We start from the raw sequence: 55,648 nt of genomic DNA on the forward strand, positions 1-55,648 counted from the left end.
GGGGGGACCCTGTGGGAGAGTAGGACGCCGCCGAACTATTTTTGAAGAAGACCCCCGTAACGGATGAGAATCCTGTTACGGGGGTTTTCTGCGTTGTGTGCGAAGCGTTGTGCGGCAATTCTTGTCGCACCCCTCTGCACGGCCCCAAGTGTACTGAGGGTAAGGTCAGGGGGCATCGTTGGCTCGTTTCCCCACAGGAGGCCCCCGGGTGGAGGTCCAGGAGACCCGTGTCCAGACGGACCGGGTGCTCACCATCCCGAACATCCTCAGCATGGCGCGTCTCCTTGGCGTACCCCTGTTCCTGTGGCTCATCCTCAGGCCCGAGTTCGGCGGGCCCAAAAGCGACGGCTGGGCCCTTCTGGTCCTGATGCTCAGCGGTGTCAGTGACTATCTCGACGGGAAGCTCGCCCGGCGCTGGAATCAGATCAGCAACCTCGGCCGGCTCCTCGACCCAGCGGCCGACCGGCTCTACATTTTGTCCACGCTCGTGGGACTCACCTGGCGCGAGATTCTGCCGCTCTGGTTGACGGCCGTACTGCTTGCCCGGGAGCTGGTTCTCCTGGTGATGGTGGGTATCCTCCGCCGGCACGGCTATCCGCCGCCGCAGGTGAACTTCCTCGGCAAGGCTGCCACCTTCAACCTCATGTATGCGTTCCCCCTGTTGCTCCTCAGCGACGGAAGCGGCTGGATCAACACGCTCGCTGCTATTTTCGGATGGGCGTTCGCAGGATGGGGTACAACGCTCTACTGGTGGGCAGGGATCCTCTACGTAGTACAGGTCCGCCGACTGGTCAGGGCGGACTCCAAGGCCGATTGAGCTCGCCCATGTGGCGGTATTCGAGGCCAGGTCGGCCCGCACTCTGAGATCTGCGGGTCCATCCGGACGGGCGAAGTCGGCTAGACAGTCGTCTCTTCAAGGAGGACGCTTCCGACATGAAGGCCGTCGTAATGGCTGGAGGCGAAGGCACGCGCCTTCGCCCCATGACCTCGAGTATGCCCAAGCCGCTCCTGCCGGTCGTGAACCGGCCGATCATGGAGCATGTGCTGCGGTTGCTCAAGCGGCATGGGCTCACCGAGACCGTCGTCACCGTGCAGTTCCTGGCGTCACTCGTCAGGAACTACTTCGGGGACGGCGAAGAGCTCGGAATGGAGCTCACCTATGCCAATGAGGAGAAGCCACTCGGCACAGCCGGCAGCGTGAAGAACGCAGAGGAAGCACTCAAGGACGACGCTTTCGTTGTGATCTCCGGTGACGCTCTGACCGATTTCGACCTCACTGACCTCATCAATTTCCACAAGGAAAAGGGTGCGCTGGTCACGGTCTGCCTGACCCGCGTTCCCAACCCCCTGGAATTCGGCATCACCATCGTCGATGAACAGGGAAAGGTCGAGCGTTTCCTCGAGAAGCCCACCTGGGGTCAGGTCTTCTCCGACACCGTGAACACGGGCATCTATGTCATGGAGCCCGAGGTATTCGACTACGTCGAGGCCGATGTGTCGGTCGACTGGTCCGGTGACGTCTTCCCGCAGCTCATGAAGGAAGGCAAGCCGGTCTACGGCTATATCGCCGAGGGCTATTGGGAGGACGTCGGCACGCACGAGAGCTACGTCAAGGCGCAGGCCGACGTGCTCGAGGGCAAGGTGGACGTCGAGATCGACGGATTCGAGATCTCGCCCGGCGTATGGGTCGCAGAGGGTGCCGAGGTTCATCCGGACGCCGTGCTTCGTGGTCCGCTGTACATCGGTGACTACGCCAAGGTCGAAGCCGACGTCGAGCTGCGCGAGCACACCGTGATCGGCTCGAACGTCGTCGTGAAGAGCGGGGCCTTTCTGCACAAGGCCGTCGTCCACGACAACGTGTACATCGGGCAGCACAGCAATCTGCGCGGCTGCGTCATCGGCAAGAACACCGACATCATGCGGGCTGCCCGTGTCGAGGACGGCGCCGTCATCGGCGACGAGTGCCTGGTCGGTGAGGAATCGATTATCCAGGGCAACGTCCGGGTCTATCCGTTCAAGACCATCGAGGCCGGTGCCTTCGTCAACACCTCGGTGATCTGGGAGTCCAGGGGCCAGGCGCATCTCTTCGGCGCCCGTGGCGTCTCCGGCATCATCAACGTGGAGATCACCCCGGAACTCGCCGTACGGCTCGCGGGGGCGTACGCCACGACGCTCAAGAAGGGCTCGACCGTCACCACGGCCCGTGACCACTCGCGTGGCGCGCGAGCCCTGAAGCGGGCGGTCATCTCCGCGTTGCAGGCGAGCGCCATCGACGTACGCGACCTGGAGAACGTGCCGCTGCCGGTCGCCCGGCAGCAGACCGCGCGGGGCAGTGCCGGCGGGATCATGATCCGTACGACGCCCGGAGTGCCTGACTCCGTCGACATCATGTTCTTCGACGAGCGGGGAGCGGACCTCTCGCAGGCCAGCCAGCGGAAGCTGGACCGGGTGTACGCGCGGCAGGAGTACCGGCGGGCGTTCCCCGGCGAGATCGGCGATCTGCACTTCCCGTCGAGCGTCTTCGACTCGTATACAGGTTCCCTGTTGCGGAATGTCGATACGACGGGGATTGCGGAGGCGGGGCTCAAGGTCGTCGTCGACGCTTCGAACGGCAGTGCCGGTCTGGTGCTGCCCAGTCTGCTCGGGCGGCTCGGTGTCGACTCGCTGACCATCAACCCGGGGCTCGACGAGTCCCGGCCGACCGAGACGCGGGAGGCGCGCCGCTCCGGGCTTGTGCGCCTGGGGGAGATCGTGGCGTCCGCGCGGGCCGCGTTCGGCGTCCGGTTCGACCCGGTCGGCGAGCGGCTGTCGCTGGTCGACGAGAAGGGCCGCATCGTCGAGGACGACCGTGCGCTTCTGGTCATGCTGGACCTGGTGGCCGCCGAGCGGCGCAGCGGCCGGGTCGCGCTGCCGGTGACCACGACGCGTATCGCCGAGCAAGTGGCCGCGTACCACGGGACGCAGGTGGAGTGGACGACCACGTCGCCGGACGACCTCACTCGGGTCGGGCGGGACGAGGGGACCATCTTCGGCGGTGACGGTCGCGGCGGGTTCATCATTCCGGAGTTCAGCTCCGTTTTCGACGGCGCGGCCGCGTTCGTCCGGCTGATCGGGCTCGTGGCGCGGACGCAGCTGACCTTGAGCCAGATCGACGCGCGGATCCCGCGGGCGCATGTACTCAAGCGGGACCTCGCGACTCCGTGGGCGGTGAAGGGGCTCGTGATGCGGCGGGTCGTCGAGGAGGCCGGCGAGCGGTCCGTCGACACGACCGACGGCGTGCGGGTCGTCGAGGCGGACGGGCGCTGGGTGATGGTGCTGCCCGACCCGGCCGAGGCCGTCACCCATCTGTGGGCCGAGGGGCCCGACGATGCGTCGGCACAGCAGCTGCTCGACGAGTGGGCGGCAGTGGTGGACAGCGCCGGTCGCTGAGCCGTCGTACGGGCCGGTCGGCGCCTGTCACGGGCGTCGACCGGCCCTTCGGTGGGGCCATTCGGAGTCAGAGGCCACCACGTGCGACGATGTGCGGCATGCCGCAGCAGCCCCCCGATCGGAGCAGTCCCTCACGGCCCGTGAGCCTCAGACGTCCCGACGCCTCCATGTCGCTGCTGACGAACGTGATGGACCACAGCCTCGACGACGGATACGCGGAGGCGGCGGCCCGTAGGAAGGCCGAGGGCAGTGGTGGCATGCCGCGTACCCTGCGGGCCAAGCTCGGGCTCGCGGCGGGGCTCGTCCTCGCGGCGCTCGTGGTGACGGTGGGGGCGGCGCAGGCGCGGGTCGCGGCACCGGTCGTGGCAAAGGAGCGCGAGGAGCTCATCGCCCGTATCGACCGGGAGACGGACGCCGCGGACAAGCTCGAGCGCAAGGTGGACACGCTCCGCAACGACGTGAGTGACCGCCAGCGTGAGGCGCTGAAGAAGCACGGCGGGGACAAAGGCGAGTTGGTCGGTCTGCTCTCCGGTGCCACGGCGGTGCACGGGCCGGGAGTGAAGCTGGTCGTCGACGACGCCAAGGAAGCCGACCAGGGCGGCGGAGGGCCGCGCGAGAGCACCGGGTTCTCGGACACCGGGCGGGTGCGCGACCGGGACATGCAACGGGTGGTCAACGGGCTCTGGCAGTCCGGTGCCGAGGCCGTGGCCATCAACGGACAGCGGCTGACGGCCCTGTCCGCGATCCGCGCGGCGGGTGACGCGATACTGGTCGACAACAGACCGCTCGTGCCGCCGTACACGGTGCTCGCGGTGGGGGACGGCCAGCGGTTGAGCACCCGGTTCCAGAACAGCCCTGACGGCCTGTACCTGCACGCGCTGCAGGAGAACTTCGGGATCCGGACCAGCATTTCCGCCCAGGACGACGTCCGCCTGCCCGCAGCGCCGAGCGTGACCGTACGTACCGCACAGCCGAGAACAGAGAAGGGCACATCGTGATCGCCGTACTGGGCCTCGTCGTGGGAGTCGTGGTCGGACTGTTCGTCCGTCCCGAGGTTCCGGCGGTGGTCGAGCCCTACCTTCCGATCGCCGTGGTGGCGGCCCTCGACGCGGTGTTCGGCGGCCTGCGGGCGATGCTCGACGGGATCTTCGACGACAAGGTCTTCGTCGTGTCGTTCCTGTCGAACGTCGTCGTGGCGGCCCTCATCGTGTTCCTGGGCGACAAGCTGGGCGTGGGCGCGCAGCTGTCCACCGGCGTCGTCGTGGTGCTCGGTATCCGCATCTTCTCCAACGCGGCCGCCATCCGGCGGCACATCTTCCGGGCGTGAGGCCGATGTCCGAGGACGAGAACAAGAACGACGAGCAGCACCGCCTGCGCAAGGAACTGCCGGACGAGGTCGTCCCCCAAGCAGCGGACGACACGGGCGCCGCCGACGACGCGGAAGCGCCGGCGCCAGAGACGCAGGCCACCGCATTGACCGGACGTCAGCGGCTGGCCAAGGGGCTGTGGCCGCCGCGGGTCTCGCGTGCGCAACTGATCGTCGCCGTCCTGCTGTTCGTGCTGGGCCTGGGGCTGGCCATCCAGGTGCGGTCCAACAGCGACAGCAGCGCGCTGCGCGGCGCACGTCAGGAAGATCTCGTACGCATCCTCGATGAACTGGATGACCGTACTCAGCGTCTGGGAGATGAGAAGCAGCGTCTCGAGGGGCAGCGCACCGAGTTGGAGAACAGCTCGGACCAGGCCGAGGAGGCCCGCAAGCAGACGGTCGAGAGGGAACGGCAACTCGGCATTCTGGCGGGCACCGTGGCGGCGCAGGGCCCCGGGATCACGCTGACGATCAGCGACAAGAAGGGCGCGGTGAAGGCCGACATGCTGCTCGATGCGATCCAGGAGCTCCGCGCGGCGGGCGCCGAGGCGATCCAGGTGAACGACGTCCGGGTCGTGGCCGGCACGTATTTGACGGACGCGAGCGGCGGACGGGTGAGCGTGGACGGTCACAAGATCGGCGAGCCGTTCGTATTCAAGGTCATCGGCAAGCCGCAGGACCTGGAGCCGGCGCTCAACATCCCTGGTGGGGTGGTTCAGACTCTGGAAAAGGAGCAGGCCACCGTTACCGTGACACAGGCGCAGAAGATCGTCGTGGACGCCTTGCGACCGGCGAAGCGGCCTGACTACGCTCAGTCGTCGTCCCAGTGAGGCGGGGGCGCATGGGGGCGGTCCGGCCAGGGCATGAGGTTGCGGGGGGTCGGCGCACCGTAAGCGGGGTGCGTGGTGGAAACTGTTTGGCGGATACGGACGTTGTGAGGATGTCTGTGTCGCCGATGTATGGCGGTGTGTGCAATCAGGGTTCGTCCTGCCCCACGGGCGGGTCTGTTTCGGTCAAGGGGAATCGCCCGTGAAGTTGTTTGCGAAGTTGTTCGGCAAGAGCGCACGTGAGGACAGCGGCAATGCCAATGCCACTGCCCGTCATCGTGCACCGCGCACTCAGGACGCGGAGGGGCAGGGGGCGGAGCGCCCGCTGTTCCGTGATCAGGTCGGTCCTCAGGGTGGTGACATTTCGGGCGGACAGGGCGCGTCGTCTGTTGACCCTGCCGCGTCCGGCCGCATAGGTTTCGGAGAACCGTCAACCTCAAGTGCGGGTGGAGGGTTTACCCCCGATCCGTATGCGTCCCATGCCCCCGCGGGGCAGCCGCGGCAGGAGGATCCGTCCATGTCGGCACTGGTGTGTACGAGGTGCGGAAACCGTAACGCCGAGGCGAGCCGGTTCTGCTCCAATTGCGGTGCGCCCTTGCGCGCCGGAGCCGAGCGTCCGTCCGAGACGACCTCGACGATTTCCATTTCCGGCCTTGAGGCCTACGACGCCGAGGTCACCGGTCAGACGATGTCGCCGGCGCTCTCCCCGGAGGCGCAGGCCGCCGTCGACGCCCTGCCGCTCGGCTCGGCGCTCCTGGTGGTGCGTCGCGGTCCGAACTCGGGCAGCCGCTTCCTCCTCGACGGCGAACTGACCACGGCGGGGCGGCACCCGCAGAGCGACATCTTCCTTGACGACGTGACCGTTTCGCGCCGTCACGTGGAGTTCCGTCGCGGGGCCGACGGCGCCTTCACCGTCAGCGACGTGGGCAGCCTCAACGGCACGTACGTCAATCGGGAGCGGATCGACGCGGTCACGCTGTCGAACGGCGACGAGGTGCAGATCGGCAAGTACCGGCTGGTCTTCTACGCGAGCCAGCGGGGCATCTGACCTGTCAGGAAGGTCCATGCTTCAAACACCGAAGGGCGGTGCCGGTCACGGCATCGCCCTCACGGACAGTCGGCTGATGAGCATCGGCACCGTGCTGAACGTGCTGCGCGACGAGTTCCCCGAAGTCACCATCTCCAAGATCAGGTTCCTGGAGTCGGAGGGGCTCATCGAGCCGCAGCGAACCCCCTCGGGGTACCGCAAGTTCAGCCCGGACGACGTCGAGCGACTCGCCCACGTACTGCGCATGCAGCGGGACCACTATCTGCCGCTGAAGGTCATCAAGGAACAGCTCGACGCCCTGGAGCGCGGAGAAGCGATCACGCTGCCCTCTCCGGGGCGGTCGGGTGACGGCGAGGACGGCAGGGCCCCGGAGGGCGGCGAAGGGCCGACAGCGGCCCGTGTGGGCCGTGACGAGCTCCTTGCCGCCGCCGGTGTCGACTCCCCCGAGCTCGACGAGTGGGAGTCGTACGGCCTCATCGCGCCGCTGCCCGGCGGCGGGTACGACGCGGAGGCGGTCACGGTCGCCGAGCTGGTCATGGAACTGGGCCGTTTCGGGATCGAGCCGCGGCATCTGCGGGCGATGAAGGCCGCTGCCGACCGGGAGGCCGGTCTGGTGGACCAGGTCGTCGCGCCACTGCGACGGCACCGCAATCCACAGACCAGGGCTCACGCGCAGGCCCGCGCGAAGGAGCTGGCGGGGCTGACCGTGAAGCTTCACGGGGCGCTTGTGCAGACCGCGCTCGGCGTGCGTCTGCCCTGATCCGAGGGGTGCTCGCGCGGTGTGCGACCGGCGGTCGGCGGGTGCCCGACTACCCAAACCTGCCGGGCACGTCCTAGGGTTGCTGTGTGAACGAGCTCGACGTCGTAGGTGTCCGGGTCGAAATGCCCTCCAACCAACCGATCGTGCTCCTGCGTGAAGTGGGAGGCGACCGCTACCTCCCCATCTGGATCGGACCGGGGGAGGCGACGGCCATCGCCTTCGCACAGCAGGGCATGGCCCCCGCACGCCCGCTGACGCACGACCTTTTCAAGGACGTGCTGGAGGCGGTCGGGCAGGAACTCACGGAAGTACGCATCACCGACCTGCGCGAAGGCGTCTTCTACGCGGAACTGGTGTTCTCGAGCGGTGTCGAGGTCAGTGCCCGCCCGTCGGACGCCATAGCGCTCGCGCTGCGCACCGGAACGCCGATCTACGGCAGCGACGGTGTGCTCGATGACGCCGGGATCGCGATCCCGGACGAGCAGGAGGACGAGGTGGAGAAGTTCCGCGAATTCCTCGACCAGATCTCGCCCGAGGATTTCGGGACCAACAGCCAGTGACGCGGGCGGCCGCCGGAAGGCGGCCGCTGCCGCGCCGGGGGCCTGGCCGGACCATTCGGCTAGCCTTTCCCCGCGGTGAGGCACGGGAAACCACTCGTAGGGTGATTATCACTCGGCGTGCCGAGTGTGGCGATCGTTGACGCACCCCTGGTGACTGCCTACCGTCGAGAAGGCAGGTCAAAGAGGAGGTCGGCGTGAGAAGCAGCGGCGACGGTACGGCTGGGGGCGTCGGACACAGTCCGGCGGAGAGCGGCCCGTACTCGCTTCACGGCCACGCGGCCGGTCACATTCCGCGTCGGCCGACGGTGTTGCCGGTGGTCGCTCAGGGGGATGACGACGCGACGCCCGAGCAGGTCGGATACCGGGGACCCACCGCGTGCGCGGCGGCCGGTATCACCTATCGGCAGCTGGACTACTGGGCGAGGACCGGTCTGGTCGAGCCGAGTGTGCGTCCCGCCCACGGGTCGGGGACCCAGCGGCTCTACAGCTTCAGGGACGTCGTCGTCCTGAAGATCGTGAAGCGGTTCCTGGACACCGGTGTCTCCCTGCAGAACATCCGCACCGCGGTGCAGCACCTGCGGGAGCGCGGCTTCGGCGATCTGGAGCGGCTGACCCTCATGAGCGACGGCGCCACCGTCTACGAGTGCAGCTCGCCGGCGGAGGTCCACGATCTGCTCCAGGGCGGTCAGGGCATCTTCGGTATCGCGGTCGGCGTGGTGTGGCGGGACGTCGAGAGCGCCCTGTCGCAGCTGCACGGGGAGCGCATCGACACCGGTGAGACGCTCCACGGGAACAACCCCGCTGACGAGCTGGCCAGACGGCGCAACCGCGCGGTGTGAGCCGGGTCGATGCGTCCGCCGGGGCGATGTCAGTGCCGTAGGGCAGCATCGGACATGTGAGAACCGCGCCCACGATCCTGCATCTCGACATGGATGCCTTCTACGCCTCGGCGGAGCAGGCGTCGAAGCCGAGCCTGCGCGGGAAAGCCGTGGTCGTGGGCGGGATCGGGCCTCGTGGGGTGGTGGCCACCGCCTCGTACGAGGCCCGGGTGTTCGGGGTGCACTCGGCGATGCCGATCGGGCAGGCGCGCAGGCTCGCGCCCCATGCCGCGTATCTCGTACCGCGCTTCCAGCTGTACCGCGAGGTCAGCGAGCAGGTGATGGGGCTGCTCCGGGAGTTGTCGCCGCTGGTGGAGCCGCTGAGCCTCGACGAGGCGTTCGTCGATCTGGAGGCCGGTGAGGCGGCCTGGGACGCGGCGTCGGCGCGGCTGGTCGGTGAGCGGCTGCGGGAGGAGATCAGGGCCGTGACGGGCCTGACCGGCTCTGTCGGGATCGCGGCGTCGAAGATGCTGGCGAAGATCGCCTCCGAGGAGGCCAAGCCGGACGGTCTGAGGCTGATCGTGCCCGGCACCGAGCGCGCCATGCTCGGGCCCATGTCCGTGCGCACGCTGCCCGGTGTGGGGCCGGCGACCGGGGACCATCTCAGACGCGCCGGGATCACCACGGTCGAGGAGATCGCGGAGGCGGGCGAGGACGAGCTCGTACGGCTGCTGGGGAAGTCGCACGGGGCGTCGCTGTACGCCATGGCTCTCGCGCACGACGACCGGCCCGTGGTGGCCGAGCGGGACGCCAAGTCGGTGTCGGTCGAGGACACGTACGACGTGGACATCCACGACCGGGTGCGGGTGCGGATCGAGGTGCAGCGACTTGCGGAGCGGTGTGTGCAGCGGTTGCGGGGGGCGCAGCGGTCGGGGCGGACGGTGGTCCTCAAGGTGCGGCGCTACGACTTCTCCACGCTGACGAGATCCGAGACGCTGCGCGGGCCGACCGACGACCCCGCGGTGGTGCGGGAGGCGGCGGCGCGGCTCCTGGAGTCCGTGGACACGACGGGCGGGGTGCGGCTGCTGGGCGTGGGAGTGACGGGTCTGGCCGACTACACGCAGGAGGACCTGTTCGCGCAGGCGCGGGCGCAGGCCGAGGCGCACGCGGCCGAGGGTGAGGGAGAGACGGAAGGGGCGGATGGTGCGGGGGATGAGGGCCAGGCGGCTGCCGAAGAGGTCGTCGAGGCCGGGGACCGGCGCTGGGTGGCCGGGCACGACGTGCGGCACGAGGAGTTCGGGCACGGGTGGGTGCAGGGGAGCGGGCTCGGGCGGGTGACGGTGCGCTTCGAGACGCCGTACTCGGAGCCGGGGAGGGTGCGTACGTTCCGGACCGACGACCCCGCGCTCGTCCCCGCGGAGCCGCTGCCGCTGGTGGCGGAGGGCGACGTGAGGCGGGTCGAGGCGGGGGAGCAGAGTGCCGGGTCAGGTGTCGTCTGATGTGCCGGCGATCTTGCCGAAATTACGGCCCTGAGGGGGCGCGGGGTCGTCCGGGCCCGTGATGTCGAGCCCGTAGTGGTGGTAGAGCTGGAGCTCCTGTTCCGGGGAGAGGTGACGGCCGACCCCGAAGTCGGGGGCGTCCTTGATCAGGGAGCGTTCGAAGGGGATGCGCAGGGTGCCCTCCACCAGCTCGCTCGGCTCCAGGGGGACGAAGGCGTCCCGGCTGAACAGGCCTGTGCGTATGGCCGCCCACTCCGGGACCCCGGTCGCGTCGTCGAGGTAGACCTCGTCGACAGTCCCGATTTTGGCTCCGTTGCGGTCGAACGCCTTGCGGCCGATCAGGTTTCGCGGATCGACATCGGTCTGCACGGGGCCCTCCAGCTGCTCGCAACTCATCCGTAAGCACTACCAAAGTGCACATTGGTGACGGCGGCCACTCGAAGCCTGGGGCGCTGTCGCCGCTGGTAGGCTGGCGATGGCTGCTGACCCCGTGCGGGAGAGTCCTCCGGATGACACCGGAGGCGCCGAAGGAGCAACTCCTCCCCGGAATCTCTCAGGCCCCTGTACCGCACGGACGAGGTCACTCTGGAAAGCAGGGCGGGCGTTCAGGCCTCCGCTCTCACCGACGGTGAAAGTCGGCATGCCCTTCGTGATGTGGGGCACGCCGGTGAAGCTCTCAGGTTGAGATGACAGAGGGGGAGGCCGTCCGGGCACCCGCGCCGTGGTGCCCCTCGCAGGTCGTATGACCAGGAGGCCTCCGCAATGACCGCCAACCGTACTCCGCTTTCCCAGCTGGAGCAGGGAATCCCCTTCGAGCAGCGCCATATCGGTCCGGATGAAGCAGCGCAGGCCAAGATGCTCGCGCAGGTCGGGTACGGCTCGCTCGACGAGCTGACGGCGGCCGCGGTCCCGGACGTGATCAAGAGCGCCGAGGCGCTCGATCTTCCCGGGGCCCGCACCGAGGCCGAGGTGCTCGCCGAGCTCCGCTCCCTCGCGGACCGCAACCAGGTCCTCGACTCGATGGTCGGACTCGGCTACTACGGCACGTTCACGCCGCCCGTCATCCTGCGCAACGTCATGGAGAACCCGGCCTGGTACACGGCGTACACGCCCTACCAGCCGGAGATCTCGCAGGGCCGGCTCGAGGCGCTGCTCAACTTCCAGACGATGGTCGCCGAGCTGACCGGCCTGCCGACCTCGGGCGCCTCGCTGCTCGACGAGGGCACGGCCGCGGCCGAGGCCATGGCGCTGTCGCGGCGCATCGGCAAGGTCAAGAACGGCGCCTTCGTGGTCGACGCGGACGCGCTGCCGCAGACCATCGCCGTGATCCAGACGCGCGCCGAGCCGACCGGTGTCGAGGTCGTCGTCGCCGACCTTTCCGAGGGCATCCCGGCCGAGCTCGCCGAGCGCGGCGTCGTCGGCGTCCTGATCCAGTACCCGGGCGCCTCCGGGGCTGTCCGTGACATCAAGCCGGTCATAGACCAGGCTCACGAGCTGGGCGCCGTCGTCACGGTCGCTGCCGATCTGCTCGCCCTCACGCTGCTGACCTCCCCCGGCGAGCTCGGCGCCGACATCGCCGTCGGTACCACGCAGCGCTTCGGCGTCCCGATGGGCTTCGGCGGTCCGCACGCCGGCTACATGGCGGTCCGCGAGAAGTTCGCGCGCAGCCTGCCCGGCCGCCTCGTGGGCGTCTCCGTCGACGCCGACGGCAACAAGGCGTACCGCCTCGCGCTGCAGACCCGTGAGCAGCACATCCGTCGCGAGAAGGCCACCAGCAACATCTGTACCGCTCAGGTGCTGCTCGCCGTCATGGCCGGCATGTACGCCGTGTACCACGGACCGGACGGACTCAAGGGCATCGCGCGGCGCACCCACCGGTACGCGACGCTGCTCGCCGCGGGCCTCAAGGCCGGCGGTGTCGAGGTCGTGCACGGCGCGTACTTCGACACCCTGACCGTGAAGGCCGCCGGGCGCGGCGCCGACATCGTCAGCGCCGCGCGCGAGGGTGGCGTCAACCTCCACCTGGTGGACGCCGACCACGTGTCGATCTCGTGCGACGAGACCACGACGCGTACCCAACTGGGCGCCGTCTGGGCCGCGTTCGGTGTCGAGGCCGATGTCGACGCGCTCGACGCGGCCGCACAGGACACGCTGCCCGCGGGCCTCCTGCGCGGGGACGACTACCTGACGCACCCCGTGTTCCACGCGCACCGCTCCGAGACCTCGATGCTGCGCTACCTGCGCAAGCTGGCCGACCGTGACTACGCGCTCGACCGCGGCATGATCCCGCTGGGCTCCTGCACGATGAAGCTCAACGCGACGACGGAGATGGAGCCGGTCACCTGGCCCGAGTTCGGCCAGCTGCACCCCTTCGCGCCCGCCGAGCAGGCGCAGGGCTACCTCACGCTCATCCGTGAGCTGGAGGAGCGCCTCGCGGAGGTCACCGGCTACGACAAGGTGTCGCTCCAGCCGAACGCCGGTTCGCAGGGCGAGCTGGCCGGTCTCCTCGCCGTCCGCGGCTACCACCGTGCCAACGGCGACGACCAGCGCACCATCTGCCTCATCCCGTCGTCCGCGCACGGCACCAACGCCGCGAGCGCTGTGATGGCCGGCATGAAGGTCGTCGTCGTGAAGACGGCCGACGACGGCGAGATCGACATCGCCGACCTGCGCGCCAAGATCGAGCAGTACGCCGACGAGCTCGCCGTCCTGATGATCACCTACCCGTCGACGCACGGTGTGTTCGAGGAGCACGTCGCCGACATCTGCGCGCAGGTGCACGACGCAGGCGGCCAGGTCTACGTCGACGGCGCCAACCTGAACGCCCTGGTGGGCCTCGCCAAGCCGGGTCACTTCGGCGGCGACGTCTCGCACCTCAACCTGCACAAGACGTTCTGCATCCCGCACGGCGGCGGCGGTCCGGGCGTCGGCCCGGTCGGTGTCCGCGCGCACCTCGCGCCGTACCTGCCGAACCACCCGATGCAGCCCGCCGCAGGTCCCGCGACCGGCGTCGGCCCGATCTCCGCGGCGCCGTGGGGCTCCGCGGGCATCCTGCCGATCTCGTGGGCGTATGTGCGTCTCATGGGCGGCGAGGGCCTCAAGCGGGCCACACAGGTCGCGGTGCTGAGCGCCAACTACATCGCCAAGCGTCTCGAGCCGCACTTCCCGGTGCTGTACACGGGCCCCGGCGGCCTCGTCGCGCACGAGTGCATCATCGACCTGCGCCCGATCTCGAAGGCGACCGGTGTCAGCGTCGACGACATCGCCAAGCGGCTCATCGACTACGGGTTCCACGCGCCGACCATGTCGTTCCCGGTGGCCGGGACGCTGATGATCGAGCCGACCGAGAGCGAGGACCTGACCGAGCTCGACCGGTTCTGCGAGGCGATGATCGCCATTCGCGGGGAGATCGAGAAGGTCGGTTCGGGCCAGTGGCCCGCCGAGGGCAACCCGCTGCGCAACGCGCCGCACACCGCGGCCGCGCTCGGCGGCGAGTGGGAGCACGCGTACAGCCGCGAGGTGGCGGTCTTCCCCGCCGGTGTCGTGGCCGCAGACAAGTACTGGCCGCCGGTCCGCCGGATCGACCAGGCGTACGGCGACCGGAATCTCGTCTGCTCGTGCCCGCCCATGGACGCGTACGAGGACTGATACGCGCGCTGACATGCGTCAGGGCCGGTTCCGGGGTTTCCCGGGGCCGGCCCTTTCGTACAGGGACGCCGTCGGCGTCCGGATCCGCTCAGGCCGCGGTCACGACGTGCTCGGGGCGGTGCGGAGCGATGATCTGGCCGTTGGGCAGCAGCTCACCGGTGTCCTCGAAGAGCAGGACGCCGTTGCAGAGCAGACTCCAGCCCTGTTCGGGGTGGTGGGCCACGGGGAGCGCGGCCTCCCGGTCGGCGGAGTCTGCGGACGGGCACGGTGGCTGGTGCTGGCACATGGATGGGATCTTTCCCTGTGAAGTAATGTCGGCGATGGGTGTGATGTCGCTGTCTGTCCTGCGGCTTGAAGCGTTGTTCATGGCCGCCCCCCGTTTGTCGGTCGGTCCGGAACCCAGTGTTGCCCCACGGGCGTCAATCCGCAGGTATTTCGTCGCAGCGGTCCTCACTGGATGAGGACGCGTCACCCGTGCGGACGGTTCACCCCAACTGCACTGTCCCTTCGGGTGGTTCGGGGTGGCCTGACCGGGCTAGTCCGGAAGAGCGGGCGAGGGCACGACTGCGCCCCGCGACCGGTCGGCATCGGTAGCGGGGCGCGGGCGCGTGAGGCGGCCCGGTCGCGTCAGGCGGGTGAGCCCAGAAGTGGCGCGGGGGTCAGCCGATGGGTGAGGACGGGCAGCAGTTCGGCGACCCGGTGCGGGCGGTGGGCGGCGATGCCGGGCGGCGCGGGCGCGAGCGGGACCAGGAGGTCACTGGCCGCGGGATGGCCCGTGGAGGCGTCGGCGTTGCAGTCCCCGTGCAGCCACAGGGTGAGCATGTACAGCTCCGGGACCGAGAGCAGACGCGGCTGGTAGGCCGCGGGCAGGGACTCGGCCTGGCGCAGCGCGCGTTCGGTGGCCGCGACGTAAGGGCCCTCGAAGAAGTGCGAGAAGGCCCAGCCGTCGGCGGTCAGCATCGTGTCGGCGGCGGCCACCGCGCGCTCCCCGCAGCGGATCAGGAACCGCCATCCGGCGAGTCGGGTCGGCGAGGGGCCCGCGCTGCCCGTGACCCGGTCCAGTACGTGGACGGGCAACGGGAGTTCAGGGCTCGCCGGTCCTTGGGCGGAGCGCAGGGAGGGGGTGCGGGCCTCGCGGACCGCGGTGGGGGAACCGAGGGCCGTGAGGACGGTGCGCAGGGCGGGCGCGGGAGCCGGAGGGACATGCAGCGGCATGGTGGGTCGCCTCTCATTCGACAGGCACGGTGGATCGAGGGCGTGGCGGGACGAGCGGACGGCGCTGTCAGCTGACCGGGCCAGAGGGGGCGGGGGCAGGTACCGCGAGCGCCAACTCTCTGCCTCGTTCGCGGAGTTTATACGACACGTGTTCACGCGGTGTTTCGTCTAGCCGTCTCGAAAATGCTCGGCAAGGCGTTATTCGGTCGGCGAGATGAGGGGAATCTCCCGATTTCCAGCGGGGCCGGGTCCGTGACCTCGTAATCTTCACGGCGAGCGGACGGCCGATTCTCGTCGGTGTTTATCACCAGGCTGGATGGAACCGACTCTTCGACATGCTGCATGCCTCGTGAATGTGCCCCGTGACAACTGCTGCGAGCCTACTCGCCCGCGGCGGAGAGCGGGGCGTTATCGATCACATTGCCTGGGCATCATCCACCGTGACACAGCGGCCGGGTGGCCGGGTCGTCCATGCGAGGAGGGACGCTTCCATGGGGGAGAAGGTCGTGGCGGGCGCGTTCGACCTGTCCGATCGACGGCACTACCGCAGGAAGCTGCAGCAGTGTCTGGTGGGGCTCGGGCGACTCCTGGAGGAGGAGAGGTTCGACCGTCCGAGAAATCTGATGGGCCTGGAGATCGAGTTGAATCTCGCGGGGCCCGACGGCATGCCCAGAATGATGAATGCGCAAGTTCTCGAGCGCATCGCGAGCCGTGATTTCCAGACCGAACTCGGAATGTTCAATCTGGAAGTGAACATTGCCCCCCATCGATTGGAAGGCCGGGTTCTCGACCGGCTTGCCGAGGAGCTCAGGACCGGCCTCGCCTATGCCCACCGGAAAGCGAACGAGGTGGACGCCGGGATCGTGATGATCGGCATTCTCCCGACGCTCGCGCCCGATGATCTCGTCTCCGCGAACCTGTCCGACGTGGACCGCTACAGCCTTCTCAACGACCAGATGGTGGCCGCGCGCGGCGAGGACTTCGTGGTCGACATCGACGGGGTGGAGCACCTGCGCTGCAGCTCGGGGTCCATAGCGACCGAAGCGGCCTGCACCTCCGTGCAGTTGCACCTCCAGGTCACGCCCGCCCGATTCGCCGACGTGTGGAACGCCGCGCAGGCCGTCGCCGCCGTACAGGTCGCGGTCGGCGCCAACTCGCCGTTCCTGTTCGGGCATGAGCTTTGGCGCGAATCGAGGCCGCCCCTGTTCCAGCAGTCGACCGACACCCGCCCGCCCGAGCTCCAGGCCCAAGGGGTGCGGCCGCGCACCTGGTTCGGTGAGCGCTGGATCAGCAGCGCGTACGACCTCTTCGAGGAGAACCTGCGCTACTTCCCGCCCCTGCTGCCCCTGTGCGACGACGAGGAGCCGCTGCGCGTCATCGACGACGGCGGAGTTCCGGCGCTCGGCGAACTCGTCCTGCACAACGGCACGGTCTACCGCTGGAACCGGCCCGTGTACGGGATGGCCGACGGCATGCCGCACCTGCGCGTGGAGAACCGCGTCCTGCCCGCGGGTCCCACCGTCACCGACGTCATCGCGAACGTCGCGTTCTACTACGGCGTCGTACGCGCCCTCGCCGAGGACGCCCGCCCCGTCTGGACCCGCCTGCCCTTCGACGCGGCGGCCCGCAACTTCGACGAGGCATGCCGGTACGGGATCGAGGCGCGCCTGGACTGGCCGCGCCGGGGCCGCTTCGGCGGGGTCGAGAAGGTGCCCGCCGTCACGCTCGTACGGGACGAGCTGCTGCCGCTGGCCGCTGCCGGGCTCGACGCCTGGGGGGTCGAGGCGGCCGACCGTGACTTCTACCTCGGGGTGATCGAGGAGCGCTGCCGGCGGCGGGTCAACGGGGCGTCGTGGCAGGCGGGCACGTTCCACCGCGCACTGGAGAGCGGCCTGGAGCGCGACGCGGCGCTCGCGGCGACCACCCGGCGCTACTGCGAGCTGATGCACGCGGGCGACCCGGTGCACACATGGCCGGTGGGGCTCCCCGCACCGGCGGTGCAACTGGGCTGACGGGCATGTGGGTTGAGCCCGGTCAGCCCTTGGCGCCCGCCTCCACGATCGCCTTGAGGATCACCGCATGGATCTCGGCCGGGTCACTGACCTGGTGCCCGGAGCCGCCGGTGGCCCCGGCGATCTGCTCGACCTCGTCCTTGTCCGCGTCCGGGCCGACCGCGATGGCGATGAGCGGCAGCGGGTGCTGGGGGTCGGCGAGGCTCCGGAGCCGCGAGACGAGGTGGCTGCGCGAGATGGAGCCGAGGTCCTGGTTCGCGCCGTCGGTCACGACCACGACGGCGTTGAACCTGCCGCTCCGGTAGGACGACGTCGCCTCCTCGTAGGCCGCGAGCGTCGTGTCGTAGAGGCCTGTGGCGCCGCCCGGCACCGGCTGGAGACCGCTGAACGCCTCGGAGAGCTCGTCGCGCTGCGTGCCGCCGCCCTTGCGGTCGCCGAGGCGCTCGGTGGGGACGAGCTTGCGGTAGTCGCGGTTCCCGTCGAGGAGCGTGGCGAACTCCCACAGGCCGATCTCGTCCTCGGGCGTGAACGTGGCGAGCGCCTGGAGCATCGACGCCTTCGTGACCTCCATGCGGGACTGGTTGCGGCCCGGCACGTAGTTCGCCATGGAGGCGGAGGCGTCTACGACCACGGTGATCCGGGCGCGCTGCACCGTGATCGTCCACATGCCGAGGGTTTCCTGGAGCTCCTTGTCCGTCGGCGGCTCGGAGTCCGACGTCGCGTACGGCTGCGGGCTGCGGCCGCCCGCCCCGGCGACCACGGCGTCCGAGGGCTCCTCGTCGTCCGTCCTGAAGCCGTGCCTGTCCAGGATCCGGATGCCGGCGTCCTCACCGAGCAGAGTCATGAAACGGATCGCGGCGCGCCGCTCGTCCGTCGACTTGTCGCCTTCGTCGACCAGGGCGAACGGGTAGTCGAGCTGCGGCGAGCCGTCCTTCGGGTAGAAGAGGTCGAGCCCGTCCTCGTCGCCGGCGGTCGCGTTGTACCGGTACGAGGACTGCTCGGAGAGGAACAGCGCCTGATTGCGGCGCGGATTGCCCTGCTCGGTGCCGGAGGAGTCGCGCGCCAGGGTGTCGGTCAGCCGGCCGTCGCTCTCGGTGGTGCGCTGCGAGAGCGCCTTGGCCATGGCGGCGGCCTGGGTGTCGCCGTCCGCCCCGGACTTCTTGGTGGAGGCGCCCAGCTGGGTCAGGGCGAGGAGACCGGTCGCGCTGCGCGCGGGGTCGGCGGTCCCGAGCCGCAGCTTGTCGCCCTCCATGGCCGCGCCGGTCAACTGCGCCCAGGTGTACTGCTTCGCGGGCCAGCCCATGCTCTTCGCGGCCGACGGCACCATGCTGATGCCGATGGGGGAGGAGGCTATGTTGCCCATCGCCGTGACCGGGGTGGCGTTCCCGCCGAGGCCGGCACGCTGGATCCACAGACTCGAATCCGGCACCCACGCCTCGTAGCCCCTGGCCCCCTTGCCGCCCTTGCGCAGAGTATCGGCGATCTTGTACGAGTCGCCCGCCTGGACGCGAGTGTCGAGGCACTGCCCGTCGGAGGTCAGATGCTTCTCGCGGGCGAGGTCCGCGGCGTCGCGCAGCGCGGGGGCGACGTCGGGCGAGGCGGCGATGTCGAGGTGGACCGTCTTGCCGTCGCAGGCCCCGCCGAGGGAGAGCAGGCCGCTCCTGGCCGCGAGAGCCGTGCCCCCGGCGACCACCAGGACCAGCGCCGTCGCGATGGCCAGGGTCCGGCCGCGCGTGCGGGGGCGGGGGCCGACCGCGTCCGTCCCATACTCGTCGGGCAAGCTGTGACGTCCCATGCGGTGGTGCCCTTCCTTCGGCCTGGCCCGACGGAAGGGGAGAGGTACACCAAAGAACGGCCTTTGTCCCCCCGGCCTGTCGCGCGCGATCTTCGTACCTGCATTCGAGACCCTAGCGGGGCTAGGTGGGGGATGAGGCGGGATTACTCAACTGGAGGCAGGTGTGCAGGCGGAGGCGGGTGCGGTGGCCGATTCTTTTCCGAACGAGCGGCTTTCGCGGCGGATTCTTCGGAACGAGACACTGCTCGTTCTGGCGCTCTCGCTCGGCGCGAGCGGAGTGTCCGCGCTGATCAGCTTTGTCGGATCGGTCACCAAACCGGGGGGTCTGAAGGACCAGGCGGCGACTTTGAACGCCTCGGCCGCTCCCGGGCGGCCGTGGCTTGATCTGGCGTGGCAGTTGTTCGGGATCGCGAGCGCGCTCGTCCCGGTCGCGCTCGTCGCGCATCTGCTGCTGCGCGAGGGCGCGGGGATGCGGACGATCGGCTTCGATCGTACGAGACCGCTCTTCGACGCGACCCGCGGCGCGGTGATCGCGGCGGTCATCGGCAGTACGGGCATCGCCTTCTACCTGGCGGCCCGCAGCCTCGGCTTCAACCTCACGGTGGTGCCGGAGGCGCTGCCCGACGTGTGGTGGAAGTACCCGGTCCTGATCCTCTCGGCGATCCAGAACTCCGTCCTGGAGGAGGTGATCGTCGTCGGCTATCTGCTGCGCAGGCTGGGGCAGTTGGGCTGGACGCCCGGCACGGCGATCGTGGCCAGCTCCGTGCTGCGCGGCTCGTACCACCTCTACCAGGGCATCGGGGGCTTCTTCGGGAACCTCGCGATGGGCCTGGTCTTCGCGTATCTGTACCGGCGGTGGGGGCGGGTCGGGCCGCTGGTGGTGGCGCACTCGCTGCTCGACATCGGCGCGTTCGTCGGATACGCGTTGCTCGCGGGGAAGGTCGGGTGGCTGCCCACGGCGTGAGGCCGGGGCGGGTGCCGGATGCAGGGGCGTACGAGATCCTCGTACGCCCCTGCGGTGTGCCAGGGCCTTTTCTTCGGACCGGGGCGAGCCCTAGGCGAGCAGGTCGCCCTCGATGACCGTGACGGCGCGGCCGGTCAGCAGGGTGCGGTCGCCGCGCAGTTCGGTGCGCACGAAGCCCGTGCGGGCGGAGGCCTGGAGGCCCGTGAGTTCGGCCCGGCCGAGGCGCGGGGACCAGAACGGCGCGAGGGCCGTGTGGGCGCTTCCGGTGACCGGGTCCTCGTCGATGCCGACGCGCGGGAAGAAGCAGCGGGAGACGAAGTCGTAGGCGCCGTCGGGGTCCGCGGCGCGGGCGGTGGCGATGACGCCGCGCTCGGAACAGGCGGCGAGGGCCTTGAGGTCCGGTGCGAGGGCATGCACCGTCTTCTCGTCCGCGAGCTCGACGAGCAGGTCGCCCACCTGGCGGCCGGTGTCGTGCACCGAGAGCGGCTCGGCGCCCAGGGCCGCAGCCACCCCTTCGGGGCTGTCGATACGGGTCAGGGGCGCGGTCGGGAAGTCGAGCGTGATCGTGCCGTCCTCGCGCGGGGTCGCGACGAGCACGCCGCTGCGGGTGGCGAAGCGGACCGGGCCGTCGGCCGCGCCGGTGCTGTGCAGCACGTGCGCGGTGGCCAGGGTGGCGTGGCCGCACATGTCGACCTCGGTGGAGGGGGTGAACCAGCGCAGCGCCCAGTCGGCGGTGCCGCCGGCGGGCAGCGGGTGGGCGAAGGCCGTCTCGGCGTGGTTGATCTCGGTGGCGATGTCCTGGAGTCGGGCGTCGTCGGGGAAGGCGTCGAGGAGCAGCACGCCGGCCGGATTGCCGGCGAAGGGGCGGTCGGTGAAGGCGTCCACGATTCGAATGCGCATGGGGCGCACGCTACGGCGACGGTGAAAGCGCAGGCCAAGGCCAATTCGGGAGAGCTGGACCGGTAAGGGATTGCCAGCCGAACGGTTCCGATATATCGTTGACGCATCGCGACCGATCAACGATGGAAGGAATGATGGAGATGCGTTCCCATGGCTACGAGCATGAACACGGACACGGACATGGGCAGTGCGGGCCCGGCCATCCCGGTCGGGGCGGCTTCGAAGGGCGGCGTGCCGCCTTCGGCCCCTTCGGGCCGGGCTTCGGCCCGGGACCCTGGGGCGGCGGAGGGCGCGGCGGCCGGGGCGGACCTCGCGGAAGGGCACGGCGCGGCGACGTACGCGCGTCGATCCTGGCCCTCCTGAAGGACCGTCCGATGCACGGCTACGAGATGATCCAGGAGATCGCGGAGCGCAGCGGCGGGGCGTGGAAGCCCAGCCCGGGTTCGGTGTACCCGACCCTCCAGCTGCTCGAGGACGAGGGCCTGATCGCCAGCGAGAGCGAGGGCGGCAAGAAGCTGTTCTCGCTCACCGAGCCGGGCCGTTCCGCGGCCGGCGAGGGACCCGACGCCCCCTGGGAAGAGGCCGGGCGCGGGGTCGACTGGGATTCCCTGAACGAGATCCGGCAGGCCGGTTTCGGTCTGATGGAGGCGTTCGGGCAGGTCTGGAAGACCGGCAGCAAGGAGCAGCGCGAGAAGGCGCTGACCGTCATCAACGACGCCCGCAAGAAGCTGTACCTGATCCTCGCCGACGAGGACTGACGTCCCCGGGGCGATGCCCCGTACCGAAAGACGAAGGCGCCCCGCACCGAGCGTGCGGGGCGCCTTTCACGTGTTCGCGCGCGTGGAGCCCGCTCAGACGACGAGGCCCGCCAGTTTGCGCAGTGACTCGTTGAGCGCGGCCGTCGCCGAGTCCTTGAGCTTGCCCGCCATCAGGGACACCGCGGCGCCGGTGAACTCGCCGTCGATGCGGACCGTCGTGCCGTCGCCGTCCGCGGTCAGGGTGTAGCGCGTGCCGACGTTCACGCCCATCGGTCCCTTGCCCCTGATGGCGAGGGTGCGGGTGGCCTCCAGGTCCTCGACGGTCCAGGTCACCTCCGCCGGAAAGCCCATGAGCTTCATGTTCTCCTCGAAGGTGCCGCCCACTTCGAGCGCCGTCGGTGCGCCCTTCGGGAAGCTCGTGTGCGTGGCGTTCCACTCCCCGTACGCGGTGAAGTCGGTGAGCTGGGCCCAGACCTTCTCCGCGGGTGCCCCGATCCGTGCTTCCGCGCTGACTTCGGCCATGCGACCACCCCTTCTCGACGAGAGCTGCGGCGGGCGCAGCCGTGGTGTCGCGGAAAGTAGCCGCAGGACCTCGAACATTCAATACTGATGAACTGTCAGAAGTGGGGAGGGGGTAGGCGGGGGCAGGCCGTCGTCAGCCGAGCTTTTCGATGACCGCGGCGTCGAAGAGGTCCGACGCGCGCGGGAACGGTCCCTCGTCGTGGCAGTGCCAGGCGTCCCAGAACAGGTCGGCGAGCAGCGCGTCGTCGGGTGCGTACACCCGATACACGTACTGTCTGCCGTCGATTGCCGGCAGGGCCACGAGCCAGCACCTGCTCTTCATGCTTGTGAAGGACGAGTTCCGGTAGGTCCGCGGTTGCGTGAGGGGCGCTGTGCAAGGCGGCGCGCGCCCCTCCGGGTAAAAGGGCGCGATCTCATCCGTAAGGAGGAGAACCCGCTCATGCGTGCCCACCTTGTGTCGGACGTGGAAATGCTTCCCGCCGGGGATGCCCGGCCGGACGGGGGCTGATGAGGTAGGAGATGTGCAAAGCCCTACCCCGTCCGAGGCCGCGGCAAGCGGCCACAGCCGTGCAGATGTTGACGCCAGGCTCAGTCCCGAGCTCGCCTCGGTGGTGGCCGGCGCCCGTCGCAGAGCCGTCCGCGACGGGGACCGTCAGATCGACACCGCGCACCTCCTGCACTCGCTCCTCGAGACCGACCCGCAGGTGCGCGAGGCCTTCGACGGCGGCCCGCAACTGGCCCGCCTCCTCGGCTATCTCGTGCAGCGGAGCATCGGCTACGGCCTCCAGTGGCAGGGCACCGTCGAGGACTCGGGTGCCGTGCCCGTCGTGACGGGGCTCGGCTGGTCGCCCGCCGCTGCCGCCGCGATGGAGGCCGCGCTCGACCGCGCCGAGCGGCGCGGCGACCCGCGTGCGCGCGGAGTCGACCTCCTCACCTCGCTCGCGGCGGACCGCGAGAGCCGCGCGGTCGAGGTGCTCGGGCGGGCCGGCGTCGACGCGGAGAGCCTGCGGCGGCATGTCGAGGCCGGGTGCTGAAGCGAGCGGTCGCCGGTTGAGCCCTGGCTCTGTTCGGGGCGCGGCCTTTGCGGCCGAGCCCCCGTTCGTCGTGCCCGGCACGTCCGCCACGTGAGACAGGGGTCATCGGGGGTGACGGTCATGACGTCGGCTGTCATGATGTGCCGGTGCATGCGTCTCAGGGACTTCAGGCGAACCGCGGGCGAGGTGTCGGACTGGGGCTCGCCCTTGTCTCGGCGCTCGCCTTCGGAGGTTCGGGTGTGGCGGCGAAGCCGCTGATCGAGGCGGGTCTCGACCCGCTCCACGTGGTGTGGCTGCGTGTCGCCGGCGCCGCGTTCGTCATGCTGCCCGTCGCCTGGCGGCACCGCTCCCTGGCCGTCCAGCGGCCCGCGCTGCTCGCCGGTTTCGGCCTGCTCGCCGTCGCCGGTGTGCAGGCCTGCTACTTCGCCGCGATCTCCCGGATCCCTGTCGGGGTCGCGCTCCTCATCGAGTACCTCGCCCCCGCGCTCGTGCTCGGCTGGGTCCGTTTCGTGCAGCGCAGGCCCGTGACGCGCGCCGCCGCGCTCGGCGTGGTCCTCGCCGTCGGCGGTCTCGCCTGCGTCGTCGAGGTGTGGGCGGGACTGAGCGTCGACCTGATCGGCCTGCTGCTCGCCCTCGGCGCCGCCTGCTGCCAGGTCGGCTACTTCGTCCTGTCCGACCAGGGCAGCGACGCGGGGGACCGGGCGCCGGACCCGCTCGGCGTGATCGCGTACGGGCTGCTCGTCGGCGCCCTCGTCCTGACGGCCGTGGCGCGCCCCTGGGGCATGGACTGGTCCGTGCTCGGCGGCAGCGCCTCGATGAACGGCACTTCCGTGCCCGCGTGGCTGCTGCTCTGCTGGATCGTCCTCATCGCTACGGTCATCGCCTACGTCACCGGAGTCCTCTCCGTACGCCGGCTCTCGCCCCAGGTGGCCGGCGTCGTGGCCTGCCTGGAAGCGGTCATCGCGACCGTGCTGGCCTGGGTGCTCCTGGGTGAGCACCTGTCGGCACCGCAGATCGCCGGCGGCGCGGTCGTCCTGGTCGGGGCGTTCATCGCGCAGTCCTCGGCCCCGGCGAAGCCCGAGGTGGTGGCCGTGGCCGGTGAAGCCGCCCCGAACGAGGCGTCGCCGGAGTCGCCGGATAAGGCGTTGTCCGGTCGCGGCAGCGCGAACTAAGGTGCTGATCATGCATTCACGCGCACTCGTGCTTCCGCCCCCGGCCGCTTGACGCGGGCGGTGGCCGTCCGGAGCATCGCGCTTCAGCGGCACATCTGACGAAGATCCGGCTCGGGACGCCCCGAGCGGGTCACGGCTGCCCGCAGACGACAGTCCGTGTCCCTGCCCCGCCCCCGTCCACGGGCGCGGAGGCCATTCCTCGTGGAGAACCACGTGTCGCACACTGTCGCGGCTGACTCAGCCGACACCTCGTCCCGTACGTCGCCCGCCGGAGCAGCGCCGCTGCTGCCCGTCGGGCGCGGACTCCTCTACCTCGTCATCGCCGGTGCCGCCTGGGGCACCGCGGGAGCGGCCGCCTCGCTGGTCTTCCGGGCCAGCGACCTCGGCCCCGCCGCGCTGTCGTTCTGGCGCTGCGCGGGCGGCCTCGCCCTGCTGGTCGCGGCGCGGGCGCTGCGAGGGCGCAGGACCCGGCCCGTCGCGGAACCGCGCCTGCGCAAGGCGGTGCGGATCGCCGTCACCGGGATCGCCCTGAGCGTCTTCCAGACCGCGTACTTCGCGGGGGTCCAGGCGACCGGACTCGCCGTCGCCACCGTGGTCACCCTGGGTGCGGGGCCCGTACTCATCGCCCTCGGCGCGCGCCTGATCATGGGTGAACGGCTCGGCGGCGGCGGGCTGGCGGCCGTCCTGGGCGCGCTCGCCGGCCTCACCGTCCTTGTGCTCGGAGGCGGTGACGCGACCGTGCGTCCCGCCGGAGTCGCCTGGGCCCTGGTCTCCGCGGCCGGATACGCCGTGATGACGCTGCTGACGCGCTGGTTCGGCCGGGACGGCCGGTCGGGCGATCAACTCGACACCTCCGTCCTGACGTTCGCCGTCGCCGCGGTCAGCCTCCTGCCGTTCGGCGCGCTGGAGGGACTCGTGCCGCACACCTCCCAGCCGCTCCAGGTACTGATGATGCTGGTCTACATCGCGTCAGTACCTACTGCGCTCGCCTACGCCCTGTACTTCTCGGGCGCCGCGGTCGTACGGTCCGCGACCGTCTCGGTGATCATGCTGCTCGAACCGGTGAGCGCCGCCGTCATCGCGGTCGCGCTCCTCGGTGAGCGGCTGACGGCGCCGACGGTGGCGGGCACGGTCCTGATGCTGGCCGCGGTGACCGGGCTGGCCGTCGCCGAGGCGCGAGCGAGGTAGCGGACCGGCGCCCCGGTGCGCGTCTCGACGTGGACCGGGGCAGGCTCGTCTCCGAAGGCGCCTGGGGGATCCCCGGAACAGGCCCTACAGACCCGTCAGGTAGTCCGGCACCGCGATGCCCGGCGCGAGGTCGTCGGCCGGGACCGGCGCGCCGTGGCCCTTGGTGAGCGGGACGACGCCGGTCCAGTACGGCAGGCCGAGGTCCTCCTCGTCGTCGTTGGGGCCGCCGGCGCGGACGCGGGCGGAGACCTCCGCGAGGTCGAGGCGCAGGACGGACGTCGCCGCGAGCTCCTTGTCGTTCCCGGGGCGAGAGTCCTGGGAACGGCCCGGCACCACGTGGTCGACGAGCGCGTCGAGCGCCGTGCGCTTCTCGTCGGGGTCGGTCACCTGGTGGGCGAGGCCGTGCACCACCACGGAGCGGTAGTTGAGCGAGTGGTGGAAGGCTGAGCGTGCGAGCACCAGACCGTCGACATGGGTGACCGTCAGGCAGACCTGCAGTCCGGGGTCGGCCGCGCCCGCCATGCGCTGGACCCGCGCGCCCGTCGAACCGTGCACGTAGAGGGTCTCGCCGACGCGTCCGTACAGGGTGGGCAGCACGACGGGGGAGCCGTCGCGGACGAACCCGAGATGGCAGATGTACGCCTCGTCGAGTATCGAGTGGACCAGCTCGCGGTCGTAGTACGTCCGCTCGCGCATGCGGGCCGGGACGGTGCGGTCGGTCGCCGGGTAGGAGGCGGAGGCGTCCCCGGAAGCGACGGTGCCGGGCTCGGATGCCACGCTCATTGCAAACTCCATTGCACTAGTGCATAATCTGCTTTGTGCTAGGAGAGTATCCGATCGAAGGACGGCGCGCAGCAGAGATCGCGGCCAGTGTGGAGCGCGCGGTGGGCGGGGGTGACCTGCAGCCGGGCCAACTTCTGCCGCCCATGAGGGAGTTGGCCCAGTGTCTCGGGGTCAATCCCAATACGGTCGCGGCCGCCTATCGCACGCTCCGTGAGCGCGGAGTGATCGAGACCGCGGGGCGCCGCGGCAGCCGCGTGCGGTCCAAGCCGGCGACGACGGCGCGTGAGCTGATCCGCGTAGATGTACCGGCCGGCGTGCGCGACGTCTCGAACGGCAACCCCGATACGGCCCTGCTGCCTCCGCTCGCCGAGGCCTTCGCCTGGGCGGCAGCGGAGGGCGACAAGGCGCCCGTCCTCTACGGGGACGGGCCTCTGGAGCCGGAGCTGGCACGCCACGCGCGCGTGGCCTTCGACGAGGACGGGATCCCCGAGGGTCCGGTCGCTGTCGCGTCGGGCTCCCTCGACGCCATCGAGCGGGTGCTCGCGGGCCACCTCAAGCCCGGCGACGCCGTCGCCGTCGAGGACCCGGGCTGGGGCAGCCTGCTCGACCTCGTACCGGCGCTCGGGCTGCGCCTGGTGCCCGTCGGGGTGGACGACGACGGGCCGCTGCCCGACGAGGTGGAGCGGGCCCTGAGTGCGGGGGCGCGGGCCCTGGTCGTCACCGACCGCGCCCAGAACCCCACCGGCGCCGCCGTCACCGCGCCACGCGCGCGTGCGCTGCGCAAAGTCCTGGCGGCCCACAAGGACGTACTGCTCATCGAGGACGACCACGGACACGGGATCGTCGACCTGCCGCTGCACCCGCTGGCCGGTGTGACGCGGCACTGGGCCTTCGTACGCTCCGTCGCCAAGGCCTACGGGCCCGACCTGCGGCTCGCTGTCCTGACGGGCGACGCGGTCACGGTCGACCGGGTCCAGGGGCGGCAGCGCCTCGGGCCCGGCTGGGTGAGCCGCATCGTGCAGCGGGCCGTCGCGCGGCTGTGGACCGAGGGGGCGGTGGACACGCGCGCCGTCGCCGCGTCGTACGGGCAGCGGCGCGACGCGCTCATCGCGGCCCTCGCCGGGCGCGGGGTCGAGGCGCACGGGCGCAGCGGCATGAACGTGTGGGTGCCCGTGCCGGACGAAACGGGCGCGGTCGCGCGGCTGCTCCACGCCGGGTGGGCCGTCGCGCCGGGCGCGCGTTTCCGGATGGGGGCGGCGCCCGGGGTGCGGATCACCGTGTCGACGCTCGGCGCCGACGACATCGGCCCGGTGGCCGACGCCGTCGCGTCCGCCACCGGGCCGGCCCCCGCACGCCGTTACGGCTGAGCGTTACGCCCGAGGGGCGCGCGCCCGGGACTGCGTGAGCGCCGCGCCCGCGAGCACGATCACCGCGCCGATCGGGGTGGACCAGGTCAGGGATTCGCCGAGCAGGGCGACTCCCGCGGCCGTCGCGATCACCGGGATGAAATACGTGACCATCTGCGCCGTGGTCGGACCGACCTCCGCCACCAGGCCGTACTGGATGAGGAACGCGAGGCCCGTACCGAGCGCGCCCAGGGCGACGATCGCGAGCAGGGGCACGACCGGGAGGTGAGCCGGGAGCGTCGTGAACACCGGGGTGACGACGGCCAGTTGGACCGTGGCCGTCAGGAGCTGCGCGCCGGAGAGCGACAGGTTCGAGTGGCCGCTCCCGGCCAGCGTGCGGCGCAGGTAGATCCAGCCGATGGGGTAGCTCAGCGACGCGAGCAGCGCCATCGCCGTGCCCGCCAGGTCCAGGCCGTGGAAGCCCTGCCACACCCCGAGGACCGTGAGCACCCCCAGGAAGCCGATGCCGAGCCCCGCGACGCGGCGGCGCGTGGGCCGGTCCTCGGAGAGCGCCACCAGCGACAGGGCCATGCCCCACAGCGGCGACGTCGCGTTGCAGATACCGGCGAGCGTCGACGGGATCGTCTGCTCGGAGAACGCGAACAGCGAGAACGGCAGGGAGTTGAGCAGGAGCGCCGCCACCGCGATGTGCCCCCACGTCCGCAGGCCGCGCGGCAGCCGCTGACGCTTCACGGCCATGGCCACGGCGAGCACCGCCGTTCCGAACGCGAGCCGTCCCAGCGTCACCTGGAACGGCGCGTAGCCCTCGGTGCCGACCTTGATGAGGAGAAAGCTGAAGCCCCAGATCAGCGACAGGACGCCGAAGCGGACGCGCCAGTCGAGGGCGCGGCGGGGGCGGGCGGAGGCGGGTGTTTCCGTAGGAATGCCGGAAGGCGCGGGGGTCGGAGTCGCAGGGGGCGACGAGGAGGTGACGGTGCTCATGGACATAACGATGCCGCCTCACAACCTCTTAGTACAAGCGAGACTTGTTCCCTGGTATCGCTTAGCATCACTTACATGTTGAACCTGGAGCGCCTGCGCACCCTCGACGCACTCGCCCGCCACGGGTCCGTCAGCGGCGCCGCGGCAGGGCTGCACGTCACGACGTCCGCCGTCTCGCAGCAGATGGCCAAGCTGGAACGCGAGGTCGGGCAGCAGCTTCTCGCCAAGAACGGCAGGGGGGTGCGCCTCACCGACGCCGGGCGGCTGCTCGCCGAGCACGCGGGGCGGATCCTGTCCCAGGTCGAGCTCGCGCAGTCGGACCTGGAGGCGCACCGCGGGCAGGTCGTGGGGGAGCTGCGGATCTCCGCGTTCCCGACCGCGGCCCGCGGCCTCTTCCCGCGCGCCCTCGCGGCCCTGCGCGCGGAGCACCCGGGGCTGCGACTGCGCTCGCGGGAGCTGGAGCCCGAGCTGGGGGTCGCCGGGGTGGTGCGCGGCGACCTCGACCTGGCCGTCGTGCTCGACTGGTACAACAAGCCGATGCCGCTCCCCGACGGCCTCGTCAAGGCGGCGATCCTCGACGACCCCGCCGATGTCGCGATGCCGGCGGACCACCCGCTCGCCGGGCGCCGTGAAGTGGGCCTCGAGGACTTCGCCGACGACGAGTGGATCACATGGGGCGAGGGCGAGTTCTGCCACGAGTGGCTGCTCTTCACGCTGCGCGCCAAGGGCGTCGAGCCCCGCATCGGCCATCGCGCCGCCGAGACCCACACCCAGCTCGGCCTCGTCGCCGCCGGGCTCGGTGTGTGCGTGGCACCGCTCCTCGGGCGCGATCCGGTGCCGGACGGGGTGGTGACCGTGCCGGTGCGGCAGCGCGTACGCCGGCACGTCTACGTCGTGTGGCGGTCCGACGCGGACCGGCGGCCGTCGATCAGGGCGGCGGTGAAGGCGCTCCGGAGTGTGGGCGCGAGCCTGGGCGGGGGCGTCGCCCCACGGGAGGGCTCCCCACGTGAGGGCTCCCCACGTGAGAGCTAGAGCGACGCCAGCTTCCTGAAGTCCCATGACGCGATCTTGTCGGGCGTGAGCCGGGCCCAGGCGTGCCGGCCGTCGTGCACCATCTCGTCCATCGCGAAGTTCTTGCGGGCGAACAGCCGCTCGGGGACGTCCAGTTCGGGCACGGGCTCGCCGGTGCGCGGGCTCTCCCCGACGAACTCCACCGTGCCGGACAGCTCGGCGCCGCGCAGCTCCCCGTACTCCTCGCCCGCGTCGATCACGACGGCGATCCTCGGGTCCTTGAGGAGGTCGGCCCAGCGGCGGCTGCGCGTGATCGAGTACAGCCACAGGCAGGCGCCGTCCCAGACGAACCACAGGGTGCTGACGTGCGGGGCGCCGTCGGGCGAGACGGTGGCGACGCGGCACGTGCGCTGGGACCCCAGGAACGCGTCCAGCTCGGCCGGCGTCATCATGATCTTGCGGCCCCGACGCTGTGTGACGGCCATGCGTACTCCCCTTCGAGGGCTTCGTGCTGACGGTGTGTCAGATCAGCAGCATGCGGTGTCTTCCCTCGTGGCGCAATGGTGGCTAATCTCTCGCCGCTCAGGACGTCTGCGACAGGGGGACCACGTGCCGTCGTACGAAGAGCTCGCCGAACTGCTCGATCCGGCCACCGCGGTACTGCTGACCGTAGAGTGCCAGCAGGGGGTCGTCGGCCCTGACAGCGCCCTGCCCGAACTCGCTGAGGAGGCCAGGTCGTCCGGGGCGCTCGGCAATGTGGCGCGGCTCGTCGCGGGCGCCCACGAGAGCGGCGTACAGGTGCTGCACGCGGTCGCGGAGCGGCGGCCCGACGGGCGCGGCGCCAACCGCAACGGACGGCTGTTCCGCGCCGCCGCGCGCCTGCCCGTGCAGCAGATCTCCGGCACCAAGGCGGTCAGGATCGCGCCGCCCGTCGAGGTGGCGGACGAGGACATGGTCGTGCGCCGCCTGCACGGCCTCTCGCCCATCGCGGGCACCGACGTGGACGCGCTGCTGCGCAACCTCGGCTGCCGGACGCTGATCGTCACCGGCGTCTCGTCGAACGTCGCCATACCGAACGCCGTCTTCGACGCGGTGAACCGCGGCTACACCGTCGCCGTGCCCGCCGACGCGATCGCGGGGGTGCCGCACGACTACACCCCCGCGATGATCCGCAACACGCTCGCGCTCGTCGCCACCGTGACATCCACCCAGGACGTGCTCACCTGCTGGAAGCGCCCGCGCCGCGGCCGCTGATCCGCGTCGCTACGCGAGCGTGATCGAGTCGCCCGAGACGGTGATCTCCTTGGCGGCCAGAGGCTGCGTGGCGGGCGGGTGCTTCACGCTGCCGTCCTCGATGGAGTACTTGCTGCCGTGGCAGGGGCAGTTGATGGTGCCGCCCTCGACCGCGCTGACCGGGCACTGCTTGTGGGTGCAGATGTTCGTGAAGGCCTTGAACTCGCCCTTCTTCGGCTGCGTGACCACCACGCCCGCGCCACCGAAGACCTTTCCGCCGCCGACGGGGATGTCCGCGGTTTTGGCGAGTTCCTTCCCCGATCCGTCCTGGGCCGCGCCTCCCTTGGTCGCGTCGCCCGACGGCTCGGACGACGAATCGTCCGAGCTGCCGCACGCGCTGAGCGCGGCGGCGATGCCGGCGGCTCCCACTGCCGCGACGACGGTACGGCGGGTCGGGGCGGATACGGACTCGTGCGAAGCGGTCATTACTGGTGTTTCCCTTCGTTCGAGGGGGGATGGCATACACACTCGTACGGGCCGCCGGACCGGAACGTTCAATGCCGGATCGACTTTTCCTACAGCGATGGTGTGTCGCCTAACCTGGGGCAATGCTCACCGAAGTCACGGCGACCCGCTACGTCACCCCGATGAGGGAAGGCGGATCACTCCCCGGGCTCATCGAGGCCGACGATCTCGCCCCGTACGTCATGAAGTTCACCGGCGCGGGACAGGGCCGCAAAACGCTTGTCGCGGAGGTGATCTGCGGAGGGCTCGCGCGGCGGCTCGGATTCCGGGTGCCGGGGCTCGTGCGGATCGGACTCGACCCCGTGATCGGCCTCGGCGAGCCGGACCAGGAGGTGCAGGGCCTCCTCAAGTCGAGCGGTGGCGTGAACCTCGGGATGCGGTACCTCTCCGGCGCGCTCGGCTTCGACCCGCTCGCCTACGAGGTGGATCCCGCGGAGGCGGGCCGCGTCGTCTGGTTCGACGCCCTGATCAACAACGTCGACCGGTCCTGGCGCAACCCCAACATGCTGGTCTGGCACGGCGACCTGTGGCTCATCGACCACGGCGCGAGCATGATCTGGCACCACAACTGGCGCGGCGCCGAGGCCGCGGCGGCCCGCCCGTACGACGCCTGTGACCACGCCCTCGCCCCCTTCGCGCCCGACGTCGCGGCGGCTGCGGCGGAGCTCGCGCCGCGGCTCACCGAGGAGCTGCTCGCCGAGGTCACCGCCGACGTCCCCGACGCCTGGCTCGCCGACGAGCCGGGCTTCGACGACCCCGACGCGGTGCGACGCGCGTACGCCGGCGTGCTGCTGCCCCGCGCTGCGGTCATCCACGAGCGCGTCCGCCTGCCCGAGCCGGATCCCGACCGGCTCCCGCGCACTCCGGGCTGGCTGACCGGTACGGCGAGTGTGAAGGGCGGCACCCGGTGACCGCGACCACCCGAGACGTCTTCGAATACGCGCTGCTGCGCGTCGTCCCGCGCGTCGAGCGCGGCGAGCAGATCAACGCCGGCGTGGTCGTCTACTGCCGCGCCAAGTCCTACGTCCGCGCGCTCACGCACCTCGACGAGGCGAGGCTGCGCGCCCTCGACCCCGAGGCGGATGTGACCGGCGTACGCGCGTCGCTCGCCGCAGTCGAACGGCACTGCCGAGGGGGTGGCGACGCCGGTCAGGCGGCGGACGACGACGCGGGCCGCCGCTTCCGGTGGCTGGTCGCGCCGCGCTCCACGGTCGTGCAGCCCGGGCCCGTGCACACCGGTCTCACCGCGGACCCCGAGGCAGAGGTCAACAGGCTTCTCGACCTCCTGGTGAGGTGACCTCGCGGTGGCCTCTTCGCCGTGAGTGATCAGTCGCACCCGGTGGGTACGTTGACACCGGGTGCCAGGACTTCTAGCGTCACGTCCACAGGGTACTAAGCGGTCGCTCACCGAGTTGGGACGTGAGGGCCGCACTCTAGGGCGAGGAGACCGAAGAGCATGTCCACCACTGAACAGCGCGTCGCGATCGTCACCGGTGCCGCACGCGGCATCGGCGCCGCTACCGCCGTACGTCTGGCCGCCGAGGGCCGCGCCGTCGCCGTGATCGACCTCGACGAGGCCGCCTGCAAGGACACCGTCGAGAAGATCACCAGCGCCGGTGGCAAGGCCCTCGCGGTCGGCTGCGACGTCGCCGACGAGGCGCAGGTCGAGGCCGCGGTCGCGCGCATCGCCGAGGAACTCGGCGCGCCGACGATCCTGGTCAACAACGCGGGCGTGCTCCGCGACAACCTGCTGTTCAAGATGAGCGCCCTGGACTGGGACACCGTCATGAACGTGCACCTGCGCGGCGCGTTCCTGATGTCGAAGGCCGTCCAGAAGCACATGGTGGACGCCAAGTTCGGCCGCATCGTCAACCTGTCCTCGTCGTCGGCGCTCGGCAACCGCGGCCAGGTCAACTACTCGGCGGCCAAGGCCGGTCTCCAGGGCTTCACCAAGACCCTCGCCAAGGAGCTCGGCAAGTTCGGCGTCACCGCGAACGCCGTCGCCCCCGGCTTCATCGTCACCGAGATGACGGCCGCCACCGCCGCCCGTGTCGGCATGGGCTTCGAGGAGTTCCAGGCCGCCGCCGCCACGCAGATCCCCGTCCAGCGCGTGGGCAAGCCCGACGACATCGCCAACGCCATCGCCTTCTTCACCGGCGAGGCGGCCGGATTCGTCTCCGGCCAGGTCATGTACGTCGCCGGCGGACCGCTCAACTAGGGCCGGAGGATACGGACATGACTTCGTCCCAGCTCCCGGAGCTCTCCGGCAAGGTCGCCCTCATCACGGGCGGGAGCCGCGGCATCGGCTACGGCGTCGCCGAGGCGCTCGTCGCCCGCGGTGACCGCGTGTGCATCACCGGACGCGGCGAGGACGCCCTCAAGGAGGCTGTCGAGAAGCTCGGCGCCGACCGGGCCGTCTACGTCGCCGGCAAGGCCCACGACGAGGCGCACCAGGCCGTCGCCGTCGAACGCACCATGGAGGCCTTCGGGCGCGTCGACTTCCTGGTCAACAACGCCGGTACGAACCCGGTGTTCGGCCCCATCGCCGAGCTCGACCTGAACGTGGCGCGCAAGGTCTTCGAGACCAACGTCGTCTCCGCGCTCGGCTTCGCCCAGCAGACGTGGAAGGCGTGGCAGGGCGAGAACGGCGGGGCGATCGTCAACATCGCCTCCGTCGCGGGCCTCGCCCCGTCTCCGTTCATCGGGGCGTACGGCATCAGCAAGGCGGCGATGATCAACCTGACCATCCAGCTCGCGCACGAGTTCGCGCCCAAGGTGCGGGTCAACGCGATCGCCCCGGCGGTCGTCAAGACGAAGTTCGCGACGGCCCTCTACGAGGGGCGCGAGGAGGAGGCCGCGGCCGCCTACCCGCTGGCCCGGCTCGGCGTGCCCGAGGACATCGGCGGCGCCGCCGCCTTCCTGACCTCGCAGCAGTCCGACTGGATCACCGGTCAGACCCTCGTGGTGGACGGCGGAATCTTCCTCAATGCGGGCGTCGCCTGACATACCCCCGTCGGGGGCGTATCGGACCAAGCTCGCCTAAGTGAAGTTCCCCGCGTACGTCGCGTACGTACGCATCAAGTGCCCTGCCGGAGTGCCTCGTTGGCCCGGCGGGGCACTGCGGTATGGTCTGCCGACCTGTGGCATGGCCGATCGAGGAGCGCGCGCGTGTTCAACCGGATCCGGGGCCCCCGTCAACTGGCGGCGATAACGTGCATATCGCTCCTTGCCGGATGTGGACTGATGTCGTCCGGAGAGTCCGACGACACCGAACCCATCGTCGTGGGGACCACCAGCGCGCCGAGCACCCTCGACCCGGCCGCGTCCTGGGACGGTTCCTGGGAGCTGTTCAGGAACGTCTACCAGACCCTCGTCAGCTTCCCCTCCGGCGCCTCCGAGCCGAAGCCCGACGCCGCCGAGCGCTGCGAGTTCACCGACCCCTCCAACAGCGTCTACCACTGCACACTGCGCGAGGGCATGGCGTTCTCGAACGGCGACAAGCTCGACGCCGCGGCAGTCAAGTACTCCATCGACCGCATCAGCAGGATCAACGTCAAGGGCGGCCCCAAGGGGCTCCTCGGCAGCCTGAAGTCGGTCGAGGTCAAGGGCGACCGTGACGTCACCTTCAAACTGAACAAGCCCGACGCGACCTTCCCCTTCGTGCTCGCGACACCGGCGATGTCCATCGTGGACCCCGCCGAGTACCCGGCCGGCGCGGTCCGCGACGACGGCGAGATCTCCGGCTCCGGGCCGTACGCGCTCGACGCGTACACCGACGGCGACAAGGCGGAGCTCGTCAAGAACGACCACTACAACGGGTTCGCCGAGCGCAAGAACAGCGCCGTCACCATCCGCTACTTCAAGGACTCCGCCTCGATGGTCGGCGCCCTGCGCGCCAAGAAGATCGACGCCACGTACCGCGGGCTCGCCGCGGCGGACGTGGTGGGGCTGCAGGGCAAGCAGGCCAAGGACGGCATCCAGCTCGTCGAGGGCGCGGGCATGGAGATCAGCTACCTGGTGTTCAACCCCAAGGACCCCTGGGCGCGCAAATCCGCCGTCCGCAAGGCCGTCGCCCAGGTCGTCGACCGCGGCGCGATCGCCCACAAGATCTACCAGGACACCGTCGAACCGCTCTACTCGATGGTCCCGAGGGGCCTGACCGGGCACACCACCGGCTTCTTCGACGACTTCGGCGACCCGAACGCGGCCAAGGCCAAGGACATCCTCACCCGGGCGGGCATCACGGACCGGGTCCCGCTCACCCTCTGGTACACCACCGACCGCTACGGGTCCGCGACCGGCGCCGAGTTCGCCGAGCTCAAGCGACAGCTGGACGCGTCCGGACTGTTCGACGTCACGGTCAAGGGACGCCCCTGGAAGACGTTCGAGGCCGGGTACCGCAAGGGCGAGTACCCCGCCTTCGGACGCGGCTGGTTCCCCGACTTCCCGGACGCGGACAACTTCATCGCGCCCTTCGTCGGCGAGCAGAACGCGCTCGGAACGCCCTACGCGTCCAAGGAGATCACCGACGATCTGCTGCCGCAGTCGCGCCGCGAGAGCGACCGCGCCGCCGTGGTGGGCCAGTTCAAGCGCGCCCAGCAGATACTCGTCGACGACGCCCGGCTGCTGCCGCTGTGGCAGGGAAAGCAGTACATCGCGGCCAGCGAGGAGATCTCGGGCGGCGAGCGGGCCCTCGACCCGTCGACGATCATGATGATGTGGGAGCTGCAGCGCAAGACCAGCTGGTAGGCGGGCCGCCGGGGCCCGTTGTCAGTGGCCGCGGGTAGGTTCTGGGGTGTGCAGCGGCCGTCCCTCGTACGGCCGTGAAGTGACCGTACCCCGGAGGTTGTTGACGTGACCGACACCGCGATGCTGCCCGAGTCCTGGCGCGGCGTCCTCGGCGAGGAGCTGCAGAAGCCCTACTTCAAGGAGCTCGCCGAGTTCGTCGAGGAGGAGCGCGCCAAGGGTCCCGTGTACCCGCCGCGCGAGGAGGTCTTCGCGGCGCTCGACGCGACCCCGTACGACCGGGTCAAGGTCCTTGTCCTCGGCCAGGACCCGTACCACGGGGAGGGGCAGGGGCACGGTCTGTGCTTCTCCGTGCGGCCCGGCGTGAAGACGCCGCCCTCCCTGCGGAACATCTACAAGGAGATGAAGGAGGAGCTCGGCCACCCGGTCCCGGACAACGGGTATCTGATGCCGTGGGCCGAGCAGGGCGTCCTCCTGCTGAACGCGGTGCTCACGGTGCGGGCCGGCGAGGCCAACTCGCACAAAGGCAAGGGCTGGGAGAAGTTCACGGACGCGGTGATCCGCGCGGTGGCCGAACGGCCCGACCCGGCCGTGTTCGTCCTGTGGGGGAACTACGCACAGAAGAAGCTCCCCCTCATCGACGAGGAGCGCCACGTCGTCGTGAAGGGCGCCCACCCCTCGCCGCTCTCCGCGAAGAAGTTCTTCGGCTCGCATCCCTTCACGCAGATCGACAAGGCGGTGGCCGCGCAGGGCCACACGCCGATCGACTGGCGCATTCCGGACCTGGGCTGACGCCCACGAGTACGTGTCCCTCCGGGTAGGTGTCCGCCGGGTGCGGTGACCGCCCGGCTCCCGGAGGGACCCCCGCCCGCGCCTGACGGGGATTGTCAGCGGCTGCCTATAGCGTCGGAATCGTTATCGGCTTGGACGATCGGCATACGAGCGTGGAGGACCTGTGGCTGAGCAGCGGGAGCAGGCGGCGGACGACGCCATGATGGCCCGGATCGGGCAGGTGATCATGCTCCATCACGCCGGTGACCGCGAGGAGGCCAGGGACCGGTACCTCGGCCTGTGGGCGGAGATCGGGGAGGACGGCGACCCCCTCCACCGCTGCACGCTCGCGCACTACATGGCGGACGCCCAGGACGACCCGGACGACGAGCTGGCATGGGACCTGCGGGCCCTGTCCGCCGCCGAGGGCCTGACCGAGGCGCGGCTCGCGCGCCACGAGCAGTCGCTCGCGGTCCGCGCGCTCTACCCCTCGCTGCACCTCAACCTGGCGTCGGACTATGTGAAGCTCGGCCGCCCCAAGGCTGCCCGCAGCCATCTGACACAGGCGCGCGCCGTGGTGGGCGCGCTCGGGGAAGACGGTTACGGGGACGGTGTGCGGGCGGCCATCGCCCGCCTGGAACAGCGGGTCGCGGCGATGCCGCCCGGCGGGGACGAGGGTCAGTGCCGGGGTTCCACAGGGGGTGAGCCGCTGGGGCCGCCCAGACGGAGCTCTTAGGCGGCCACCCCCTCGCCGGGCCCCTCCACTTGATGCGCGGCCCGCCTCGCCCGCCGCCCCGCACTCGTCCTCCGTCGTGCCTCACCCTTCGTACGGCCTCACCGCCCGTACGTCTCCCGGCAGATGCGGGCCTCGGGGCTGTCCGGGTTCCACTTGCCGTACTGATGGCCCAGGGCGCACACATCGCCCGGGACGCCCGGTACTGCGGGGGGCGCCGTGTGCGGGTGGCGCGGCGGAGGTGCCGCGGGGCGCGCCGCGTGGTCCGGGCCCGACTGGCGGGGTGCCACCTGGCGTGGCGGCTGGGGCGGGCGTGGCGCACGCGCCGGCCCGGACGAGGGTGAGTGGGCCGGTGGCGTGCCGCCCATCCGGTCCAGCGCCTCCCGCACCGGCGCCTGCACGACCTGGGGCTCCGCCCGGCCGTCCGGGCGGGGCGCCGCCGGAACGGCCGGTGCGCTGGGGGACACGGACAAAGGCTCCGGCTGCCGTACGCTCACGCAACCGGACACCGCGGCGGCCGTGGCCGCCACCGTGAGCAGAAGCGCTGCTGAGGTCGTCGATCGATGCACCCGCGCAACTCTGGCGGCTACGGACCCTCGTGGCGCGCCCGTCGGCCGATGATGCCCCGCACGGGTGACGCGCAGGTCAGGACGGGGACGCGGCGAGCATCCCGCGCAGCAGCTCCCCGAATCCCTCCCGAAGGTCCGCCAGGTCCGGGACCGACGCGTGGAAGGCCCCGGCCACGCACGAGAACATGATCCCCTCGGACCAGGCCACCAGCGACAGTGTGTGCCGCTCCGGATCCTGGGACCCCGCGGCCCGCAGCAGCGCGGTGAGCGGTTCGTGGAACTGCTGTCCCGTCGCGTCGAAGAACGCCCTCAGCTCGGGCCGGCGCGTCGCCTCAAGCGCCAACTCGTAACGGCAGATCAGCAGTTGGGGGTGGTTCGTCAGATAGCGGTGCAGCGCGAGCGCCATGCCGTCGACGAGCGAGTGGATCCCGCCGGCCGGATCCGGTAGCTCGTCCACGGCGAGCACCCGCGACTCGCGCACGGCGAGGCGCCGCACCGTCGCCTCCAGCAGGGCGAGCCGGGTCCGTGCGTAGTTCGACGTCGACCCCTGCGGCAGGCCCGCCGCCTCGTCGACCGCTCGGTGCGTCAGGCCCCGCATCCCGCGCTCGGCGAGCAGATCGAGTGCGGCGTCGGCGATGACTTCGGCGCGAGGTGCGCCGGCGGCGCTCGCGGCGCTGGTGCGTACGGACATGGTCCCAACCTACCGCCGGAACTACAGATGTAGTACGGTCGGCGGTAAGCGCACTACAGGTGTAGTGAAGGTGACAGGCCGAGCCGGGCGAGTGAGACGTAAGGAGCGCGAAGCCATGACTGCCGAATCGATGGAACCACCGGCTCCCACCGGGCTGACCGACTCGACGGGCAGGACGCCGGCGCGACCGGAAGCACAGGGCGCCGCCGGCCGCGGGCGGCGGCCCCGGGCCGTGGTCGTGGGCGGCGGCATCGGCGGCCTCACCGCCGCCGTCGCGCTCGGTCTGCGGGGATGGCACGTCACCGTCCTGGAGCGATCCGCCGAGCTGAAGCCCGTCGGGTCGGGGATCTCCCTCGCCCCCAACGCGCAGCGGGCCCTGGACGTCATCGGCCTCGGCGAGGAGATCCGGTCCCTGGCCGCCTGGGAGGGCGCGGGCGGCCTGCGTACCCCGAGCGGGCGCTGGCTCTCGCGCTCCGACGCGAAGGCCGCCGCCGAGCGCTTCGGCGGCTCCCTGGTACTCCTGCACCGCGCGACCCTGATCGACAAGCTGGCGTCCCGTCTCCCCGACGGAGTCGTACGCACCGGGTCCGCAGCAACCCTCGCCGACCCCGGCGTCGCGGACGACCCGGCCCGCCCCGCCCGGGTGACCACTCCGGAAGGCGAATTCGAGGCCGAACTCGTCGTCGGCGCCGACGGCATCAGGTCCGCCGTGCGCGCGGCGCTCTTCCCCGCCCACCCGGGCGCGGTCTACGCCGGGTTCACCACCTGGCGCCTCCTCGTCCCGCCCCTCGGCAGGCCCTTCGCCCAGCACGAGACCTGGGGACGCGGCCGGATCTGGGGCACGCACCCCTTCGCGGACGGCACGGTCTACGCCTATGGTGCAGCCGTCGCCCCCGCCGGCCACCACGCCCCCGACTGCGAGAAGGCCGAGCTGCTGCGCCGCTTCGGCGACTGGCACGACCCGATCCCGGCGATCATCGACGCCGCCGGGCCCGACGAGATCCTGCGCCACGACGTCCACCACATCACCGAACCTCTGCCGGCCTTCCACCGCGGCCGGGTCGCGCTCCTCGGCGACGCGGCCCACGCCATGCCCCCGACCCTCGGCCAGGGCGGCAACCAGGCCATCGAGGACGCCGTCGTGCTCGCCCACCAGGCCGACCCCGAACACCCCGACGCCCTCGGCCTCGCCGCGTACACCGCCGCACGCAGGCCGCGTACGTCCGCCATCGCCCGCAAGGCCGTCGGCGTGGGCCGGGTGAACATGCTCAGCAACCGGCCCGCGATGGCCCTGCGCAACATCCTCATCGCCGCTCTCGACAAGACCGGACCCGCCGTCATGCTGCGCGGATTCGACGAGATCGCGGACTGGCGGCCCCCGCAGCGGCCGTATGCTGCCCAGACACAGAGGGCCTAGCCGGACAGTTGGCCCGGGGCGAGGGGAAGACGGACGTGAAGGTCGGCTGCATCGGGCTCGGAGACATCGCGCAGAAGGCGTATCTGCCGGTGCTCACCACCTTGCCGGGGGTCGAGCTGCACCTGCAGACCCGCACACCCGCGACGCTCCGACGGGTCGGGGACACGCACCACATCCCGGCCGAGCGCCGGCACACCGACCTGGACGCGCTGCTCGCGCAGGGGCTCGACGCGGCGTTCGTGCACGCGCCGACCACCGTCCACCCCGAGATCGTGACGCGGCTGCTCGAAGCGGGGGTCGCCACCTATGTCGACAAGCCGCTCGCCTACGAACTCGCCGACTCGCAGCGCCTCGTGCGTCTCGCCGAGGAGCGCGGCGTCAGCCTCACCGTCGGCTTCAACCGTCGTCACGCGCCCGGTTACACGCAGTGCGCCGAGCACCCCCGTGAGCTGATCCTGATGCAGAAGAACCGGATCGGGCTGCCCGAGGACCCGCGCACGCTCGTCCTCGACGACTTCATCCACGTCGTCGACACCCTGCGCTACCTCGTGCCCGGGCCGATCGACGACGTGTCGGTGCGCGCCCGGGTCGAGGGCGGCCTGCTGCACCACGTTGTGCTCCAGCTCGGCGGGGACGGGTTCACGGCGATCGGCGTCATGAACCGGCTCAGCGGCTCGACCGAGGAGGTCCTCGAGGTCTCCGGGCAGGACACCAAGCGCCAGGTCGTCAACCTCGCCGAAGTCATCGACCACAAGGGCCAGCCGACCGTGCGCCGCCGCGGCGACTGGGTGCCGGTGGCCCGCCAGCGCGGCATCGAACAGGTGGTCCTCGGCTTCCTCGACGGCGTGCGCGCGGGCAAGGTCCTCAGTGCCAAGGACGCGCTGGAGACGCATGTGCTGTGCGAGCAGGTCGTACGTGAGGTGCAGCGGTTCGCCGCCTGAACTGGCGGACGGCCTCCGACGCGCCCAGCAGGGCGAGCACGGTGACGGCCGCGTGCACCGGCCAGTCCCCGAACCGCACGTACAGCGTCGTGCCGTGCGCCGTCGGCACCTCGTAGACCCGGGCCGCGCTCGCCGACGTGCCGAGCCACGGGCCGACGCGTGAACCGTCGGGGCCGTACACGGCCGACACCCCGGTCAGCGTCGCGTGCACCATCGGACGGCCCGTCTCCGCGGCCCGTACGGCCGCGAGCGACGCGTGCTGCTCGGGCGCCCAGCTGTGCTGGAACGTGGACGTGGAGGACTGCGCGAGCAGCACCTGCGCCCCGTCGCGTGTGAGCCGCCGCGTCATGTCGGGGAACGCCGACTCGAAGCACACGAGCGGGCCGATCCGCAGGTCGCCGTCCCGCGCGGACCGCGCGTCCATCACGACCTGCCGGGTCCCGCTCACCCGGTCCTCGCCCGCGGCCTTGCCGACCGACGTGGCCCAGCCGAGCAGGGCGCGCGCCGGGATGTACTCGCCGAAGGGGACGAGCCGCATCTTGTCGTAGCGCTGCCCCGTGAGGCCGTCCGGGCCCACCAGGACCGAGCTCTTGAAGATGCCGGGGGCGCCGCCGGGGGAGACGCGCCGTGCGTCCACGTTCACCAGGATGTCCGCGCCCACGTCGCGCGAGAGCGCCGCGATCCGCCGCGCCAGGTCCGGCCGCTGCGACAAGTCGAAGCCGACGCTGCTCTCGCCCCAGACCACCAGGCCGACGCCTTGCCCGGCCAGGTGGCGGGTCAGCTCCTCCTCCCGGTCGAAGCGCTTCTCGCCGCTGTCGGCGCCGCCTATGGGGCCCGGCTGGACGACGGCGACCCTGACCGGGCCGTCCGGCTCGGGCCGCGGGGCCCAGGCCCAGGAGACCGTCGTCACCGTGGCCGTCACCAGAAGCCCCGCCACCGCGGGCGTACGGGCGCTGCGCGCCACGAGGAGGACCGTGATCGCGGTGTTCACCGCCACGACGAGCAGGCTGACCAGCCACACCCCGCCCACCGACGCGACGCGCAGGGCGGGCTGCACCTGCCACTGGCTCGACCCGATGAGCCCCCACGGGCCGCCCAACCCCTGCCAGGACCTGACCAGTTCGACCATCAGCCACGCCGAAGGCACCGCGACCAGGGCGGCGGCCGCCTGCCCACGCGTGGGCGTGCCGCCGAGCAGTCGCCGCAGCAGCCTGCCCCAGGGCGCCCACAGCACACCGAGCAGCGCCGCGATCACGACGGTGAACACATGCAGACTCGGCAGCAGCCAGTGGTGCACCGACAGCATGAACCCGAGTCCGCCGAGCCAGCCGTCGAGGGCCGCGCGGCGCGGCGTGGGGGCCGAGCGGGCCAGCAGCATCCACGGCACCAGCGCGACGTACGCCAGCCACCACAGCGACGGAGCCGGGAACGCGAGGGCGGGCAGCGCGCCCGCCGAAACGGCGGCGACGCCACGCCACCAGGGGGACGCCGCGAGGCGGGGAGCGATGCCCTGCCACGACGCGGCGGGCGCCGTCCACGACGCCGGTGCCGCCGACACCGGCCACGACTGCGTCGTGCTCGACGAGCGCGACCGCCCCTTCCCGCCCGACCCGTCCATGCGTCGCCTCCCTCGTCGTCCGACGCCCGGTACGTGCTTTCAGTGTGCGCGCCGGGGACGATCTTTGACAGTGGGCATAGGGGGCGGTCGCGTCAGCGCGTGGTGGCCGCCGTGGCGCCATCCGTGCGGCGCCACTTCTCGTGCACCGTCACCCCGCGCAGTCGCCAGCCGGAGCCCGTCCGCACGAGGGCGAAGGCGTAGCGGCCGCCGCACACGAAGTCGGGCGCGCCGGAGGGAGTGCCGGAGGGAGCGGTCGAGGGCGCATCGGCGGCGGTGCCTGCGCCGTCGCCGGCGAACCGCATCGGGTTGATGTAGTCGGCCTGCACTTCGGCCGTGTCGCCGGTGTCGTTGTCGCGGCGCCCGAAGCGCAGACGCCGGTTGACGATCAGGTGCTGGCGCATCGGGAACAGCTCCATCGTCCGGGTCAGCCACTCGGTGATCTCGGCCGCGCTGCCCTCGATGCCGCCGGCCCGCCGGTAGTCGGCGCGCCCGTCCGGACTGAAGAGTCCGCGGTACGCCGTCCAGTCCCCGTCGTCCACGGACACCGCGTAGTCGGTGATCAGCTCCTCGATGGCGAGTCGGTCCATCACGGTGGCGAGTTCTACGCGCTGTGTCATTGAGTCAGTCTTGGGTACCGGAACCGCAGATCCAAGGGGCGCGACGGGGGAGAGGCCGCGAGTGATCATTGATACCTTCTCGGCATGTCCCCGCAGAGCGCCTCACAGACCGCCGCCGACGACCTCGCGCACTGCGTGCGGCTCGCGCTGGACACCTTCGGCGGGGCGTCGGCCGCCGACTGGAGCGTCAGGGCCGGCTCGCTGGAGTGGGACTGCTGGGAGACGGCCGAGCACCTGGCCGACGACCTGTTCGCGTACGCGGCCCAACTCGGGCCGTCGAAGCCTCCGTTGGACACCGAGGTGCCGTTCCACTGGACGCGCCGCAGGCCGGGCGGCCCCGCGAACGTCATCTTCGCGAACCGCGACGCGGGCCCCGCGGGACTGCTCCAGGTGCTCGACGCGAGCGGCGCCCTGCTGGTCGCGATGGTGCGGACGGCCGCGCCCGAGACCCGCGCCCACCATGTGTTCGGCCTCTCGGACCCCTCGGGCTTCGGCGCGATGGGCGTCGTGGAGACCCTGGTGCACACGCAGGACATCGCCGAGGGCCTCAGCCTCGACTGGGCCCCGCCGGCCGGTCTCTGCGCCAGGGCACTCGCCCGGCTGTTCCCCGACGCGCCGCGGGGCGACGACCCCTGGCGTACGTTGCTGTGGGCGACGGGGCGCGGTGAGCTGCCCGGCAGGGAGCGGCTCACGTCCTGGCGCTGGAACGGCGAAGTCCGCTAACAGACAGACAGGCGGACAGGCAGACAGACAGGGCCGACAGGACCCAACGGCGCGAAGGGCTTGGAATTGACGGGGTGTCAGGCCGCGGCCTCGACGACCTCCGTGCGGACCGCGACCGCCCACTCGGTGACGAGCCGTGCGTACTGAGCGCGCTGCTCGGTGGAGAGCCGGCCACCCGCGCGCAACCACAATCCGCGGATCTGCTCGTTGACTTCCTCGGCAGACCGCGCGGTACCCGAACACTCAAGCGGCATGCGGTAAGGCTAGGGTGCGTGCCGCCCACTGGGAACCCTAAGCGACGGAACATATTCGCCAAGTGATCGTAAACACCCATCAGTTGGCTGCCAGTCCCTGGCAAGGGCCGTCGGGGAGGGGCGGATCGTGCTCGGACCGGCCCGGCGGAAAACCAGGTGGCAGCGTCGCGTCCCGTCACTACAGTGGCGGCATGCCCAGGTGCGAAGGAGCGGGTTACTTCCACTGTTAATGGGGTGGTCGCGGGTTCGAGTCCCGTCGTCGGCTTCGGGCCGGCGTAGCTCAGTCGGCAGAGCACCTTGTACCTGCACCGATCTTGATCTCTGGGCAGCACACGTCACGCACCTCCCGGTGCGCGGGCCGGCGGCTCCTTCTTCTCATGAACGCACGCCGCGGGCCGACTTGATCTCGGGAGGCACCCAGCAGGGCCGCGCCCCGATGAGGCGTGCCCGCACGCGGTGCTTCCCCTCCACGGAGAGGGGCCGCCTCATGGCACGCTTCAACACCCGCGGCACCCGCCCGGTGGGCCGGTCGCCGATCGTCACCGTGACGGGCGAGAGGGCGCGCACGCACGAGGGCGCGACCGGATACCTGCGCGACGCGCGCAGCGAACTGTTCCTGCTCGCCGTCTCGAACCTCGTCGCCACGGGCGCCTTCTACGAGTCCGCGGACGACCGCGACGACCGGTACAGCACCCTCGTACGGCAGCTCGCCGTCGAGGACCCGGAGTGGACCGCGGGCCTGCTCGGCTGGCTGCGCGGCGAGGGGAACATGCGGACCGCCGCGCTCGTCGGCGCCGCCGAGTTCGTCAGGGCCCGCCTCGACGCGGGCGAGCCCGGCCACTCCCGTCAGGTCGTCGACGGCGTCCTCCAGCGCGCCGACGAGCCGGGCGAGCTGCTCGGCTACTGGACCTCGCGGTACGGGCGGCGCCTGCCGAAGCCGGTGAAGCGCGGCATCGCCGACGCCGTCCAGCGGCTCTACGACGAGCGCTCGCTGCTCAAGTACGACACCGACTCCAAGGGATACCGGTTCGGTGACGTCCTCAATCTCGCGCACCCGGCGCCCGCCGCCGGCAAGCCGTGGCAGGGTGACCTGTTCCAGCACGCCCTCGACCGCCGGCACGGCAACGCCGGGGAGATCCCGGAGCGGCTGCGTACCCTGCGCGCCCGTGAGCGGCTGATGCGCGTACCGGTGGAGGAGCGCCACGCGCTGCTCACCACGGAGACCGGCCGGCTCGCCGAGGCGGCCATGACCTGGGAGTCCCTGGCGGGGTGGCTGCAGCGGCCGATGGACGCGGCGGCGTGGGAGGCGGTCATCCCGTCCATGGGGCTGATGGCTCTCGCGCGGAACCTGCGCAACTTCGACGAGGCCGGTGTGCCGGACGAGGTCGCGGAGCGGGTGGCGGCGCGGTTCGCCGACCCGGGGGAGGTGCGCCGCTCGCGCATGTTCCCGTTCCGCTTCTGGGCCGCGTACAAGCACGCCCCGTCGCTGCGCTGGGGGCACGCTCTGGAGCGGGGGCTCGCGCACTCGCTGGCCGGTGTGCCCGCGCTGCCCGGCCGTTCGCTGATCCTGGTGGACCGGTCGCCGTCGATGTTTCCCGGCCGCGCATGGTCGACGCCGCACCGCTCGGACATCCCACTCGCCGAGCAGGCGGCCGTGTTCGGCGCCGCGCTCGCGATGCGCGCGGAGCTGCCGACGCTCGTCGAGTTCGGGATGGAGAGCCGGCGTCTGAACTTCCGGAGGGGCGGCAGTGTGCTGCGGCTCGTCGAGAGGTTCGGGCAGATCTCCGGCACCGACATCCCGACCGCGGTGAAGAAGCACTTCTCCGGGCACGACCGTGTGGTCGTCGTCACCGACGAGCAGACCCGGCCCGGCTGGTTCCCGTCGAACGCCGAGGGCTTCGGCGGCATGGCCGAGACCGAGATCGACGCGCTCGTGCCGAGGGACGTGCCGGTCCACATGTGGAACATGGCCGGATACAAGGTGGGCGCGACCCCTTCGGGCGGCGCGAACCGGCACGCGTTCGGCGGCCTCACGGACCAGGCGTTCCGCCTGATCCCGCTCGTCGAGCGAGGCGGCGACGCGCGCTGGCCGTGGCAGGCGCAGCCGAAGTAGGGAAGAGGCGCGGGTTGGCCGTCCGGCGGAAGCCGGGCAGGTCAGCCCGCCGACTCCCCGGCGTGCGGGCTCAGGACGCCCGCCGTCACCAGCGCGATCAGCACGATGCCGAGCAGGATCCGGTAGTACACGAACGGCATGAAGCTCTTCGTCGAGATGAACTTCATGAACCATGCGATCACCGCGTATCCGACGCCGAAGGCGATGATCGTCGCGAAGGCGGTCGGGCCCCAGGAGACGGAGCCGTCCTGCCCGGCGTCCTTCAGCTCGAAGACACCGGAGGCGAGGACCGCCGGGATCGCGAGGAGGAACGAGTAGCGGGCCGCGGCCTCACGGGTGTACCCCATGAGGAGGCCGCCGCTGATGGTCGCGCCGGAGCGCGAGACCCCGGGGATCAGGGCCATGGCCTGGCAGACGCCGTAGATCAGACCGTCCTTGACGCTCAGGTCCTTGAGGCCCTTGCGCTCCCGCACCGCGCGGTGCTTGCCGCCGACCTCGTCGCGCGCCGCGAGACGGTCCGCGACACCGAGGACGACGCCCATCACGATGAGGGTCGTCGCGGTCAGCCGCAGATCGCGGAACGGGCCCTCGATCTGGTCCTTGAACGCGACACCGAGCACGCCGATCGGAATCGATCCCACGATCACGAGCCAGCCCATCTGCGCGTCGTGGTCGCTGCGCAGCGCCTTGTTCGTGAGGGAGCGGAACCACGCGGAGATGATCCGCGCGATGTCCTTGCGGAAGTAGATCACCACCGCCGTCTCCGTGCCGAGCTGGGTGATCGCCGTGAACGCGGCTCCCGGGTCGTGCCAGCCCGCGAAGGCCGCGGTCAGCCGCAGATGCGCGCTCGACGAGATGGGCAGGAACTCGGTCAGCCCCTGGACGAGTCCGAGGATGAATGATTCGAACCAAGACATGAAGTTACGCGATCCAAGTGCTGACGTGAGCTGACCGCAGACGCGCAGGCCAGAGGCGGACACGGAGAAAGGAAGGACGGACGGGCGAGGCCGTACTGGTCAAGGGGTACGGAAATGGAAGGGCGCCCGCCGTGGGGCAGCGTAGCGCCCTTGTATGAAGAGACGACGACAGGGCCTCTCCACGCGGGCGGCAGCTACGCAGCGGCCGGTCCCGCCTTGGTCCATCCCGGGGCCTGGGGATGGGCGCTCAGGTCCTCGTGGTGGACGGCGTCGCCGCATGCGGAACAGGTCACGACGGGGACCAGTTCATTGCCGCAGGTGTGCTCGATCACCATCGGGCGGTCGCCGTCGTCGCGCAGATGGCGGTCGCCCCACGCCATGAGGGTCATGAGGACCGGCTCCAGTTCGAGCCCCGCAGTGGTGGGCCGGTACTCGAAGCGCTGCGGGCGCTCCTGGTAGGCGACCTTCTTGAGGACGCCGGCGTCGACGAGGCGGCGCAGGCGCGTCGCGAGGATGTCGCGCGGCGCTCCGATGTTGCGCACCAGCTGGTCGAAGCGTCCGTTGCCGAGGCACACCTCGCGCAGGACCAGGAGCGAGTACTTCTCGCCGACCACGGCCAGCGTGTCGGCGATCGAGCAGGGGCGCGGGTCCTTGGCGGCTGGCATGCGCATCAGTGTAAGCGAGGGTTTGCTTTTCCAACCTACCGGGCTATCGTGAGTTCAGTTTTCCTACTCACTGGTAATCGGTGCCGGGCACCGACCCGTCGGCCAAGGAGGCCCGCGCCATGCGTGACGCAGTCATCGTCGAAGCCGTACGCACCCCCGTCGGCAAGGGCAAGCCGAACGGGACGCTCGCACAGGTCCACCCCGTCGAGCTCCTCGCCCACACCCTGCGCAGCCTCGTCGGGCGCGCCGGGATCGATCCCGCGCAGATCGACGACGTCATCGGCGGCACCGTCGACCAGGTCGCCGAGCAGGCCATGAACACCACCCGGTACGCCGTCCTGTCGGCGGGCTTCCCGGAGTCCGTGCCCGCCACGACCGTCGACCGCCAGTGCGGCTCGTCCCAGCAGGCCGTGCACTTCGCCGCGCAGGGCGTCATCTCCGGCGCCTACGACATGGTCATCGCCGGTGGCGTGGAGTCCATGAGCCGCGTACCGATGTGGTCGAACGTGCCCGAGGGCGCCGATCCGTTCGGTCCCGGCGTCGCCGAGCGCTACCCGGAAGGTCTGGTCCCGCAGGGCGTCAGCGCCGAGCTCATCGCCGCCAAGTGGTCGCTGTCCCGCGAGACGATGGACGCCTACGCCGTCGAGTCGCACCGCAAGGCCGCCCAGGCCTGGGCGAACGGGCTCTTCGACGCCGAGGTCGCGCCCCTCGGAGGCGCCACCCGCGACGAGTCCGTGCGCCCCGGCACCACCGCCGAGATCCTCGCCGGGCTCAAGCCCGCCTACTACGACCCGCGCTTCGCCGAGCGCTTCCCGCAGATCGACTGGTCGGTGACCGCGGGCAACGCGAGCCCCGTCAACGACGGCGCCTCCGCCGTCCTCATCACCACGAGCGAGAACGCGGCCCGGCTCGGCCTGCGCCCGCTCGCCCGTCTCCACAGCTTCGCCGTCACCGGCTCGGACCCGCTCCTGATGCTCACCGGCGTCATCCCCGCCACCGAGAAGGTGCTGCGCAAGGCGGGTCTCGAGCTGGGCGACATCGACCTGTTCGAGGTCAACGAGGCGTTCGCGGCCGTGGTCCTCGCCTGGCTCCAGGAGACCGGCGCCGACCCGGCGAAGCTGAACGTGCACGGCGGCGCCATCGCGCTCGGCCACCCGCTCGGCGCGAGCGGCACCCGTCTGATGACCACCCTGGTCCACGCGATGCGCGCCCGCGGCGCACGCTACGCACTCCAGACCATGTGCGAGGCGGGCGGGCTCGCCAACGCGACCATCCTGGAAGCGCTCTGAATCTCCAGGGACGCGTCAGCAGGGGGGCGGTGGGTTTCCAGGGGTGCGTCAGCCGCGGAGGCGGTCGCGCTTGCACCACGCGACCACCGCACCCGCGAGGCCGGTCAGCGCGATGAAACCCATCGCGATCAGGAACGCGGGCGACGTCGGCGTCGAGGCCCTGGCCCCGGCGACGACGTAGGCCACCGTGTTCGGGACCGAGCCGATCGCCGTGGCGAGAAGGAAAGGCGCCCACCGCATCCGCGAGACCGCGGCGCAGTAGTTGGCCGCCCAGAACGGCACCCCCGGGAACAGCCGCGCCGCCAGCATCGACCGGAAGCCGTGCCGGCTGAGCTGACCGTCGGCCGCCTTCAGCCAGCGGCCGCGAACGAGGGGCCGCAGCGCCTCCTGGCCGAGCACCCGGCCGAGCCCGAACGCCAGCCCGGCGCCGAGCACGGTCCCGCCGAGCGCCGCCAGAGTGCCGAGCTGTGAACCGAACAGCGCACCCGCCGCGAGGTTGAGGAGCGGCCGCGGTACGAAAGCCACCGTGCACAGGCCGTACGCGACACCGAACAGGACGACCGCGGCGGCACCGCTCATCTGGGGAGGCCAGCCGTCCGCGAGCAGTCTCTGCGGCTGGAGGAGCAGCACCGTCGCCCCGCCCGCGGCGAGCAGCGCCACCAGGAGCGACAGCCGAGACCATGGGGACAGCAGAACTCTCGTGCAGCGCAGGGCAAGACCCGCCGGCCGGGCGGCGGCGAGTCCCTCGGGACGTGTCGCGACGGTGTCGGGCATCCGGGGAGACTAACCGACCCATATGTATGTTCGCCGTAGGGTTGTGTCGCATGACCGTCACAGTCCCGCGCAGCGCGCTGGCCGACACTCTGCTGGAGCGGCTCACCTCCGTGTACCCCATGGCGGCCGAACCCGGGCGGGCGGGGCAGATGCGCGCGTACATGAAGGACGTGGCCCCCTTCCTCGGTCTCGCCACCCCCGTCCGACGCGCACTCTCGCGCACCGTCCTGGCCGGGACCCCGCGCCCGGACGAGGCCGACTGCACCGCGCTCGCGCTGCGCTGCTGGGAGCTGCCCGAGCGCGAGTACGCGTACTTCGCGGTCGACTACCTGCGCCGGCACGCGGGCCGCTGTTCGTCCGGCTTCCTGCCCGTCGCCCGGCACCTGGTGTCAACGGTCCCGTGGTGGGACACCGTCGACCTGCTCGCCGCGCACGTCGTCGGCGCGCTCGTCGCGGCCGACCCGCGCCTTGAGAAGGACATGGACGCGTGGATCGAGGACGACGATCTGTGGATCGCCCGCACCGCGCTCCTGCACCAGCTCCGCCGCAAGGAGACGACCGACACGGAGCGCCTCTTCGGCTACTGCCTGCGCCAGGCCCCGCACCCCGACTTCTTCATCCGCAAGGCCATCGGCTGGTGCCTGCGCGAGTACGCGAAGACCGACCCCGCTGCCGTACGTTCCTTCGTCGCCGCCCACCGGGACCGGCTCGCGCCTCTGTCGGTGCGCGAGGCCCTGAAGAACATCGGCCCCTGAACTCCCTTACGCCCCACGGGAGACAGGGCCCGAGCGGCCCGCCGGAAAACCATTCGACCTGCGCCGTTCTGTGGGCAATGATCGGCGTCATGTTCCGGTACGCCTTCCCCGCAGCCACGTCCGCAGTCGCGGACGCTGCGAAGGCTGCCGTCTTCCTGGCCGCCGCAGCAGACGGCGCCCGAAGCTGACCCTCTCCGGACATTCCGGCGGACCCCGCAGGGGGAGGGTCGGTGGGACTCCGGGGTCCCCGCCTCATCAAGGAGGCCATCACGCCCTGTTCCGTTGAGGAACACGTTCCGGGAGGAACCACCCAGTCATGCCCAAGACGGCATACGTGCGCACCAAGCCGCACCTCAACATCGGCACCATGGGCCACGTCGACCACGGCAAGACGACCCTCACCGCCGCCATCACCAAGGTCCTCGCCGAGCGCGGCGCCGGCACGTTCGTGCCCTTCGACCGCATCGACCGCGCCCCGGAGGAGGCCGCCCGCGGCATCACCATCAACATCGCGCACGTCGAGTACGAGACCGACACCCGGCACTACGCGCACGTCGACATGCCCGGCCACGCCGACTACGTCAAGAACATGGTCACCGGGGCCGCGCAGCTCGACGGGGCGATCCTCGTCGTCTCCGCGCTCGACGGAATCATGCCGCAGACCGCCGAGCACGTCCTGCTCGCCCGCCAGGTCGGCGTCGACCACATCGTCGTCGCGCTGAACAAGGCGGACGCGGGGGACGAGGAGCTCACCGACCTCGTCGAGCTGGAGGTCCGCGAGCTGCTCTCCGCGCACGGGTACGGCGGCGACTCGGTCCCCGTGGTGCGGGTCTCCGGGCTCAAGGCCCTTGAGGGCGACCCCCGTTGGACCGGGGCGATCGACGCGCTGCTCGACGCCGTGGACACGTATGTGCCCATGCCCGAGCGGTACGTGGACGCGCCGTTCCTGTTGCCGGTGGAGAACGTGCTCACCATCACCGGGCGCGGCACGGTCGTCACCGGGGCCGTCGAGCGCGGCAGGGTGCGCGTCGGTGACCGCGTCGAGATCTTCGGCGCGGAGACCGGCGCGGCGGCGACCGTGGTCACCGGCCTGGAGACCTTCGGCAAGCCCATGGAGGAGGCGCAGGCCGGGGACAACGTGGCGCTGCTCCTGCGCGGCGTGCCCCGCGACGCGGTCCGCCGGGGTGACGTCGTCGCGGCCCCCGCCAGCGTCAGCCCGAGCCGCCGCTTCACGGCACAGGTGTACGTCCTCTCGGCGGCCGAGGGCGGCCGGACGACACCGGTCGCCACCGGCTACCGCCCGCAGTTCTACCTGCGGACCGCGGACGTCGTCGGCGACGTCGACCTCGGCGAGAGCGCCGTCGCCCGGCCCGGGGACACCGTCACGATGACGGTCGAGCTCGGCCGCGACGTGCCCCTGGAGGCGGGCCTCGGCTTCGCGATCCGCGAGGGCGGTCGCACCGTCGGCGCGGGCACCGTCAGCTCCGTCGGCTGAACCGCACCGTCCGCCTCCCGCACCCCGCGGGAGGCGGACGGTCGCACGTCGGCCACACTGGACGCCGGCGCCGGCAAGGAGGTCTCAAGTGGCGGGCAGGGCACTCGTACTCGGGGGCGGCGGCCTCTCCGGCATCGGCTGGATCTGTGGAATCCTCCACGGCCTCGCCGAGGCCGGTGCCGGTCTGTGGGACGCCGACACCGTGATCGGCACCTCCGCGGGCTCCGTCGTCGGCGCCCAGCTCACCTCCGGCAGACTCACCCCCGCCGAGCTGTACGAGCGCCAACTCGCCGCACCCGTGGGGGAGATCCCCGGGCATCTGGGTCCGGCCGCCACCCTCCGCCACGCCCGCGCCGCGCTCGCCTCGCGTACTCCCGAGGACTTCGGCCGCAAGGCGGGGCACATCGCGCTGGCCGCCGACACCCCGGACGAGGCGACGCGCCGCGCGGTCATCGCGGGGCGGCTCGTCTCGCACAGCTGGCCCGAGCGGCCGCTCCTGGTGACGGCGGTACGGGCGACGACCGGCGAGTTCCACGTCCTCGACCGGGACAGCGGCGTCGGCCTGGTCGACGCCGTCGCGGCCAGCTGCGCCGTGCCGGGCGTCTGGCCGCCGGTCACGCTCGAGGGCAGCCGCTGGATCGACGGCGGCGTCCGCTCCCCGGCCAACGCGCACCTCGCCGAAGGCCACGACCGCGTCGTGATCATCGCCCCGGTCGCAGCGGGCGGCGGCACCCTCGAACCGGCCCGCGCCCAGGCGGAACGCCTCACCGCGGGCGGGGCGAGGGTCACCCTCATCACCCCGGACCGCACCACCAGAAAGGCAATGGGCGACAACAGCCTCGACCCGGCCCACCGTGCCCCGTCGGCCCGAGCAGGCCGGGAACAGGCGATGGCGCACGCGGCGGGCGTGGCGGAGGTGTGGGGCTGAGCAACGCCCTGGCGCGTGCCGTGCGGCACCCGGCCCCCGCCGCCCGCACACCCTGCGAATGCCGCCCGGCACCCGGCATGCCCGTCGCCCGCCGAACGCCGCCCGGTAAGCCGGCTACCCCACGGCCCCGTCCACCCCGTGAACCCCGCCCGGCCCCCGCCACCCCCACCGCCCGGCACAATGGACGGCGTGGATGAGCCGATACCCGTGACCAGGACCGTCGATCACGGCACCGCCAAGCTGATGCCCGACGTGGACCGGCGTCGGGCCTGGCTGCTCACGGTCGACGGGGCGCCGCAGTCGTACGTGGATCTGGACGCGCCGGAACACCTCGAATTCGAGTACGCGCGCCGGCTCGGGCATGTCCTCGACTGTGCGGACGAGCCCGGAAAGCCCCTCGACGTGCTGCATCTGGGCGGTGGCGCGCTGACCCTGCCCCGATACACAGCGGCGACGCGGCCCGGCTCACGTCAGGTCGTGGTCGAGGCGGACCGCGGGCTGCTCGCCCTGGTCGCCGAGCATCTGCCCGTCCCCGACGGCGCCGGGATCACCGTCCACGGGGCCGACGCCCGCACCTGGCTGGAGTCGGCCGACGCCGACAGCGCCGACGTACTCGTGGCGGACGTCTTCGGCGGCTCCCGCGTCCCGGCCCACCTGACCACCGTGGCGTACGCCGAGGCCGCCGAGCGGGTCCTGCGCCTCACGGGCGTCTACGCGGCGAACCTCGCGGACGGCACGCCCTTCGCCTTCCTCCGCTCCCAACTCGCCACGTTCTCAGCAGTGTTCGAGCATCTGGCGCTGATCGCGGAGCCCGCCGTGCTGCGCGGCAGGCGCTTCGGGAACACCGTCCTCGTGGCCTCCCACGAGGAACTCGACATCGCGGCGCTCGCCCGGCGCGCCGCGGCGGACGCGTTCCCGGCCCGCGTCGAGCACGGAGCTCAGCTGCGCCGTTTCACCGGCAGCGCGAAGCCCGTACGGGACGAGGACGCGGTGCCCTCACCCGAGCCGCCCGGCGGCTCCTTCGGCATCGGCTGAGACCGGCTCCGGCACGGGCTGCTTGTCGGCGTCGGCGTCGGCGCGGCGCGTCAGCTGCCGTACCTCCGGCACGAACAGGACCGCGCCGGTCGCCACGACCACGAGCGCCGCACAGCCCCACAGCGCCGGGGACAGGCCGAAGGCGGCCTCCGCCGGGCCCGCGAGCGCCGTGGCGACCGGCACCATCGCGACGGAGCCGAACCAGTCGTACGCGGAGACCCGGGACAGCTTCTCCTCCGGGATCTCCTGGTGGAGCGCCGTCATCCAGGAGACGCTGAACACCTCGATCGTCACGCCGCTCACGAACATCACGCAGACCAGCACGGCGAGCGGCACAGGCAGGGCGAGCGCCGCCGAAGGCAGCGCCAGCGGGAACACACAGAGGGTCCCGGCGAGCAGCAGCCGCCGCGGTTTCCACCTCATCATCAGGAACGCCCCGGCGACGGTTCCGACGCCGAAGGCGCCGAGGGCGAGCCCCCAGGGGCCCGGTCCGCCGAGGGAGTCGCGGGCGACGAGCGGGCCGAAGACCGCGTCGGCGGCGCCGACCACCGCGACCACGACGGAGAACTGCGCGACGACGCTCCACAGCCACGGCCGGCCGATGAACTCCTGCCAGCCGTCGCGCATATCGGCGAGGAGGCCCCCGCCGGGCTCGCGCGGCGCGATATGGCTGACGTCGAGGAACGAGCGCAGCGCCCCCGCGACGGCGAACGCCACCGCGTCCACGGCGAGTACCCAGCCGGGCCCGATGGCCGCGACCATCGCGCCGCCGAGCGCCGCGCCGCCCACGGCCGCGCCCGACATCGCCATCCGGAAGAGGGCGAAGGCGCGGCTCGCCTGCTCCCGGTCGACCGACGACATCAGCATGCCTTCGGCGGCGGGGTTGAAGAAGGCCTGGCCCGTGCCGCCCAGCGCGCTGAGCAGCATCATCTGCCACAGCTCGGGCGTCCCGGTCAGGACGATCAGCGCGAAGGCGCCCTGGGAGAGGAAGTTGAGCGCGTTGGCCGCGACCATCACGTGGTGGCGCGGCAGCCGGTCGGCGACGGCCCCGCCGACGAGCAGGAACAGGACGAGCGCCAGGGTGCGTGACGCGGCGACGAGGCCGACGTCCCCGCCGTCGCCCCCCGTCTCGAGCACCGCGAACGCGGACGCGATCAGCGCGCCGTTGCTGCCGAGGGTCGT

General features: G+C 71.2%; 56 protein-coding genes and 1 riboswitch (1 of these 57 cut by a window edge). Of the genes, 36 read left to right on the plus strand and 20 right to left on the minus strand.

The window, feature by feature from the left end:
• The first annotated feature begins 208 nt into the window (after window positions 1-208).
• From ACWIGU_RS36505 to ACWIGU_RS36550, 10 genes are all read left to right on the plus strand, one after another.
• Window positions 209-817 carry a CDP-alcohol phosphatidyltransferase family protein gene (locus ACWIGU_RS36505; RefSeq protein ID WP_454405960.1) on the plus strand — a complete coding sequence of 203 codons (609 nt, stop codon included), beginning with the start codon at window positions 209-211 and terminating at the stop codon, window positions 815-817.
• Window positions 818-933: 116 nt separating this feature from the next.
• Entirely contained in the window at window positions 934-3,429 is a 2,496-nt protein-coding gene (locus ACWIGU_RS36510) for a sugar phosphate nucleotidyltransferase (RefSeq protein ID WP_454405961.1), read from the plus strand.
• A gap of 89 nt (window positions 3,430-3,518) precedes the next feature.
• Window positions 3,519-4,427 (plus strand): DUF881 domain-containing protein, encoded by a 909-nt coding sequence (locus ACWIGU_RS36515; RefSeq protein ID WP_454405962.1) that lies wholly within the window; start codon window positions 3,519-3,521, stop codon window positions 4,425-4,427.
• Window positions 4,424-4,756, plus strand: coding sequence for a small basic family protein (locus ACWIGU_RS36520; RefSeq protein ID WP_100597644.1), 333 nt, complete (start codon window positions 4,424-4,426; stop codon window positions 4,754-4,756). The genes ACWIGU_RS36515 and ACWIGU_RS36520 overlap by 4 nt, the downstream gene beginning before the upstream one ends.
• Before the next feature lie 5 nt (window positions 4,757-4,761).
• Window positions 4,762-5,625 (plus strand): DUF881 domain-containing protein, encoded by an 864-nt coding sequence (locus tag ACWIGU_RS36525; protein ID WP_454405963.1) that lies wholly within the window; start codon window positions 4,762-4,764, stop codon window positions 5,623-5,625.
• Window positions 5,626-5,824: 199 nt separating this feature from the next.
• Window positions 5,825-6,670: an FHA domain-containing protein gene (locus tag ACWIGU_RS36530; protein ID WP_454405964.1), complete on the plus strand. Its 846-nt coding sequence runs from the start codon at window positions 5,825-5,827 to the stop codon at window positions 6,668-6,670.
• A 16-nt stretch (window positions 6,671-6,686) separates the two neighbouring features.
• Window positions 6,687-7,430 (plus strand): transcriptional regulator FtsR, encoded by a 744-nt coding sequence (ftsR, locus tag ACWIGU_RS36535; protein ID WP_454405966.1) that lies wholly within the window; start codon window positions 6,687-6,689, stop codon window positions 7,428-7,430.
• 86 nt (window positions 7,431-7,516) lie between these two features.
• Window positions 7,517-7,990 carry a bifunctional nuclease family protein gene (locus ACWIGU_RS36540; RefSeq protein ID WP_100597640.1) on the plus strand — a complete coding sequence of 158 codons (474 nt, stop codon included), beginning with the start codon at window positions 7,517-7,519 and terminating at the stop codon, window positions 7,988-7,990.
• A 194-nt stretch (window positions 7,991-8,184) separates the two neighbouring features.
• Complete coding sequence (locus ACWIGU_RS36545) at window positions 8,185-8,829, plus strand: MerR family transcriptional regulator (protein ID WP_329575633.1); 645 nt, start codon at window positions 8,185-8,187, stop codon at window positions 8,827-8,829.
• A gap of 56 nt (window positions 8,830-8,885) precedes the next feature.
• A complete protein-coding gene (locus ACWIGU_RS36550) occupies window positions 8,886-10,307 on the plus strand; it encodes a DNA polymerase IV (protein WP_454405967.1) in 1,422 nt (473 codons plus the stop codon).
• Here the strand turns inward: ACWIGU_RS36550 and ACWIGU_RS36555 are convergent.
• The gene (locus tag ACWIGU_RS36555) at window positions 10,293-10,676 is read right to left on the minus strand and encodes a PRC-barrel domain-containing protein (protein ID WP_454405968.1); all 384 of its coding nucleotides are present in this window, start codon (window positions 10,674-10,676) and stop codon (window positions 10,293-10,295) included. The two genes, ACWIGU_RS36550 and ACWIGU_RS36555, sit on opposite strands and share 15 nt — an antisense overlap.
• A gap of 114 nt (window positions 10,677-10,790) precedes the next feature.
• Window positions 10,791-10,886, plus strand: a riboswitch (glycine riboswitch).
• A 183-nt stretch (window positions 10,887-11,069) separates the two neighbouring features.
• On the opposite strand from ACWIGU_RS36555, the gene gcvP reads away from it, so the two are divergent.
• Complete coding sequence (gene gcvP, locus ACWIGU_RS36560) at window positions 11,070-13,955, plus strand: aminomethyl-transferring glycine dehydrogenase (protein WP_454405969.1); 2,886 nt, start codon at window positions 11,070-11,072, stop codon at window positions 13,953-13,955.
• A gap of 88 nt (window positions 13,956-14,043) precedes the next feature.
• Here gcvP and ACWIGU_RS36565 read toward each other — a convergent pair whose 3' ends face one another.
• Together ACWIGU_RS36565 and ACWIGU_RS36570 are read right to left on the minus strand one after the other, a co-directional pair.
• Window positions 14,044-14,241, minus strand: coding sequence for a DUF5999 family protein (locus ACWIGU_RS36565; protein WP_356286706.1), 198 nt, complete (start codon window positions 14,239-14,241; stop codon window positions 14,044-14,046).
• Window positions 14,242-14,582: 341 nt separating this feature from the next.
• Window positions 14,583-15,170 carry a hypothetical protein gene (locus ACWIGU_RS36570; protein ID WP_100597634.1) on the minus strand — a complete coding sequence of 196 codons (588 nt, stop codon included), beginning with the start codon at window positions 15,168-15,170 and terminating at the stop codon, window positions 14,583-14,585.
• Between the two features lie 491 nt (window positions 15,171-15,661).
• Between ACWIGU_RS36570 and ACWIGU_RS36575 the strand changes: the two genes are divergently transcribed.
• Window positions 15,662-17,182 (plus strand): glutamate-cysteine ligase family protein, encoded by a 1,521-nt coding sequence (locus tag ACWIGU_RS36575; protein ID WP_454405970.1) that lies wholly within the window; start codon window positions 15,662-15,664, stop codon window positions 17,180-17,182.
• A gap of 22 nt (window positions 17,183-17,204) precedes the next feature.
• On the opposite strand, the gene ACWIGU_RS36580 is transcribed toward ACWIGU_RS36575, so the two are convergent.
• The gene (locus ACWIGU_RS36580; protein WP_454405972.1) at window positions 17,205-18,977 is read right to left on the minus strand and encodes a substrate-binding and VWA domain-containing protein; all 1,773 of its coding nucleotides are present in this window, start codon (window positions 18,975-18,977) and stop codon (window positions 17,205-17,207) included.
• A gap of 163 nt (window positions 18,978-19,140) precedes the next feature.
• Between ACWIGU_RS36580 and ACWIGU_RS36585 the strand changes: the two genes are divergently transcribed.
• Window positions 19,141-19,941 (plus strand): CPBP family intramembrane glutamic endopeptidase, encoded by an 801-nt coding sequence (locus ACWIGU_RS36585; protein ID WP_454405973.1) that lies wholly within the window; start codon window positions 19,141-19,143, stop codon window positions 19,939-19,941.
• Window positions 19,942-20,031: 90 nt separating this feature from the next.
• Here the strand turns inward: ACWIGU_RS36585 and ACWIGU_RS36590 are convergent, their stop codons facing one another.
• Entirely contained in the window at window positions 20,032-20,841 is an 810-nt protein-coding gene (locus ACWIGU_RS36590) for a PhzF family phenazine biosynthesis protein (RefSeq protein WP_454405974.1), read from the minus strand.
• Window positions 20,842-20,981: 140 nt separating this feature from the next.
• On the opposite strand from ACWIGU_RS36590, the gene ACWIGU_RS36595 reads away from it, so the two are divergent.
• Window positions 20,982-21,599, plus strand: coding sequence for a PadR family transcriptional regulator (locus tag ACWIGU_RS36595; protein ID WP_454405975.1), 618 nt, complete (start codon window positions 20,982-20,984; stop codon window positions 21,597-21,599).
• Between the two features lie 93 nt (window positions 21,600-21,692).
• On the opposite strand, the gene ACWIGU_RS36600 is transcribed toward ACWIGU_RS36595, so the two are convergent.
• Window positions 21,693-22,121: a type II toxin-antitoxin system Rv0910 family toxin gene (locus ACWIGU_RS36600; protein WP_356286533.1), complete on the minus strand. Its 429-nt coding sequence runs from the start codon at window positions 22,119-22,121 to the stop codon at window positions 21,693-21,695.
• A 133-nt stretch (window positions 22,122-22,254) separates the two neighbouring features.
• Window positions 22,255-22,422, minus strand: a complete 168-nt coding sequence (locus ACWIGU_RS36605; RefSeq protein ID WP_165914282.1) for a hypothetical protein — start codon at window positions 22,420-22,422, stop codon at window positions 22,255-22,257.
• A gap of 220 nt (window positions 22,423-22,642) precedes the next feature.
• Between ACWIGU_RS36605 and ACWIGU_RS36610 the strand changes: the two genes are divergently transcribed.
• From ACWIGU_RS36610 to ACWIGU_RS36620, 3 genes are all read left to right on the plus strand, one after another.
• The gene (locus ACWIGU_RS36610) at window positions 22,643-23,155 is read left to right on the plus strand and encodes a Clp protease N-terminal domain-containing protein (protein ID WP_454405976.1); all 513 of its coding nucleotides are present in this window, start codon (window positions 22,643-22,645) and stop codon (window positions 23,153-23,155) included.
• 140 nt (window positions 23,156-23,295) lie between these two features.
• Complete coding sequence (locus ACWIGU_RS36615) at window positions 23,296-24,327, plus strand: EamA family transporter (RefSeq protein ID WP_454405977.1); 1,032 nt, start codon at window positions 23,296-23,298, stop codon at window positions 24,325-24,327.
• A gap of 282 nt (window positions 24,328-24,609) precedes the next feature.
• On the plus strand, window positions 24,610-25,515 hold the full coding sequence (locus tag ACWIGU_RS36620) for a DMT family transporter (RefSeq protein WP_454406181.1): 906 nt from the start codon (window positions 24,610-24,612) through the stop codon (window positions 25,513-25,515).
• An 84-nt stretch (window positions 25,516-25,599) separates the two neighbouring features.
• On the opposite strand, the gene ACWIGU_RS36625 is transcribed toward ACWIGU_RS36620, so the two are convergent.
• Entirely contained in the window at window positions 25,600-26,298 is a 699-nt protein-coding gene (locus ACWIGU_RS36625) for a pyridoxamine 5'-phosphate oxidase family protein (RefSeq protein ID WP_454405978.1), read from the minus strand.
• Window positions 26,299-26,333: 35 nt separating this feature from the next.
• Between ACWIGU_RS36625 and ACWIGU_RS36630 the strand changes: the two genes are divergently transcribed.
• Window positions 26,334-27,665: an aminotransferase class I/II-fold pyridoxal phosphate-dependent enzyme gene (locus tag ACWIGU_RS36630; RefSeq protein WP_454405980.1), complete on the plus strand. Its 1,332-nt coding sequence runs from the start codon at window positions 26,334-26,336 to the stop codon at window positions 27,663-27,665.
• Window positions 27,666-27,668: 3 nt separating this feature from the next.
• On the opposite strand, the gene ACWIGU_RS36635 is transcribed toward ACWIGU_RS36630, so the two are convergent.
• A complete protein-coding gene (locus ACWIGU_RS36635) occupies window positions 27,669-28,646 on the minus strand; it encodes a DMT family transporter (protein ID WP_454405981.1) in 978 nt (325 codons plus the stop codon).
• A gap of 75 nt (window positions 28,647-28,721) precedes the next feature.
• Between ACWIGU_RS36635 and ACWIGU_RS36640 the strand changes: the two genes are divergently transcribed.
• Window positions 28,722-29,678: a LysR family transcriptional regulator gene (locus ACWIGU_RS36640; RefSeq protein ID WP_454405982.1), complete on the plus strand. Its 957-nt coding sequence runs from the start codon at window positions 28,722-28,724 to the stop codon at window positions 29,676-29,678.
• On the opposite strand, the gene ACWIGU_RS36645 is transcribed toward ACWIGU_RS36640, so the two are convergent.
• Window positions 29,675-30,142 carry a pyridoxamine 5'-phosphate oxidase family protein gene (locus ACWIGU_RS36645; protein WP_454405984.1) on the minus strand — a complete coding sequence of 156 codons (468 nt, stop codon included), beginning with the start codon at window positions 30,140-30,142 and terminating at the stop codon, window positions 29,675-29,677. The genes ACWIGU_RS36640 and ACWIGU_RS36645 overlap by 4 nt on opposite strands.
• A 124-nt stretch (window positions 30,143-30,266) precedes the next feature.
• Between ACWIGU_RS36645 and ACWIGU_RS36650 the strand changes: the two genes are divergently transcribed.
• Complete coding sequence (locus ACWIGU_RS36650) at window positions 30,267-30,911, plus strand: cysteine hydrolase (protein WP_454405985.1); 645 nt, start codon at window positions 30,267-30,269, stop codon at window positions 30,909-30,911.
• A 9-nt stretch (window positions 30,912-30,920) separates the two neighbouring features.
• Here ACWIGU_RS36650 and ACWIGU_RS36655 read toward each other — a convergent pair whose 3' ends face one another.
• Window positions 30,921-31,376 (minus strand): Rieske (2Fe-2S) protein, encoded by a 456-nt coding sequence (locus ACWIGU_RS36655; protein WP_454405986.1) that lies wholly within the window; start codon window positions 31,374-31,376, stop codon window positions 30,921-30,923.
• 122 nt (window positions 31,377-31,498) lie between these two features.
• On the opposite strand from ACWIGU_RS36655, the gene ACWIGU_RS36660 reads away from it, so the two are divergent.
• The 7 genes from ACWIGU_RS36660 (at window position 31,499) to ACWIGU_RS36690 (ending at window position 37,668) form a co-directional block, all read left to right on the plus strand.
• A complete protein-coding gene (locus ACWIGU_RS36660) occupies window positions 31,499-32,326 on the plus strand; it encodes a HipA family kinase (protein ID WP_454405987.1) in 828 nt (275 codons plus the stop codon).
• Window positions 32,323-32,712 carry a DUF3037 domain-containing protein gene (locus ACWIGU_RS36665; protein ID WP_356286569.1) on the plus strand — a complete coding sequence of 130 codons (390 nt, stop codon included), beginning with the start codon at window positions 32,323-32,325 and terminating at the stop codon, window positions 32,710-32,712. The genes ACWIGU_RS36660 and ACWIGU_RS36665 overlap by 4 nt, the downstream gene beginning before the upstream one ends.
• 159 nt (window positions 32,713-32,871) lie before the next feature.
• The gene (gene fabG, locus ACWIGU_RS36670) at window positions 32,872-33,633 is read left to right on the plus strand and encodes a 3-oxoacyl-ACP reductase FabG (protein ID WP_356286572.1); all 762 of its coding nucleotides are present in this window, start codon (window positions 32,872-32,874) and stop codon (window positions 33,631-33,633) included.
• Between the two features lie 17 nt (window positions 33,634-33,650).
• Window positions 33,651-34,418 carry an SDR family oxidoreductase gene (locus ACWIGU_RS36675; RefSeq protein WP_356286575.1) on the plus strand — a complete coding sequence of 256 codons (768 nt, stop codon included), beginning with the start codon at window positions 33,651-33,653 and terminating at the stop codon, window positions 34,416-34,418.
• A 165-nt stretch (window positions 34,419-34,583) separates the two neighbouring features.
• A complete protein-coding gene (locus ACWIGU_RS36680; RefSeq protein ID WP_454405989.1) occupies window positions 34,584-36,164 on the plus strand; it encodes an ABC transporter substrate-binding protein in 1,581 nt (526 codons plus the stop codon).
• Between the two features lie 105 nt (window positions 36,165-36,269).
• Window positions 36,270-36,953, plus strand: coding sequence for a uracil-DNA glycosylase (gene ung / locus ACWIGU_RS36685; RefSeq protein WP_454405991.1), 684 nt, complete (start codon window positions 36,270-36,272; stop codon window positions 36,951-36,953).
• 163 nt (window positions 36,954-37,116) lie between these two features.
• Window positions 37,117-37,668: a hypothetical protein gene (locus ACWIGU_RS36690; RefSeq protein ID WP_454405992.1), complete on the plus strand. Its 552-nt coding sequence runs from the start codon at window positions 37,117-37,119 to the stop codon at window positions 37,666-37,668.
• Window positions 37,669-37,766: 98 nt separating this feature from the next.
• Here the strand turns inward: ACWIGU_RS36690 and ACWIGU_RS36695 are convergent, their stop codons facing one another.
• Window positions 37,767-38,132: a hypothetical protein gene (locus ACWIGU_RS36695; protein WP_454405994.1), complete on the minus strand. Its 366-nt coding sequence runs from the start codon at window positions 38,130-38,132 to the stop codon at window positions 37,767-37,769.
• 178 nt (window positions 38,133-38,310) lie between these two features.
• Window positions 38,311-38,925 (minus strand): TetR/AcrR family transcriptional regulator, encoded by a 615-nt coding sequence (locus ACWIGU_RS36700; protein ID WP_454405995.1) that lies wholly within the window; start codon window positions 38,923-38,925, stop codon window positions 38,311-38,313.
• A 154-nt stretch (window positions 38,926-39,079) separates the two neighbouring features.
• On the opposite strand from ACWIGU_RS36700, the gene ACWIGU_RS36705 reads away from it, so the two are divergent.
• The gene (locus ACWIGU_RS36705) at window positions 39,080-40,342 is read left to right on the plus strand and encodes an FAD-dependent monooxygenase (protein ID WP_454406182.1); all 1,263 of its coding nucleotides are present in this window, start codon (window positions 39,080-39,082) and stop codon (window positions 40,340-40,342) included.
• A 35-nt stretch (window positions 40,343-40,377) separates the two neighbouring features.
• Window positions 40,378-41,283, plus strand: a complete 906-nt coding sequence (locus ACWIGU_RS36710) for a Gfo/Idh/MocA family protein (protein ID WP_454405996.1) — start codon at window positions 40,378-40,380, stop codon at window positions 41,281-41,283.
• Here the strand turns inward: ACWIGU_RS36710 and lnt are convergent.
• Complete coding sequence (gene lnt / locus ACWIGU_RS36715) at window positions 41,207-42,901, minus strand: apolipoprotein N-acyltransferase (protein WP_454405997.1); 1,695 nt, start codon at window positions 42,899-42,901, stop codon at window positions 41,207-41,209. The genes ACWIGU_RS36710 and lnt overlap by 77 nt on opposite strands.
• Before the next feature lie 92 nt (window positions 42,902-42,993).
• Window positions 42,994-43,518 carry a nuclear transport factor 2 family protein gene (locus ACWIGU_RS36720; RefSeq protein ID WP_454405999.1) on the minus strand — a complete coding sequence of 175 codons (525 nt, stop codon included), beginning with the start codon at window positions 43,516-43,518 and terminating at the stop codon, window positions 42,994-42,996.
• An 84-nt stretch (window positions 43,519-43,602) separates the two neighbouring features.
• On the opposite strand from ACWIGU_RS36720, the gene ACWIGU_RS36725 reads away from it, so the two are divergent.
• The gene (locus ACWIGU_RS36725; protein ID WP_454406000.1) at window positions 43,603-44,241 is read left to right on the plus strand and encodes a maleylpyruvate isomerase N-terminal domain-containing protein; all 639 of its coding nucleotides are present in this window, start codon (window positions 43,603-43,605) and stop codon (window positions 44,239-44,241) included.
• A 77-nt stretch (window positions 44,242-44,318) separates the two neighbouring features.
• Here the strand turns inward: ACWIGU_RS36725 and ACWIGU_RS36730 are convergent, their stop codons facing one another.
• Window positions 44,319-44,495: a hypothetical protein gene (locus tag ACWIGU_RS36730; RefSeq protein WP_356286605.1), complete on the minus strand. Its 177-nt coding sequence runs from the start codon at window positions 44,493-44,495 to the stop codon at window positions 44,319-44,321.
• 487 nt (window positions 44,496-44,982) lie between these two features.
• Between ACWIGU_RS36730 and ACWIGU_RS36735 the strand changes: the two genes are divergently transcribed.
• Window positions 44,983-46,608: a TROVE domain-containing protein gene (locus ACWIGU_RS36735; protein ID WP_454406001.1), complete on the plus strand. Its 1,626-nt coding sequence runs from the start codon at window positions 44,983-44,985 to the stop codon at window positions 46,606-46,608.
• 41 nt (window positions 46,609-46,649) lie between these two features.
• Here ACWIGU_RS36735 and ACWIGU_RS36740 read toward each other — a convergent pair whose 3' ends face one another.
• Window positions 46,650-47,525, minus strand: a complete 876-nt coding sequence (locus tag ACWIGU_RS36740; protein ID WP_372564905.1) for an undecaprenyl-diphosphate phosphatase — start codon at window positions 47,523-47,525, stop codon at window positions 46,650-46,652.
• 194 nt (window positions 47,526-47,719) lie between these two features.
• The gene (locus tag ACWIGU_RS36745; protein WP_356286616.1) at window positions 47,720-48,190 is read right to left on the minus strand and encodes a winged helix-turn-helix transcriptional regulator; all 471 of its coding nucleotides are present in this window, start codon (window positions 48,188-48,190) and stop codon (window positions 47,720-47,722) included.
• A gap of 119 nt (window positions 48,191-48,309) precedes the next feature.
• On the opposite strand from ACWIGU_RS36745, the gene ACWIGU_RS36750 reads away from it, so the two are divergent.
• Window positions 48,310-49,479: a thiolase family protein gene (locus ACWIGU_RS36750; RefSeq protein ID WP_454406002.1), complete on the plus strand. Its 1,170-nt coding sequence runs from the start codon at window positions 48,310-48,312 to the stop codon at window positions 49,477-49,479.
• 48 nt (window positions 49,480-49,527) lie between these two features.
• On the opposite strand, the gene ACWIGU_RS36755 is transcribed toward ACWIGU_RS36750, so the two are convergent.
• Window positions 49,528-50,253: a TVP38/TMEM64 family protein gene (locus ACWIGU_RS36755; protein WP_454406003.1), complete on the minus strand. Its 726-nt coding sequence runs from the start codon at window positions 50,251-50,253 to the stop codon at window positions 49,528-49,530.
• 50 nt (window positions 50,254-50,303) lie between these two features.
• On the opposite strand from ACWIGU_RS36755, the gene ACWIGU_RS36760 reads away from it, so the two are divergent.
• The 4 genes from ACWIGU_RS36760 to ACWIGU_RS36775 all read left to right on the plus strand — a co-directional run bounded on the left by ACWIGU_RS36760 (window position 50,304) and on the right by ACWIGU_RS36775 (window position 54,466).
• Complete coding sequence (locus ACWIGU_RS36760; protein ID WP_454406004.1) at window positions 50,304-51,008, plus strand: DNA alkylation repair protein; 705 nt, start codon at window positions 50,304-50,306, stop codon at window positions 51,006-51,008.
• Between the two features lie 316 nt (window positions 51,009-51,324).
• Window positions 51,325-52,503 (plus strand): elongation factor Tu, encoded by a 1,179-nt coding sequence (gene tuf / locus ACWIGU_RS36765; RefSeq protein WP_454406005.1) that lies wholly within the window; start codon window positions 51,325-51,327, stop codon window positions 52,501-52,503.
• A gap of 88 nt (window positions 52,504-52,591) precedes the next feature.
• Window positions 52,592-53,431 (plus strand): patatin-like phospholipase family protein, encoded by an 840-nt coding sequence (locus ACWIGU_RS36770; RefSeq protein ID WP_454406006.1) that lies wholly within the window; start codon window positions 52,592-52,594, stop codon window positions 53,429-53,431.
• A 189-nt stretch (window positions 53,432-53,620) separates the two neighbouring features.
• Window positions 53,621-54,466: a spermidine synthase gene (locus ACWIGU_RS36775; RefSeq protein WP_454406007.1), complete on the plus strand. Its 846-nt coding sequence runs from the start codon at window positions 53,621-53,623 to the stop codon at window positions 54,464-54,466.
• Here ACWIGU_RS36775 and ACWIGU_RS36780 read toward each other — a convergent pair.
• Window positions 54,428-55,648, minus strand: the 3' portion of a protein-coding gene (locus ACWIGU_RS36780; RefSeq protein WP_454406008.1) for an MFS transporter. The gene runs 90 nt beyond the window's last position; the window shows 1,221 of its 1,311 coding nt (coding positions 91-1,311); its start codon lies off the right edge, out of view; the stop codon is at window positions 54,428-54,430. The two genes, ACWIGU_RS36775 and ACWIGU_RS36780, sit on opposite strands and share 39 nt — an antisense overlap.

It is taken from the genome of Streptomyces sp. NPDC055400, assembly GCF_053644375.1.

What these genes read in the sequence shown, in the direction of transcription:
- ACWIGU_RS36745 (WP_356286616.1), bottom strand. Translation starts at nt 48,190, where the DNA reads ATGCCAGCCGCCAAGGACCCGCGCCCCTGCTCGATCGCCGACACGCTG.
- ACWIGU_RS36595 (WP_454405975.1), top strand. Translation starts at nt 20,982, where the DNA reads ATGCGTTCCCATGGCTACGAGCATGAACACGGACACGGACATGGGCAG.
- ACWIGU_RS36725 (WP_454406000.1), top strand. Translation starts at nt 43,603, where the DNA reads ATGTCCCCGCAGAGCGCCTCACAGACCGCCGCCGACGACCTCGCGCAC.
- gcvP (WP_454405969.1), top strand. Translation starts at nt 11,070, where the DNA reads ATGACCGCCAACCGTACTCCGCTTTCCCAGCTGGAGCAGGGAATCCCC.
- ACWIGU_RS36625 (WP_454405978.1), bottom strand. Translation starts at nt 26,298, where the DNA reads ATGAGCGTGGCATCCGAGCCCGGCACCGTCGCTTCCGGGGACGCCTCC.
- ACWIGU_RS36525 (WP_454405963.1), top strand. Translation starts at nt 4,762, where the DNA reads ATGTCCGAGGACGAGAACAAGAACGACGAGCAGCACCGCCTGCGCAAG.
- ACWIGU_RS36750 (WP_454406002.1), top strand. Translation starts at nt 48,310, where the DNA reads ATGCGTGACGCAGTCATCGTCGAAGCCGTACGCACCCCCGTCGGCAAG.
- ACWIGU_RS36640 (WP_454405982.1), top strand. Translation starts at nt 28,722, where the DNA reads ATGTTGAACCTGGAGCGCCTGCGCACCCTCGACGCACTCGCCCGCCAC.
- ACWIGU_RS36740 (WP_372564905.1), bottom strand. Translation starts at nt 47,525, where the DNA reads ATGTCTTGGTTCGAATCATTCATCCTCGGACTCGTCCAGGGGCTGACC.
- ACWIGU_RS36515 (WP_454405962.1), top strand. Translation starts at nt 3,519, where the DNA reads ATGTGCGGCATGCCGCAGCAGCCCCCCGATCGGAGCAGTCCCTCACGG.
- ACWIGU_RS36755 (WP_454406003.1), bottom strand. Translation starts at nt 50,253, where the DNA reads ATGCCCGACACCGTCGCGACACGTCCCGAGGGACTCGCCGCCGCCCGG.
- lnt (WP_454405997.1), bottom strand. Translation starts at nt 42,901, where the DNA reads ATGGACGGGTCGGGCGGGAAGGGGCGGTCGCGCTCGTCGAGCACGACG.
- ACWIGU_RS36565 (WP_356286706.1), bottom strand. Translation starts at nt 14,241, where the DNA reads ATGTGCCAGCACCAGCCACCGTGCCCGTCCGCAGACTCCGCCGACCGG.
- fabG (WP_356286572.1), top strand. Translation starts at nt 32,872, where the DNA reads ATGTCCACCACTGAACAGCGCGTCGCGATCGTCACCGGTGCCGCACGC.
- ACWIGU_RS36660 (WP_454405987.1), top strand. Translation starts at nt 31,499, where the DNA reads ATGCTCACCGAAGTCACGGCGACCCGCTACGTCACCCCGATGAGGGAA.
- ftsR (WP_454405966.1), top strand. Translation starts at nt 6,687, where the DNA reads ATGCTTCAAACACCGAAGGGCGGTGCCGGTCACGGCATCGCCCTCACG.
- ACWIGU_RS36575 (WP_454405970.1), top strand. Translation starts at nt 15,662, where the DNA reads ATGGGGGAGAAGGTCGTGGCGGGCGCGTTCGACCTGTCCGATCGACGG.
- tuf (WP_454406005.1), top strand. Translation starts at nt 51,325, where the DNA reads ATGCCCAAGACGGCATACGTGCGCACCAAGCCGCACCTCAACATCGGC.
- ACWIGU_RS36735 (WP_454406001.1), top strand. Translation starts at nt 44,983, where the DNA reads ATGGCACGCTTCAACACCCGCGGCACCCGCCCGGTGGGCCGGTCGCCG.
- ACWIGU_RS36570 (WP_100597634.1), bottom strand. Translation starts at nt 15,170, where the DNA reads ATGCCGCTGCATGTCCCTCCGGCTCCCGCGCCCGCCCTGCGCACCGTC.
- ACWIGU_RS36645 (WP_454405984.1), bottom strand. Translation starts at nt 30,142, where the DNA reads ATGGCCGTCACACAGCGTCGGGGCCGCAAGATCATGATGACGCCGGCC.
- ACWIGU_RS36655 (WP_454405986.1), bottom strand. Translation starts at nt 31,376, where the DNA reads ATGACCGCTTCGCACGAGTCCGTATCCGCCCCGACCCGCCGTACCGTC.
- ACWIGU_RS36700 (WP_454405995.1), bottom strand. Translation starts at nt 38,925, where the DNA reads ATGTCCGTACGCACCAGCGCCGCGAGCGCCGCCGGCGCACCTCGCGCC.
- ACWIGU_RS36760 (WP_454406004.1), top strand. Translation starts at nt 50,304, where the DNA reads ATGACCGTCACAGTCCCGCGCAGCGCGCTGGCCGACACTCTGCTGGAG.
- ACWIGU_RS36600 (WP_356286533.1), bottom strand. Translation starts at nt 22,121, where the DNA reads ATGGCCGAAGTCAGCGCGGAAGCACGGATCGGGGCACCCGCGGAGAAG.
- ACWIGU_RS36720 (WP_454405999.1), bottom strand. Translation starts at nt 43,518, where the DNA reads ATGACACAGCGCGTAGAACTCGCCACCGTGATGGACCGACTCGCCATC.
- ACWIGU_RS36635 (WP_454405981.1), bottom strand. Translation starts at nt 28,646, where the DNA reads ATGAGCACCGTCACCTCCTCGTCGCCCCCTGCGACTCCGACCCCCGCG.
- ACWIGU_RS36730 (WP_356286605.1), bottom strand. Translation starts at nt 44,495, where the DNA reads ATGCCGCTTGAGTGTTCGGGTACCGCGCGGTCTGCCGAGGAAGTCAAC.
- ACWIGU_RS36580 (WP_454405972.1), bottom strand. Translation starts at nt 18,977, where the DNA reads ATGGGACGTCACAGCTTGCCCGACGAGTATGGGACGGACGCGGTCGGC.
- ACWIGU_RS36675 (WP_356286575.1), top strand. Translation starts at nt 33,651, where the DNA reads ATGACTTCGTCCCAGCTCCCGGAGCTCTCCGGCAAGGTCGCCCTCATC.
- ACWIGU_RS36510 (WP_454405961.1), top strand. Translation starts at nt 934, where the DNA reads ATGAAGGCCGTCGTAATGGCTGGAGGCGAAGGCACGCGCCTTCGCCCC.
- ACWIGU_RS36590 (WP_454405974.1), bottom strand. Translation starts at nt 20,841, where the DNA reads ATGCGCATTCGAATCGTGGACGCCTTCACCGACCGCCCCTTCGCCGGC.